The following is a 57,671-nucleotide window of genomic DNA, read 5'->3' on the forward strand; positions in this document are numbered from 1 at the left end:
CTTAAAGATTCCTAAAGACACCTGAGAGAATATCAGGTTGATAGGCTGGGTGTATACGCATGGTAACATGTTTAGCATACCAGTACTAATTTGTCGTGAGGCTTGACCATATTATTTGTTATCCCTTAAAAAACATGTCTTAAAAGAGAACTTTTAAAGAGGATACTATTTCATTGACTTAGTATCTTGTTTTGAAGAATATTATTGTCTGGTGACCATAGAGAAGGGGATCCACCCGTTCCCATTCCGAACACGGAAGTTAAGCCCTTCATCGCCGATGGTACTGCCGCAAGGTGGGAGAGTAGGTCGTCGCCAGACTTTCTTTTTTTATAAACCTGTCTCGTTAATTTTCAATAATAAACTGGTTGCATAAGTTAACTCTGTCCTTTATCCTAATAGACGTGATATGTAGGAGTTTTTGATGATAGAAAATGAAAACCAAAAGCAAATGGTTACTTTTCAATTAGGTGCCGAACATTATGGTATCGATATAATGGATGTAGATGAAATATATCGTGTTGAACATATTAGACCAATACCAAATGCTCCAACATATGTTGAAGGAATTTTCAATTTACGTGGTGATATCGTACCCATTATTAATTTACATCGTAGGTTTCATATTAAAAAAGCTGAGTTAAGTGAAGATGATGAATTATTGAGTGGGTCTATTATTATCAATATTAATAATACTAAAATTGGTATAATAATTGATAAAATCTTAAGTGTAGTGACCATAGATACAAAATCGGTACAACCACCGCCTCAAATGATATCCGGAATTGGTGCTGAGTATATACAGGGAGTCGTACATCAAGAAGAAGGATATTTGATCATTCTTGACATTTTGCGGTTGTTTGATTCAAAGGAACTACAGCAACTAAGTATGGTTAAGTCTCGGTAACTAATACTATATGACACAGATTGTTCGCAAACCTCTTATACGGAGAAAAGAAATAGATGCTGTTCTTTCTTGTCTTGTGGAAGATCGCTTAGGCTCTAATAAAGATTACGAAGAGTTGCTATCTTTATATAATAAATACCTTGATTCCAATCATGGTATACTACTGAGAGAGTATAAAAGGTCTATAGAATTTGTTTTTGAAATTATTAAACTAGATCCTGATGATGAAATAATAATATCAGCTTTTTCGAATATTTATTATTTTGATATCATTACAAAACTGGGTTGTAAACCAGTTGTAATAGATGTAAACGATAATAATCCCTTAATGAGCCAAGAAAATATAAAGAAATTCGTTAATGATAAAACCAAGGTTATTGTTATAGATAATATTCTTGGATGGAGATATAGCGACCTAGAAATTGATGGTAATTTTATAATAATTGAAGATTTTACTCATATTTTTCCTGATGTACTGGATAAGGATCCTCTAGTGCTGGGTGATATAGTAATCAAACGTTTTGACGAAAATGATGTTATTGCTTCTCCTGGAGGATCTGGCGTTTTCTTTAGGAATAAAAATATTATAACTAGGGCTAAAGACGTTTCTAGTACAATCGGAAAGGATATGTATATGTCAGATGTATCTTGTTCGATGGTAATATCTCAGTTTAAAGATAGATTAGATATTTATGAGAATCTTAGAAATATCTATAATTACCTGTTTAATTCACAAAATAGAGGTCACCATAAAGTTTTTTATCCCAATGCAAGTGAAGTAGCTCCAAATACGACGATTACCTGCTTATGTCAAACATCAGTAAGTGAAATATTAAAGTATACGCGAAAAAATAATATTGCCACTGAATTAGCTTTTACAAATACATCCATTGAACGTCTCGAGAATAGCAAAGAAGCGTGCCCCAATGCCTACGATTTAATTCTACGGACCCTAATTTTTCCCTTATACTCCTCAATGAAAAAAGAACAGATTGAAATTGAATCTAAAATATTAAGCTCACTTCCTTGATTGAAGCATTTTCATAAGAATGGTAGTCTAATTATATGGTAATTCAACGTGTGTTAGTTGTGTTCAACAAAATGAAAAGTGGAACGGTCAATATAGCCACACAGATTAAAGCAAAGATGAATGAGCTTGAAATTGATTGTCAGCTGTTTGGATATCTGGATAATCCTTCTGAAGTAGTGTGTCATCATCCCATTGATTTTGTTTTTGTTTTGGGAGGTGATGGTACAGTTCTTTTTAGTGCCCGGATGCTGTATAAATTAGAAGTACCCATATTACCGATAAATATGGGCAGTATTGGTTTTATTACAGAAGTAAGTGCTAGTGAATGGTTAGACGCTTTCTTGACATATAAAAACGGTCAACTTGATGTTAGCAAACGAATCATGATAAGAGCAACGGTTTATAGAAATGGTAAAAAAATTACTGATTTGGTTGGCTTGAATGATGGTGTAATAGGATCTTCAGGGGCTTCCAAAATTGTGAGATACCAGATCGATGTTAATGGCGTTTCTTTAGGTGAATATCGTGCTGATGGGGTGATATTAGCAACGCCTACAGGTGCTACTGGATATTCTTTGGCAGCTGGAGGTCCTCTTATTTATCCAGAAGCTGAAGCATTACTAGTAACACCAATTTGTCCTCATTCATTAACAAAGCGGCCAATTGTGATACCTGGTAATGAGAATATTAGAGTTACATTGGATAAGGAGCAACGTACAAAGATTAGTTTAACAATAGATGGTCAAGTTGAATATTTTCTTGAACCCGGGGATGAAGTTGTATTCAGTAAGACTTCTGAAAAGACAATAATTGTTAAGTCAGATAAACGTTCTTTTTATGAAGTAATAAGAACCAAATTAGGTGGGTAGTAATGTTGGTGGATATCAGTATTAAAAACTATGCGTTAATAGAAAATCAGCACCTCTCTTTTAATGAAGGTTTTAATATTTTGTCAGGTGAGACGGGAGCTGGTAAGTCTATCCTAATAGGTGCTATAGGATTACTTCTTGGCGAAAAAGGTGAGCAGGAAAAAATAAGAACTGGTGCTGAATCTGCATCAGTGATTGGTACCTTTACTATTAATAGTAATAAAGCTGCTATTCAGTGGTTGAGAGATCATGACATCGAATGTGAAGACAATAACGTAATCATAAAAAGAGTAATTAAAAACTCTGGTCGTGGAAGTTCTTATATTCAGTCTGAACCTGTAACAGTAAAAGACTTACAGGAGTTCACTGGTCTTATAATTGATGTCCATAGTCAGCATAGTCATCAATCCCTATTTAATAAAGATAATCATAGAAAGTTATTAGACCGTTTTGGTGGATGTGACGATCTAGCTAAAAGAGTAACAGCTTCTTATCATAATGTTAATGACTTAAGAACTAAATATAATGATTATCTTGAAAATCAGGATGAATATAAGAAAAAATACGAAGAACAGATACGACTTATAAAAGATGTTGAAATAACTGATATCGGTCAGGACGAAGAACGTGAGTTAACTCAGGAGAGGTCTATCCTGCTGCGTGGAGAGGATATTTACAGAACAGTTAAAAATATAACAGATATATCAACTACTAAAAGTGATTCTTTGTTTGGTTTGAGTACTGTTCGACAGCTTATGTCAAAATTAGTAGATATCGATCAAACATTCGAAAGTCTATATAATAGATACGAAAGTTCTTATTACGAAATAGAAGACATTTTAGAGAATTTGAAGACGATTAACATAGGATTAGATTTTAGTCCTGAGCGTATGGAATTTGTTGAGTCAAGAATAAATTCCATTCATGGCATATTGAAAAAATATGGGCCTACTTATGATTTGATGATGGAAAATTATAATACGGCAAAACAATATACAACTGAATACAAAGATAGCAGACACCAACAGCTTGAACTAGAGCAAGAGATTAGTGAAGCTGAAGAAGAATTAGGCAAGATAGCTCGTTTATTAAGTCAAAAAAGAAAAATGGCGGCAACAGAACTTGAGCTACAGATAGTTTCAAATTTAAAACAATTGGGAATGGAGAAAGTTGAGTTCAAGATTGAGTTTTCAAATAAAATGGGAACAACAGGTAAGACTCTTTGTGGTCCTCTTGGTTATGATGTTATTGAATTCATGATTTCAACAAATATTGGAGAACCTCTTAAATCGCTTAAGTCAGTGGCATCAGGGGGGGAATTGAGTAGAGTAATGTTGGCTTTAAAGTCTGTATTAGCTGATTCAGATGATATTAGTACATTAATATTTGATGAAATCGATACTGGTATTGGTGGCTCCGTTGCTTTAGCCTTAGGTAAACATCTCAAGGAGCTGTCTAAGAGCAAGCAAGTATTTAGTATTACACACTTGGCGACAATTGCTAGTTTTGCACAAAAACACATCAAAATAGAAAAAGAAGTAAAGTTAGGGCATACTTATACTAAGGTTCGTGAATTAGTAGCCGAAGATAGAGTAGAAGAGGTTTCTCGAATGCTGTCTGGTACATCGAATGATGAATCTGCTATTAATCATGCCAGAAAACTAATTTTAGAGAATAGTCAATAGACCCCTCATCAAGGAGCACTTGGGTGGCGAAGGTTAGCGCTGAAGCAAAGAAAAAGTATTTTGATAAAATAAAAACATACAAGAAGGAAATAGAAGATATTCTTCAAAGAGAGACTTTGCTTTTGAATATGTCATCAGAAGAGGAAGGTTTGGAGTTTAGAAAACTAACCTTGGCTGATGAAAGTCTAAATCTAGTATCCTATTATCTGATTTTGGACAGTTTGAGTGTTTCCTTACTAGGTGTCAAGAATGATGCATTTATGAATAATGCACGCAAAGCTTGTTACAAAGCAATTATATATCTTGAACAGGTTGTGACCAACTATATAGATGCTCCTTTTGGTGATTATGAAGAAAATTTGATAAAGATTGAATCTGTGAGTGATAGAGAAAGATTGAAATTAGTTTCAAAAATAGGTTTTGCGATAGAATCTGTTATAGATGCCTATGGTGATAATTCAAAATGGAGATGGTCTTTTGTTGAATTAGAAGGACGTTTTGCTACTGTTATTAAAAATTTACTTGATTTACGAAAATTACCTGCCAAATTAGATCCTAGATATGATGACTACCAAATTGTTGTTCAACACCTTAACTTAGCTCGACAATGGATGGTGCATTCTGCGGACAGATATCGTGAAAAATATGAAATGAGTACCCATCGTATTGATGACTTTAAAACGGCAATTAAATATCTGGAAGCTTTAAGAAGGCTTTCCAGCATTTTAAGACGACCAAAAGATGTCGACGAATTTAAACGCAGAGTAGATATTTGGTCTCAAAAAATGGAAGCAGATCGTAAAGCACAAGAAAAAAGATCCCAGTAAGTTAAAAGTGTTTATGAAGGTTGTGTAAGGAATCTTGTGGATATAATTCTGCAATTGTTGTTTCTACAATATTGTTATTTCCGTCTTTATAAAAAACTGGGAAATCATGTTTTGTAAATTCACTGATAACCTGACGACAAGCTCCACAAGGAGGCACTGGTTCTTCCGCGTCTATACAGGTTAGGTATAGGGCTTTCCAATTTAAATCCCCTTGAGTAATCGCCTGTGTGATTGCAGTTCTTTCCGCACAAATAGTTAGACCAAATGATCGATTTTCCACATTTGTGCCCACATAAATACCTTTTGTTGTTACTAAAACTGCTCCAACTCTAAATCTACTGTAAGGAGAATAAGAGTTATTTGCAATTTCATCTGCTTTAATCCAAAGATCCTTGTCTGTCAATATGGTCCTCCATCTTGTCGTTGACACCTATATGTGCTTGGTATACCATACTAACAAATAACGAAGTGGGACGGAAGATGTCAAAGAGCAAAAGAAAAGTACATCCTATGAAATTTATATTTTATTGTGTTTTATTCATTGTGTATGTTCTGGTTTTTCCTCAAAATTTAAATCACTTTCTATTTTTTTCTGGAATAAAAAGTGATTTAAATGCGGGCACTTCTTCAGTGGTTCCATTTAGGTCGAACTCAAAAATCGGGTATTATGATACTAATGGTTCTTTATTACAAAGTCAGACACGCTTATTTAATTCTTCCATTTCAGACGAAGGTTATTTCAATTATGATAATTTGAATGATCCACCTATATTGTATGGTTTAAAAAAAGAACATACCATTAATATCCAAAAGGGGTATTGGCCATTTATTCTAAGAGATGAGATATTGGCGATTAATTCGGAAGGGACTAGCCTCGCGAAATTTAGTGATGAAGGTTCTTTAATCTGGGAAAGTGATTTTAATTCCATAATCACATTTATAAAAAGTACGACTAGCGGGTATTTACTTGGATTAGCAAATGGTACATTAATCATCAATAGTGATGTAGATAGAAAGCCTCTTCTATCATATGCTCCTGGAGGTAGTAGCATTCCCATTTTGTTAGGGGCTGACTTCTCTTTAAATAAAAATCGTGTCATTATAATTTCTGGACTTAATCCTCAAAGATTAATAATACTGGAGAAACGAAAATCAGAATATCGACCGGTCTATCATGAAGACTTGGATTCTACATTTAATAGAGAGGTTTTTACCAAGATATCAAGACATAGTGACTGGGGTTTTGTAGAACAAAATGATTATATATTAGTTATTGATATGAATAATTTTGAGATTTCTGAATTGCCGTTCAATGGTAATATTAAAGATGTTAGATATAATCATAAAAAGAGTCTATTTGAAGTACTATCATATAATGATAATAACAGTATAGAATTAAGTTATTATACGAAGCAGTTTAAAAAACTAGGTTCCCTGAAGCAAAAAATAGAAGGCTTTTTCTATGATGATATAAATGATATCCAATATTGGGGAAGTGATGAGTCTATAGGGAGAATGATATTATTAGGCGAGTAATTTTCTTAATTGTTATTTTGATCACACAAAATATATATAGCTTTGATTGGCCTTTAGAGAATCCAGTAATCGTAAGTCAATTTGCTTCACCCCAAAATGGTCAATTCAGTAAAGGAATATATTTTAGTGGAACCGGAATGGTCCATGCCATTGAGAATGGGAAAGTTATATACACAAATAGTGAACTTCCCTTTTCCTCTTCATTGCCTAAACCTCTTGGAAATATGGTAATTATAGAGCACAGTAATGGATATAGATCTATCTATGGTAATTTTGAAAAGAGTCCCTTTTTGGACGAAAATGTCTTCTCAGGAGATGTTATTGGATATGTTCAATCTAACGATTCAGGTTTATATCTATCCTTGATAGATATTGAGTTAGGAAAAGTCATTCAACCTCTTTTACTTCTGCCTAGTAGTGCTGATAATATCAAACCGGTTTTAAATTATGTATTAATCGAGGATCAAAACAAGTCTTCTAAATTGACTAGAAACGGTATCCTTTCAGACGGGTATAAAATAATAAAGCTTAGTACTTGGGATCTCACTCCCGGTACTCGTGTCCACTTACTTCCATATAAAATAACAGCTTATCTAAATGGTAGTGTTTTAAGTGATATAACTTTTTCGGGATTAGTATCTAAAGATGGTGAAGTAGTGCTTGACCAAAATAATATGCCTTCAGTTGTAGATCTTTTTGATGAGAATGGATTAATAATACTAGGTAGGGAATATTTAAGTCCTGGTGAAAATGAATTAGAAATAATTGTAAAAGACTATTTTTCTAACACTTTAACTCAGGTATTTCCATTTAAAGTTCGATATTGATAACATGAAAACCTATAGCACGACTCCTGGCGTTGAGGAGAAAAAATTAATTAATTGTCATATTTGTGGTTCCTCGAGTTTTAAACAACATTGGGTCTGTGAAGGATTTATATTTAAAAAGTGTAAAGACTGCGGTGTCTTGTTACAAAATCCACAGCCAGTTCCTCAAGCTCTAATAGATAGATATTCCGATGAATATTTTGATTATGAAATAGAGAATGAAGAAGCTTTTTATAAATTAATGGAACTAGGGCTTAATGATATTGATTTCTATAAACTTACAGAGACGTGGAACAAAAATAATAGTAAGTTTTTAGATGTTGGGTGTGCTACGGGCAAATTGTTAGAATCTAAAAAGAAAGAAGGTTGGATAGTAAAGGGAGTAGAAGTTTGTCAACCAGCTGTTGACTATGGTAGAAAAGTAAGAGGTGTGGATATTTTTCATGGGACAATTGAGCAGGCCCCCTTTAAGGATGGTGAATTTGATTTTATTCATTTTAGTCATGTTATTGAGCATATTCCCGATCCAATAAAATTTATGAATAGTATTAGAAGAGTATGTAGTAAGGATGGTTATGTTGCCATTACTACACCCAACTATAACAGTTTACAAGCAAGACTTTTTAAAAAGGACTGGAGATCAGCTATTGCTGATCACGTATATCTATATAGTGAAAAAACTCTAGTTAAATTACTGAAATCTACAGGCTTTAAGATAATTAAAGTACGAACTTGGGGTGGTTTAGCTAAAGGTGTTGGGCCTAAGTTTTTAAAAAAAATCTTAGATCCCCTTTCAAAAAGAGTAGGTTTTGGTGATGTGATAATGGTATTGGCCATTCCTGTCTAGTGCTTGACATTATGGTAATAATTTCCATAAGATAAGCCAATGTGTTTAGCATGAGGAGGGGTGCATGACTGAAGAGAGGCTACAAACACTTTCTGTTGATGAACTTCATCTTGTAGCTGAAAAATATAGCATTCCTGATTTTGACGATCTAAGTCGTTCAGAACTGATTTCTCTTTTGTTAGAAATAATGGAAGACGACAAGAGTGACAGAAATTCTGATAACAACTCAATAATTTCTATTGAAAAGAAGAAATATGATATATTCAGGGATGAAGAGATAGACTTTGAAGATGTAAGTCAGTTTGAACTTCCTGCTTATTATAATGAGACAGAACTTACTTTTATGTTAAGAGATCCTTCGTGGGCTTTTGCCTTTTGGAACATTTCTCCTAAGGAATTAGATGAGTATCAAAAATCATCAGATTTCGAAGAATTGTTTTTTAGAGTCTATGAGTTGAACTCTGAAATCTATAATTCGAGTAATATAATCGATTACTATGACATCCCCCTTAGCTTAAAAGATACTAGTCGTTATATAAATTTACCTCATGCAGAAATGTTTTATTGTTTGGATTTGAAAATTAGATTTGAAGAAAGCGAAAAATTAATATTACGTTCAGATGTTCTTTTTAGTCCCAAAGACACTTTTAAAAGTGAAGAGGGTGAAGATCTGAACAAGATAAAAAAAATACTTAAATTATCAGGTTTGTATTCATCAAGTGTCTCTTCATTTGGGATCTCATCTTTTGGTGAAGGTCCAGATGGTAGGAGAATACCACAACGCATTATATCTTTTGCAGATGTACAAACATTTCGACCTAAGGGATAGGATTCAATTATGAATAAGGCAACATTAACTTTTGTTCTACATGCTCATTTACCTTTTGTAAGGCATCCAGAGTTTGATTCATTTCTTGAAGAAAAATGGTTATTTGAGGCTATTAATGAAACTTATCTCCCATTATTGAGAGTATTTGAACGTTTAGAACGAGATAATATTCCGTTTAAATTAACAATGTCGATTTCTCCTACTTTATCATCCATGTTAGAAGATGAATTACTACAGCAGCGATACTTAACTCATTTAGATAGTTTGATTGAATTATCACAGAAAGAGGTTGAACGTAATAAGGGTAATGAGCAATTTCTGACTTTGTCAAAAATGTATTTAGATTTATTTGAATCTAATAAAAAGGATTTTCTTAAATACAAGAATCGGATTTTAAAAGGGTTCATTTATTATCAGAAGTTAGGTTTTATTGAAATTATAACCACTAGTGCTACACATGCGTTTCTTCCTTTGTACAAAAAATATAAAAAAAATATAAGTGCACAAATTCAAGTGGCGCTGGATCATCATTCTTTACTATTTGGAAAACCTCCTAAAGGTTTCTGGTTGCCAGAGTGTGGTTATTTTCAAGGAGTCGAAAGTTATTTACGAGACTCAGGAATAGATTATACTTTTGCTGCTGCTCATGGGTTAATATTTGCTGATAATTCTCCTATTGACGGTGTTTATGCTCCAATAAAAACGCCTGATGGTGTATCATTCTTTGCTAGGGATTTACAGAGTACCACTGCTGTCTGGTCATCAGAAGAGGGGTATCCAGGAGATCCTTCTTATAGAGAATTCTATAGAGATATCGGATGGGATTTGCCTTTAGATTATATTGAACCGTATATAGAACAAGGGAAAATACGTGTAAATACTGGTTTAAAGTATTATGCTATAACCGGTAAAACGGACAATAAACAACCTTATAGACCAATTGATGCATATGAGAAGGTAAGGGAACATGCAGATAATTTTCTATATAATAGAAGTAAGCAAGTTGCAAAACTAGAACCTTTAATGGATAAAGCTCCTAATATTGTATGTCCCTTTGATGCAGAACTCTTTGGGCATTGGTGGTTTGAAGGTCCTTTATGGTTAGAGGAAGTCTTTAGAGGTATTGCCTCTGGGGCGTATAATCTTGAATTGACTACACCTAGTGAATATTTAGAAAACCATCCAAGTCCTCAAGTGGCTACTCCTTCTTTTTCTAGTTGGGGTAATAAGGGGTATGCTGAGGTATGGTTAGATGGTTCAAATGATTGGATTTATCCCCATACTCATAAAATAATACAAAGAATGCAAGAATTGGCAGGTCGTTTTCCTGATGTAACAGGTAGAAAAGAAAGAGTATTGAATCAAGCAGCTCGTGAGGTTCTACTTTCTCAAGCATCAGATTGGCCATTTATAATCAAGACTGGTACGACCGTTCCTTATGCTACAAAAAGGGTTAAAGAACATATCTTCAATTTTAATCAGATTTATGACACTATGTGCAGAAATGCTGTTAGTACTGAGTGGCTGACAAAACTAGAAAAGAAGAATAATCTTTTTCCCAAAATTGACTATAGAATATTTTTAGATCAAGAAAGTTAGTAGCTAAGAGATTCTAACTCTCTACCAATGATTTGTTCCAAGAAATAATATATTGTATTTGAACCCTTCAACTCTTTTCTTGTGATTTTACTTACTCTGTATACTATTTGTTTCGATGTAGTAAGTGGTAACGTAATTGAATTTCCATTCAATCCTACAAGATCTCCAAAACTTAAAGTGTGTTGTATTTCTTGAGTATCACCCTCTGGATACACTAGGTAGAATTCTTCATAAAACATATTTATTGATACCTTGTAATTAATTAAAAGTCAAATATTGAAGCGTTATAAACATATGTGTAGTAAAAATGCCTTTAAATAATTGAAATTGAATTTATCGGTTTTAAACAATGTTGACATTAGATAAAGAAGGGATAAGATAATAATATAGTGGGTAAATGTGGGGAATAATAGGAGAAAGTGGTTAAATTGAGATGATTACTGGTGAACATCGTGTCTCATTGGATGATAAAGGCAGACTCTTAATTCCTAGTAAAATACGAAATGAGCTTTCAGAAGGTTCAATAGTATTAACAAAAGGGATTGATAAATGTCTTTGGATGTTCCCTTTGGTTGAATGGGAGAGAATCGCTTCTCTTATTATGGAAAAGACAAGTGCTTTTAACAGAACTGGTAGAGCATTGCAAAGAAGAATTATTGCTCCTTCACAAGAAATTGAAATAGATAAAGCTGGCAGGATAAATATAGGCAATATACTGCGTGAATATGCAGATTTAACTAAGGATTGTGTAGTGCTTGGTGTAAAAAACTACCTAGAGATATGGGATGAGACAAGATATAAGGAATTTATAGATAACTCTGACTCTGACTTTTTAGAAGCTGCAGAAGAACTCGGTGATTTTCTTAATCCCCAACAAATAGGATGATAGATATGGAAATTATACATACACCAGTGATGTTAAATGAGGTTAAACAGTATCTAGATATTTCTGGATTACCTAGTCCACTTGTTATAGATGGAACAATGGGAGAGGGGGGACATTCAGAAATGTTCTTAAGTGAGTTCCCTGAAGCTTATGTTATAGGTATTGATAGAGATGCAAATATTCAAAAAAAAGCTAAAGAGCGTTTAGCTGTATATGGAAATAGAGTTAATTATGTAAACGATTGGTTTGACCACTTTTTTGCTAATTATAGTCTAGAGCGTAAAGCTGATAGAATTTTGTTGGATCTAGGAATTTCTGTATATCATTATGTCGAAAGTGACAGAGGTTTTTCTTTTGGTCTTGATGAACCGTTAGATATGCGACTAAATATGGATTCTAACTTAAAAGCCTCTGATATTGTAAATGAATGGGATGAAGAAAGCATTGCCAATTTAATATTTAAATTGGGTGAGGAGCGATATAGCCGTTCTATAGCCAGAGCTATAGTAAAGAGACGAAAAATCTCTACTATTACAAATAGTAAGGAATTGGCTGAAATAATCTTTACTTCTGTACCTGTTAAATATAGACATGGTCGAATCCATCCAGCAACCAGGACCTTTCAAGCTTTAAGGATTCAAGTTAACAATGAATTATCAAGAATAGAGACTGTTGTTCAAGACGCATTGACTAACTTAAACATTGGAGGTCGTTTGGGTATTATCACATTTCACTCTTTAGAGGATAGAATTGTAAAAAATGCATTTAAATTTCAAGCTCAAAAATGTGTGTGCCCTCCTGAATACCCTAAATGTATTTGTAGTGGGAAACCGGCAGTAAAAATTCTAACCAGAAAACCAGTAATTCCGACTGAAGAAGAAATTAAAAACAATTCGCCCTCAAGAAGCGCAAAATTTAGAGTCTGTGAAAAAGTAGGAGCAACTAAATATGAACAAAAATAAATTATTGTATCCCATCATGGCTTTAAGCTTTCCTCTATTTTTATTTGTCAATATTCATCAAACAGTGAAATATAGGAACTTAGAAAAAGAAGTCGCATTCTTAGAAGATGAACAACAAAGATTGATTGAAGAAAATAAAAAAGCTCTCGCAGCGGTAGCACTATTAGCTAGTCCGGAACGTGTAGAAAAGATAGCTGTGAATGAATTAAGCCTTAAACCATTAGATACTGATAATAGAACACAAATATATATACAATCGACTGGAACACAATAATGGCTTTTAGAATTAGTGAAATCGTAGCAACAAATATGGGAACTTTCTTTAGAAAACCAAAGGAGGACAATTATTTTGATAAAGTACAAGTAGATTCAAGAAAGATTAAGAGCGGTGATGCTTTCTGGGCTTTACCTGGTAAAAAAGTAGATGGTCATAATTTTATTGAAATAGCGATAGAATCTGGAGCTACATTGTTATGTATTCGGGGGGATATGTATCAAGAATTCCAATCTGACTGGGAGAGGTTATTTCATAAAGAAGATTTGGTCGTGTGGATAGTGGATGATACTTTATCTGCTTTACATACCTTAGCTAAACAGAGAATGTCTAAATATCAAGGTCTACGGATAGGAGTTACTGGTAGTAATGGAAAAACAAGCACTAAAGAGATGCTTGCTTCTGTAATGACTCGATGGAAGACTACATTTGTAACACCAGGAAATTTAAATGGTGATATAGGTTTACCAATGTCTGTTTTAGAAATGAACTCAGAATGTGATATTGCTATATTTGAGATGGGTACTAACCAATTAGGTGAGATCTCCCTTCTTGCAGACATCGTAAAGCCGCAGTTTGCAATAGTAACAAATATTGGATCTGCACATATTGGTATATTTAAAACGAAAGACCATATAGCCAAAGAAAAATCAGAGATTTTTAAATATTTTAATGATGAATCAATCGCTGTGACTGATCATAGTCCGGAAATATTAAATATTATAAAAAAATATCCAGGGAAATATTATACATATGACCTCTCAAAATTAGAAATTATCAGTTTAGATTTTGAAGGTTCTCAATTCGTATATAAAGATCAGAAGTATCAATTAAATCTATTGGGTCTTCATAATATTCACAATGCTATGGAAGTCATTGAGTTAGCCAGTATGTTAAATGTTCCTACTCCTTGTATAGTAGATGGCCTGGCTTCTGTTGAAGCTGATTTTGGAAGATTAGAAGTTATCAGAGAGGGCACTCATACTTTTGTCCAAGACTGTTACAATTCCAATCTCGAATCTATGTCAGCCCTAATAACGCTATTGAATACATTAACTACAAGGGATAAAAATCTCATCCTAATAGTAGGGGGAATGAAAGAGTTAGGTGAACATACGGAAGAACAACATCAACAACTTGGAGAAAAACTTCATTCTGTTAAATTTAACCAGTTGTATTTGATTGGTACAGAAACCATTAATATATATAAAAGTTTTGATGAACCCTTAAATGTTTATTGGGCGCGATCTGTAGATCCTGTGGTTGATCAAATAATTAACAATATCACAGATAATTCATTGGTTGTTGTCAAAGGATCAAGAAGTTATGAACTTGAAAAAATATATAACAAATACCACAGTCAAGGAACTTATTAATGTTTTTAGAGCTTTTATATCCATTAGTTAAGTATTTTACTGCTTTTAATGTGTTTCAATACATAAGCTTTAGATCTGCATATGCAGCGGTGACAGCTTTATTTATTAGTTTTATTTTCGGACCGAAAATAATAATGTTATTAAAAAAGCTTAAAGCTGGACAGGAAATACGAGAGGATGGGCCTCAAACACATCTTGTAAAAGCGGGAACACCTACTATGGGAGGAATCTTAATCATTCTGGCCATAGTAGTATCGATATTGTTGTGGATGGACTTACATAACATTTTTACTTGGATAATATTAACTTCTTTAATTGGTTTTGGTATCTTAGGTTTTATAGATGATAGTCTGAAAATATTCCAAAAAAATTCTAAAGGTCTATCCCCACGATTGAAACTCACTGGACAAATATTTATTGCTGGTATAATCGTAATATGGACATATTGTACTAATGGTCCACAATCCTCTGTTCTCTATCTACCTTTTGTAAAAAAGCCTGTACTGGATCTGGGGTTATTATATATTCCCTTCGGGATATTTTTCCTTGTAGGTTTTTCAAATGCGGTAAATTTAACTGATGGCTTGGATGGTCTTGCAACAGGTTTAGTAATGATGGCTGGAATTGGATTTGCAATTATTACATATTTATCTGGTCGTTTAGATTATTCTTCCTATTTACAGATTCCCTTTTTGCCTGGTTCCGGAGAGCTTAGTATTTTTAGTTTTGCATTAGTAGGTGCTTGTGTAGGATTCTTATGGTTCAATACACACCCTGCGGAAGTTATGATGGGAGACACAGGCTCTCTTGCCTTAGGGGGAGTTCTTGGCACACTTTCTTTATTGATAAAGAAAGAAATTTTATTGTTAATTATAGGTGGTGTTTTTGTATTAGAAACATTAAGTGTGATGATTCAAGTTTTTTATTTTAAACGTACTGGTAAGAGAATCTTTCGAATGGCACCATTACACCATCATTTTGAATTGTCAGGTTGGGCGGAAAGCAAAGTAGTGATAAGAATGTGGATACTAGGAGGTTTGTTTGTTATATTGGCTTTAAGTACATTAAAGCTTCAATAAAACAAAAATATTTGAATGAGTAAGTTATTTTCGATAGAGAAAACTATTGATAGGCAAGTTGATTATCCTTTGGTATCAACATTTATCCTCTTATTAGGTATCGGTACAACAACTATGTATTCAGCCTCTTCCTATTTGGGAGAATTACTTTTTCAAGATAGTTCACATTTTCTTGTTAATCATCTCATTCGACTATGTATTGGTGGTTTGTTAACAGTTGTATTAATATATATACCAATAAATTTATTGAAGAAATATCTTATTCACATAATGGCTCTTTCCCTAGTACTTCTCGTATTAACCTATATTCCTTTTATTAGTAAGGAAATATTGGGCGCTAGAAGATGGATATATTTAGGTCCTTTTTCTTTTCAACCATCAGAATTAGTTAAACTAACATTATTGATTTATTTATCCTATAATTTCAGTAAGAATGAGAATAGAACTGGTGAACCCCATAATACATTAATTCCCCCATTAGTTGTCTTGCTTTTTTATGTCGGATTTGTATATTTACAAAATGATTTTTCTACTAGTATTTTTATTCTTCTTCTAGGTTTTTTGATGTTTTTTGTTTCTGGAGTAAGTTTTAGATATATATTACCTATTGTTTTTGTCTCAATTCCTATGTCTTTTATATTTCTGTTCAGTAAACCATATCGTGTTACAAGATTAATTAGTTTTTTGTTTCCCTATATGGATCCTAGTGGATCAGGCTATCAAATATTAGCGTCAAAAAAAGCATTGTCCCTTGGTGGTTTATGGGGATTAGGACCGGGTGCAGGTGTAAGGAAATTAGGAAAACTGCCAGAGGTTTATTCTGACTTTATATTTGCTGCATTAGGAGAAGAACTTGGCTATATAGGAATCGTTTTTGTTCTTTTTCTCTTTATTTTCCTAGCATATAGAGGTTTTCTTATTGCTAAATCTGCATCAGATAGATTTCAGTTTTATCTAGCAACTGGAATAACAATAAGCATAGTATTACAAGTTTTCCTTAATGTAGCTGTTGTTAGTGGACTAGTCCCTTCAACAGGAATTCCTCTTCCTTTTTTTTCATACGGTGGTAGTAATATTCTAGTAACAATGATGATGATTGGTATATTAATTAACATATCAAGAGGAAGTGACCTTTCTGAACAACAACTATTTAGTGAGCTTAGCCATGGTTAGAAACTCGCCCAAAATATTGAAAATAATAATTTTTATACTAGTTTTGTTTTTGATTTTTGAACTTTTCTTTTATCTTGTTATAAGTCCAAGATTAAGGGTAACAAGCATAGTAGTGGAATCTGAAATATCCTTAAATGAAAAACAAATTAAAACAATTGCTGGTTTGAACCAACCAATATATTTTTACTCTTTACAAGTAGACCAAATCGAAAGTAGATTAGAAACGGTTCCTGTCGTTAGAAAAGCTGTCGTTTCTAAACAGTTTCCAGGTAAATTAAAAATTGTACTATATAAAAGACAACCATTATTTATTTCTCTTATTGGAAATAAAGGAAATACAATTCCTGTAATGTTTGATACCGAAGGTATTGCCTATGAATGGGATAGGGATATAAAAGACTTTAATTATCCTATTATTTCGGGACTGCAATTTGAAAATATTGAACCAGGAATGGATTTGCCCTCTATTTTGGATCCTCTTGTTAAAAACTTGGTAGCAATAAAAGAGGATAATCCTAATTTATTTTATTTTATATCAGAGTTAAGGATTCAAAAAAAAGGTGATAATGATTTTGATTTACTTTTGTATCCAAATAGATGGCCACTTCCCGTTCGAATAGGAAGTGATTTTAATATAGAAACATTAAAACAAGTTTTAATTGTATTGGACGTTATGAATCAACAGAAGCATTTACCACAGGAAATTGATATGAGGACAGACCATGTTGTGTACAGTCAGAAGGAGAGATAGATTTGGCATCTGATGATTTGATTGTTGGATTAGATATAGGAACCTCTAAAGTCACAGCGATAATTGCTGAAAGGAATTATGATGGTGACATCGATATTATAGGTATAGGTCAAACAAAATCTACTGGATTAAGAAGAGGTGTGGTAATTAACATAGAAGCCACTCTTAAATCTGTATCAGAAGCTATTGAAGAAGCAGAGCAAATGGCTGGTCGTGATGTTTATGAAGTGGTGACTTGTTTAGCCGGTGGTGCAATTGAAGGAATAAATTCTAGAGGTGTTGTTGCTATAACCGGAAAAGGACGTGAAATATCCGAAGAGGATATTAGTCGTGTCATTGATGCAGCTAAAGCTGTTGTTATTCCAATGGATCGTGAAGTGTTACATGTTATTCCACAAGAGTTTATTGTTGATGATCAACGAGGAATAAAGGACCCTTTAAACATGATAGGTATTCGATTGGAATCTGAAGTCCATATTATAACTGGAAGTGTTAGTTCCTCGCAAAATCTAATTCGTTGTGTAAACAGAGCCGGTTTTAAAGTAAATGAAATAATTCTCGAATCTATTGCTGTTTCCCGTTCTGTATTGAATAAAGACGAACGGGAAATGGGTGTTTTGCTTATTGATCTTGGTGGTGGGACGACAGATATTATGGTCTACATGGATGGCGCCCCCTTTCATTCAAGTCTCATTTCTATTGGCGGGGATCAAGTAACTAGTGACTTGTCATACGGATTAAAAATACCTCCAGAAGAGGCTGAACGGATTAAAATTCAATCAGGTATTTGCTATTTTCCTTTAGTTGAAGAGGGTTCAGAGGTTATCTTACCAGCACTAGGGAGCAGACCTGCCACTTATATCCCTAAGCAGACTATTTGTGAAATTATTCAACCAAGAATGGAAGAAATATTTAGCATGGTTCGGGAACAAATACTTAGGAAAAACTACCATAACAGGTTAGGTGGTGGAATTGTATTAACTGGAGGAGGAGCTCTTTTATCGGGAGCAGTAGAGCTGGCTCAGGAAATGTTCGGGCTTCCTGTAAGGATAGGTCTTCCTTTTAAATTACATGGATTAAGTGATGAATATTCTACCCCAGATATGGCTACTGCTATAGGGCTAGTACAATATACATGGGATAAGAAAAAATCAGAGTTAGGAGAAGTTCTCCCTAAACGTGAAATTGAGTATCCTTTTTGGTCAAAGTTAAAGCGATGGCTGAAAGAGTTCATATAAAAAAGTTAAATCATGCCTTGGGAGGGGATATGAATATAGAAATAATTGAAGGAAATACAAATAACCACACCGTTATTAAAGTAATTGGTGCTGGTGGTGGCGGTACTAATGCTGTTAACAGAATGATAAAGTGTGGATTAAAAGATGTAGATTTTATTGCCGCAAATACTGATTTACAGGCATTAGAAATGTCGATGGCTGAAACTCAATTGCCATTAGGTTCTAAACTTACTGGTGGTTTGGGTGCAGGTGGAAAACCAGAAATTGGTGAAAAAGCTGCAGAAGAAGATCTTGATATCATTAGGCAAGCCCTTAATGGTGCTGATATGGTTTTTGTTACAGCTGGTATGGGTGGAGGAACCGGTACGGGTGCCGCACCAGTAATTGCTAAGATAGCAAAAGATCTTGGAGCTTTAACAGTAGCCGTAGTCACTAAACCTTTTAATTTTGAAGGTCCAAGAAAGATGAGGATAGCAGAAGAGGGAATAAAAAGATTACACAACGAAGTTGATACTCTAATTACCATTCCGAATCAGTATTTGCTAAAAGTGGTAGAGAAAAACACCCCTATTCGTGATGCTTTCCTTAGAGCTGATGATGTCCTTCGAATGGGAGTACAAGGTATAAGTGATTTAATTACAGTTCCAGGTGAAATCAATATCGACTTTGCAGACGTAAGAACTATTATGGAAGGACAGGGAGATGCCTTGATGGGTGTTGGAATAGGTCATGGGGATAATCGTGCTGTTGATGCTGCAACTTCAGCCATAAATAACCCACTACTTGAAGATGCCTCGATTAATGGTGCAAAAGGGTTGTTAGTCAATGTAACTGGTGGACCAGATTTCTCAATTTCTGAATATCAAGAGGTAATGGAGATTATATCTGCAAGTGTTGATGATAATGCGATGGTTATTCAAGGTACTGCTACAAATGAAGGTCTTGAAGATGAAGTTCGGGTAACAGTAATTGCTACTGGGTTCAAAAAACATGATGGCGTTTTTGAAGAGGACAAATCTGCAACGACAAAAGAGGATAAATCAGAAGTATTATCTTTTGATGAATGGGAAAATATGAACAAAGGATTAAATTATGGAAAATCCCCTTCTGTGGATTTTCTACAAAACAGAAACGCAGATGAAGACAATTTGTCCATCCCCGCATACATAAGGAATCGGAAAAGAAATTATAAACAAGGGGAATTATGAAACATAGATGATGATTAATAAAGCTTATGAAATATATTTAACACTAGAGAAACATCTACAGAAACGTTCAGTAGAAGAATACATACGGGATGTAAATGAGTATGTAACATTTCTTAATGAGAATAATCTTGTCATAAGTGACTTCAATATTACTGATTTAGAGTTGTATATTTCTAGATGTAAATCCCGTGGATTATCATCATATGCTTTAGCTAGGAAAATAAGTAGCTTAAGAAGCTTTTGTAGATTTCTACAGCTCAAAGAATACAGAAATGACAATCCTTCTACGTTTTTGGAACAGCCAAAAAAAGGGACCATTTATCCTACTGTTTTTTCTGAAGAAGAAGTAGATAGTATTTTGGAACTCATCGATTTATCAAAACCAATAGGTATTAGAGATAGAGCTTTGTTTGAATTAATATATTCCTGTGGGCTAAGAATATCTGAAGTTGCCTCTTTAACTATGGAATCGTTATTTCTAAATGAAGGAATAATAAAAATTCGAGGTAAAGGTGACAAGGACCGTTATGTTCCTATTGGAGATGCTGCCATATATTGGTTAGATGTTTATTTAAAAGATTCTCGACCTAAGCTAATGAAATCATCGTGTTTATCTACATTCTGTTTTTTAAACAATAGAGGCCAAGTATTAAGCCGCAAAGGTATTTGGAAGAATTTTAAAGCATTATTACAAAAAGCTAATTTAGAAGGAAAAGTACATACATTAAGGCATTCTTTTGCGACTCATTTGTTAAAAGGAGGTGCTGACTTAAGATCTGTTCAAGAACTACTTGGACATGCAGATATTTCAACTACTCAAGTGTACACACACTATAATACAAATGAGTTGGAAGATCAGTATAGGAAATATCATCCTTATGAGAATTAAGAAGTCAGATTTGATATGAAAAAATTGCGTATATTAACATTTATCCTATTATTGTTTGTTGGTTGTAAAGATACAAAGGGTAATGCTCTAAAAATATTAACTGAAACGGAGGATTCTTCTGATCGCTATTCTTTTGAATCTGATGTATCAAGTGAAAGAATAAAAGAATTAAAGGATCAGATTAATAATTGGCAGAATCTTGTTGATCAGAAAGTGGAAGCAACAGCTAATATTGGTTATTATTACAAGCTTCTCGGAGGGACATATTTTGAAAATGAAATGTACGGCCCTTCATTAGAAGCTTTTCAGAAAGCAATAAATATTTATCCTGATAATTCAATACTTCATTTTAAAGCAGCAGTTTCTTCAGCAAAAATTGCAAAGTCATTACCATCAAACTCATCTTTGGAATATTTTAAACTTAGCGAAGAGTACTATAAAAAAGCTATACAAAGGAATCCTCAATACGGTGAAGCTTTATATGGTTTAAGTATTCTATATATATTTGAATTGTCAACTCCGTTGGAAGCTATTCCTTTAGTTGATAAATTGATGTCAATTCGCGAGTATAATATGGAAGCGTTGTTTCTTCGGGCACGGCTATATGTTATAACTGGAGATATCGAGAAGGCTGTTGACATATATGATCAGATTATAAAGACTTCAAAAAATTCAGATAAGAGGGAACAAGCTCAACAAAATAAAAAAATATTATTGGAAAAATGGAATGGATAATTTTTTAATTGCTCTCAGTTATTTAGAATTTCTGAGTTTTGAAGAACGCTGTTTGATTTTTGATACTTTTGATTGGGATAGTTTTAAAAAGATTGAATTGTCAGATTTGCAACAATTAATAGGTAGAAATATCAAAACCAAAGCAAAATTGGGAAGTGAACTAATAGAGGAAGTACAACGAATTGAGAGCATTATTTCAGATCAAGAGATTGGAATTCTAAATTATTGGAAAAAAGAATATCCTCCATTATTAAGAGAAATAGTAAACCCACCTTTTAATATATTTTATAAGGGGACAATGTCTGAAAATACTGTGAATTCTCTTGCTATTGTTGGGACGCGAAAACCGAGTGAATTAGCTAAAAGGCGTGTTTATGAATGGAGCGAATACTTAAGTAGAAATGGAATTAATATTGTCAGTGGACTAGCTTTAGGAATTGATTCTGCTGCGCATTATGGCTCTGTTAATACTAAAGCACCAACAACAGCTGTTCTGGCTAATGGTGTAGATTATGTATACCCTAAAGTAAATAAGATTTTGGTTCAAAAAATCTTAGAAAACAAGGGATGTCTGATCAGTGAATATGTTCCTAGTACAGAACCTCGACCTTTTAGATTTCCAGCTAGAAACAGAATAATAAGTGGGATTTCTAGAGGCACCTTATTATGTGAAGCACCCATTAAATCGGGAGCCCTAATTACTGTGGATTATGCTTTAGAACAAAATAGAGATGTTTTTGTTGACAAAAGAAGCTCGCTTAATATTAATGGCGAAGGATGTTTGAGATTAATATCTCAAGGGGCGCAATCAATACTGGAGCCTGAAGAAATCCTAATGAATTGGAATTTAGAAATACACAATGATATAGCACTAAATACCAAGGAGAATAACTAGATGTCTGTAGGAGATATTAGTAGTCTCAAACAATTAGCTCTTCAGTATATCAGACACTTGAGTGCAATAAAACATTATTCTGAACACACTGTTATAGCATACCAACAAGATATCGAAGAATGGATTAGGTACTTAGAAATAAATGGTCTTCAAGAAGATAGTTGGACTGCTTCCCTCTATATAACTACATTAGTTGGAGAAAATAAAAAATCGAGAACAATAAACCGGAAAATATCAGCCCTTCGTAGCTTTTATAAATATTGTAAAAAACACTCTCATATGGAAAGTCCTTTTGAATTAATAGAAAATTTGAAAACTCCAAGACATTTGCCGGATTATTTATTCTATGATGAAATTCAGAAATTGATTGATAATTGTGATGATTCTTTTGAAGGTCTTCGCGATAGGTTGTTAATAGAAGTGTTGTATTCAAGTGGTATGCGTATTTCTGAAGCATTGAATTTAAAACAAAAAGAGATAGGTTCTAATAAAATTAAGATTAAAGGAAAAGGTAATAAAGAAAGATATGTCTTCATTGGAAACAAATGTAGAAATACCATGGAAAGATATTTAAATAAAGAAGAGACACGCTTGTCAGATTATCTATTTATGGATAGTGATGGTAGGCGCTTGTCTTCTCAAAAGGCGAGTAGTATTATAAAATCACTCGCTGTTAAATCTGGATTAAGAAAGAATGTAACACCCCATGTATTGAGACATTCATTTGCAACACATTTGATGAATGAAGGTGCTGACTTAAGAATAGTTCAAGAACTGCTAGGTCATTCCAATCTTTCAACAACACAGATTTATACACATATGTCAACGAATCGTTTGAATGAGGTATATAGAAATGCCCATCCTCATGGGAGAGGGCTTAGTCGATTACCAAAAATTGTTCATGAAAAACTAAAGGATGGAGTTAATGGAAATTAGAGGGACTACTATCATAGCTGTGAAAAAAAAGGATAGTGTAGCTATGGCTGGAGATGGTCAAGTAACACTAGGCAACACAGTTATGAAAGGAAATGCTCGAAAAGTCAGAAAAATATTTGGGGGTAAAGTATTAATTGGTTTTGCTGGAGCAACGGCGGATGCCTTTACTTTATTCGAAAAATTTGAAAATAAACTTAATTTGTATGGTGGAGATGTGAAACGTTCTGCAGTTGAACTTGCAAAAGATTGGAGAACAGATCGTGTATTAAGGAAACTTGAGGCGATGATGCTAGTAGCAGATAAAGAGAATCTCTTACTTTTGAGTGGAACAGGTGATGTTATAGAACCAGAAGAAAATTCCATAGCTATAGGTTCAGGAGGTAGCTTCGCCTATGCGGCTTCTTTAGCCTATATGGATCAAGAAACTGAATTATCTGCAGGCCAAATTGCTTCAAAGTGTATAAAAATTGCAGGCGATATTTGTATTTACACTAATCAAAATATTACTTTGGAGGAACTAGAATAATGGCTCACAATGTGGAAGATATGTCACCAAAAGAGATCGTTGAAGCATTAGATAAGTATATTATTGGTCAGAATAGAGCTAAAAAATCAGTAGCATTAGCTGTTCGTAATAGAATAAGAAGACAGAAACTATCAGAGGAATTGCAAGAAGAAATAGCTCCTAAGAATATTATAATGATAGGGCCCACAGGAGTCGGAAAAACAGAAATTGCTAGACGTCTTAGTAAATTGACAGGGGCACCTTTTATAAAAGTAGAAGCTACAAAGTATACGGAAGTTGGATATGTTGGCCGAGATGTCGAGTCAATGGTGAGAGACCTAATGCATTCTGCTGTCGCAACTGTAAAAGATGAGCTGAGGTATGGTATTGAGGCTAAGGCTGAGGAAAAAACCGAAGAAATCTTACTTGATCTATTATTACCTGGAAGTAAAAAAGACGAATCTACTGTGGAAGGATCAGATACTAGAGATAAGTTTCGACAGATGCTTAAGGACGGGAAATTTGATGAAAAACAGGTCGAGATAAATGTTTCTTCAAAAGGCAATATGCCTTCTATTGAGATATTTTCTGGAACCAGTTTTGAAGAAATGGATATGAATTTAGGTTCTTTAGGTAATATATTCGGAAACAAAAAGAAGAAGAAAAATGTATCAGTATCTCAAGCTAGGAAGATAATCCTACAAGAGGAAATCGAAAAATTAATAGATTATGATAGAGCCTCTGAAATAGCCAAAGACAGAGTAGAGAACTTGGGTATCATATTCATTGATGAAATAGACAAAATTGCTACTAAGCAAGGTAATTCAAGTGGAGACGTGAGCAGGGAAGGAGTTCAAAGAGATATTCTTCCTATTGTTGAAGGTAGTAAAGTTAATACCAAGTTTGGAATAATTGATACCTCACATATCCTTTTTATTGCAGCAGGAGCTTTTCATATCTCAAAACCATCTGATCTTATTCCTGAATTACAAGGTCGTTTTCCTATTCGTGTGGAATTGGAAGAGTTAGGTGCTGAGGATTTTGAAAAAATATTGACTCAACCCAGAAATGCTCTCATCAAACAATATCAAGAATTGTTAAAAACAGAGGGTGTAACATTAGATTTTACAGTAGATGGAATCAAACGGATCTCGGAAATAGCTGTACAAGTCAATACTCAGACTGAAAATATAGGTGCTCGTAGATTACACACAGTACTGGAAAAAGTTTTAGAAGATGTAAGTTTTTGTGCTCCCGATCTGATAGGGCAAGTTATCCCCATTACACCTGAATATATAAATGAACGGATTGGTGATATTGTAAAAAATGAAGATTTGAGTAGATATATTTTATAGAAACACTAAAAAAGAGGTTAATCCCATCCGATAAGAGTGTATGAAGGAGGATGTTTTTCATGTTTGAAGGTAATAGTTTTGGTAAGACAATTGGAATATTGCATAAATCAATGGACGTTGGTTTATTGAGGCGACAAGTTATTGCTAACAATATTGCTAATGCAGAGACTCCTGGTTTTAAGAGATCAGAAGTTAATTTTGAATCTCAGTTAAAAAGAGCCCTAGATTCAGAAAAAACTGGTGGAGCTTTTGAACCTCTAATGAATAATCCTCTTCATATGAATTTTGATAAAAAATTAGATTGGAATACAGTACAGCCAAAAACGATCCTGGATTCATCAAGTAGTGTTAATAATAATGGTAATAATGTTGATATTGAAGAAGAAATGATGTCAGCATTGGAAAATCAGTTATTATATCAGACTCAGACTGATGCTGTAGCAGGTCTATTTAAACAAATTAATATAGTGTTAAGGTAGGTGAATTATGGGAATGTTTTCCTCAATTAATATAGCATCCTCTGGATTAACAGCTCAAAGGTTACGTTTAGATGTAATTGCAGATAACATAGCAAACGTTAATACTACTAGAACTCCAGAAGGTGGTCCTTTTAGACGAAGTCGTGTTATCATGAAATCCAGAGTTAATCAACCTTATTGGCAAGGCCCTTTTGTTCCAAAAGACTTAGATAATGGGCTTGGGAAGGGTGTAAAAGTTGAGAAGGTTGAAAAAGATTATGACTCTGAATTAAGATTAGTGTATGATCCTACACATCCAGATGCAATAAAGGTGGGGCCTAAGGCCGGTTACGTAGAATATTCAAATGTTAACTCAGTTAATGAAATGGTGGATATGATATCAGCAAGTAGATCATATGAAGCCAATGTTGCCATTGTTAATGGATCAAAAGAAATGTTTATGAAAGCATTGGATATTGGGAGATAAAGATAAATGAGTTTCCTGTCATCAAATCAAGTAATTGGTAACAACATGGAGATGTTTAGATCTAATCCTAAGCACTTTGATAAAGAAGGACAGATTGGACTTGATGAAAAATCTCGGGGGGGATTTGATTCTGTCTTAATTGATGCCCTTCAAAATGTTAATGATACACAAATACAGTCTGTTTCTTTAGCGCAACAGTTAATAACGGATCCTGATACAGTGGATGTTCATGATGTTTCGATAGCGTTGGCTGAAGCAAATATGACCTTGAGTTTGACAAAACAAGTTGTAGATAAAGCTATTTCTGCATATAAGGAGATAACCTCCTTGAGGTAGAAAGAATAGTTCATTCTTGGGAGGGAAGTATGAACGAATGGATAAAAAAAGTCTTAGATCAAGTAAAGAATCTTTGGTCTAAATGGAGTTTAATTCAAAAACTCATTCTCGGCGCTGTAATTCTTGTGGGATTTGGTGCAGTCTTGTTTTTGGTACGTTTTAATACTACTCCAAGTATGACTCCTCTTTTGGGCATACCAATAACTGATCAACAGAAAAGAGACTCTATTGGTATCAAGTTGGATGAAGAAGGTATTCCATACACTATCACCGATGATAACCGTATCTTTGTTGAAGATCCTGAAAGTGCCAGGAGGGCCAAATCTATTCTTATAAGAGAAGATTTGATGCCTGATAATGTAGACCCCTGGGATTTATTTGATCAGGATAGATGGACTTTAACTGATTTTGAGAGAAATGTTAATTTGCAGCGGTCCATTGTTAAAAGTCTTGAACAACATATCTCCGCATTAGATGATATAGACAGTGTGAATGTTAATTTAGTAATTCCAGACGATGCTCTTTTTGCTGAAGATCAAAATCCCGTTACTGCTTCTGTACAGATAACACCAAAACCAGGTTCAGATATTATCACAAATCGTAAGAAAATTGAAGGTATCGTTAAACTGATACAATTTAGTGTTGAAGGATTAAATGAAGATACTATTGTAATAACAGATCAACGAGGTGTAATGCTAAATGATTTTACTGGCATGGAAGATATGGATCGTATTGAACAAGCTAAAAGAGAGTTATTGGTTAAGAAAGACTTAGAGAATAGATATAAAAACACTATTTTGAAAGCATTACAAACTATATATACATCAGATCGCGTTCAAATTATAAACCTGGATATAGATTTAGATATGGGGAAGAAAACAGAAAATACTGTTGAATATTTTCCAATAACTATGCAACCAGATGATCCTTCCACACCATACAGTGAACTTCAAGTTATAGAATCTACTCCCTTAAGTGAGCAAAAAAACGTAAAGGAATATGAAGGGACAGGCTTTAATCCAGAAGGGCCTTCTGGACAAGAAAGTCAAACTCCTCCTGGGTATAAGGATCTAGAAGGTTTGGTTGGGCGTTATAGGGATAACTCAGAAATGACGAACTATGCTGTAAACCAGAAAGAAAGTAAGGAAGAAAAAAGTCCATGGACAATTAAAAGGGTCACTATTGGTGTTGCCTTAGATGGAAAGTGGGAACGCAAATATGATGATAAGGGTCGTCCATTACTTGATAGTGATGGTTCTTTATTACGTGAGTATACACCTGTCTCTGACAATGATCTTAAAGCTGCGAGGGCTCTATTAGAACCAGCAATCGGATACAATCAAGACCGTGGTGATTTAGTGTCGGTTCAACATATTTCCTTTGATCATACAAGTCAATTTGAAAAAGAAGATGAAGCTTATCGTAAACGTCAACAACTACAGCGAACCATTATCGGGGCTATGATAGTTATAGCTATAGTTTTAATAGCCTTTATAGCATTTAGATTAGTCTCTAGAGAAATGGAGAGAAGAAGACGTTTAAGAGAAGAAGAATTATCCAGACAACATCAGGCTATGCGGGAAGCTGCACTTAGAAGTGCTGAAGAAGAGGGCGTTGATGTTGAGATGTCAGTTGCTGAAAGGGCTCGATTGGAAATGCAAGAGAATGCGATAAATATGGCAAGGGAACATCCTGAAGATGTCGCTCAATTAATAAGATCTTGGTTAGCGGAGGAGTAATATGGCAAAGCAGGCCAAAGGTGGAAAGAAATCATCCGTTAAAGAAGATCTCAATGGTCGACAAAAGGCGGCTATTTTTCTTGTAACTCTTGGATCGGAAATTTCAGCGGATATCTTTAAGCATTTACGGGAAGATGAAATAGAGGCTTTGACTTTTGAAATAGCCAGATTAGATGCCGTCAACCCTGAGCAACGTGACATGGTGTTAATGGAATTTCAAGAACTAATGATGGCTCAGGATTTTATTACTTCCGGTGGTATCGATTATGCGAGAGAATTATTAGAAAAATCACTAGGTTCTCAGAAAGCTGTAGATATAATAAATAGATTGACGTCTAGTTTACAAACTAGACCTTTTGACTTTATAAGACGTACAGACCCTGCCCACTTATTAAACTTTATACAACAGGAACACCCTCAAACTATTGCATTAATACTTGCTTACTTGGAACCTAATAAGGCCTCAATAATTCTAGGACAATTACCTCATGAGATACAATCTGATGTTGCTAGAAGAATAGCCACAATGGATAGAACTACACCTGAAATCTTACGTGAAGTAGAAAGGGTTCTAGAGAAAAAGCTGTCGACCTTGTCATCTGAAGATTACACACAAGCAGGTGGTGTTGAGTCTATCGTTGAGATATTGAATCTTGTTGATCGATCAACGGAAAAAACAATCATAGAAAGTTTGGAAGAAGACGATCCAGAATTAGCAGAAGAAATCAAAAAGCGTATGTTTGTCTTTGAAGATATTGTTATGCTTGATGACCGTGCAATACAAAAGGTTCTTCGTGAAGTAGACACTAATGAATTAGCCAAAGCATTAAAGGCAGTTGATGCAGAAGTTCAAGATAAGATTTTTAGAAATATGTCCAAGCGTGCTGCTGCTTTGCTAAAAGAAGATATGGAGTTTATGGGTCCCACTAGACGAAAGGATGTGGAAGAAGCCCAACAGAAGATTGTTTCCATTATTAGAAAACTCGAAGAACAAGGTGAAGTCGTTATCGCAAGAAGTGGAGAAGAGGATGTTCTTGTGTAAGATAAGGATTTGGGGAGGATCAAATGGCTAAGAATGTATTTAGGCCCATTGAGATAACTAATTTGACAAATCAAAAAGTATCAATAGCTCCTCCAGAAAATCCATTTGAAGAAGTTGTTGAATTAGTTGAAGAAGATGAATATACAGGGCCCACTGTTGAAGAGCTAAGGAAAGAAGCTGAGGACTACAAAAAATCATGGGAACTTGAAAAACAGGCTATGATTAACTCAGCTCAAGCGGAAGCTGAATCTATGATAAAAAATGCTGAACAGGTTGCCTTTGATCGAGTAAAAAATGAAAATGAAGAAGCTCAGAAAATAAAAGAAGCAGCTGAGGTAGAGGCTAGTAAATTAATTGAAGACGCCAAATATAACGCTGAACGTATAGAAATAGAAGCCAAAGACAAAGTTAAAAAAATCGAAGAAGAAGCTTACAATACTGGTAAAAAAGAGGGATATGACATCGGCTATGCTGAAGGTCAGGCTGAAGTTGAACGTTTAATAAATCGTATTAGAGTTATTGTAAATAAACTCATTGAACGTCGAACAGAGGTTATAGAGAGTGCTGAGACTCAGATCATCAATTTGGTTATTTTGATTGCTAAGAAAGTAGTAAAGGTTATATCTGAAAACCAAAAGAATGTTGTTATTAACAATGTTATTCAAGGTCTGCGTAAATTGAAAACAAGAGGAAATGTTGTTGTTCGAGTTAATATGTCGGATTTAAAAATAACAACAGAGCATATACAGGATTTTATATCTCAAATAGAGAATATATCGGCCATTAGTGTAATGGAAGATACTACCGTAGAGAAGGGTGGTTGCATCATAGAAACTGATTTCGGTCAAATTGATGCAAGGATCTCAAGTCAATTAAATGAAATTGAAGAAAAAATAATTGAGCTAATGCCAATTAAATCTCGAACGGAGGGGTGAGGTGAGCACTCAAACTTCTTTTGAGATGTTTTCAAAATATGAATCAGTTATAGAAAAGATGGATTCGATTAAATTCAAAGGCCGTGTAACAAAAGTACAAGGACTAATGATTGAGTCAAAGGGACCTCAAGCTGTAGTTGGGGAATTATGTCAGATTGATGTACCTAAAGGAGCTGGTTCTGTTTGGGCGGAAGTTGTAGGGTTTAATGCGGAAACAGTCCAACTAATGACCTACAGTGAAATGGATGGTTTAGAAATTGGTTGTGAAGTGACTGCCATGGGTGAATCGTTAAATATTTATGTCTCCGATAAATTACTGGGAAGAGTCCTTAATCCTCTAGGACAACCAATTGATGGACTAGGGGATGTTGGCTCCCAAATAAAATATCCCTCCATTGCTTCTCCTCCTGATATGCTCAATCGTAAATCAATAAAAGAACAAATGGTTACAGGAATACGATCCATCGACGGCTTTCTTCCTATTGGCAAAGGGCAACGAATGGGGATATTTGCAGGTTCTGGTGTAGGTAAATCAACTTTGTTAGGGATGATTGCTCGGAATACAAAAGCAGATATAAATGTCATTGCCTTAATCGGTGAAAGAGGACGTGAAGTTCGTGAGTTTATTGAAAATGATTTGGGAGAGGAAGGGTTAGAACGTTCAATTATCATTGTGAGTTCTTCAGATACCCCACCATTAGCAAGGTTAAGAGGAGCCTATACTGCAACAGCTATTGCAGAATACTTCCGGGATCAAGGTAATGATGTTATGTTATTGTTTGATTCTGTAACTCGTTTTGCCAGGGCTCAAAGAGAAATAGGTTTAGCCATTGGAGAACCGCCTGCTACCAGAGGGTATACTCCAAGTGTCTTCTCAACCTTACCAAAGTTACTTGAACGTTGTGGTACCAATGATAAAGGAACTATAACAGGTTTTTATACTATACTTGTAGATGGGGATGACATGGATGAACCCATTGCGGATACGGTTAGGGGAATTTTGGATGGTCATATTGTTCTAAGTAGAAAGCTTGCTAGTGAATATCACTATCCCGCTATTGATGTTATGAACTCTGTAAGTCGGTTACAATCTAAGATTACAAGCAAAAATATTCAAAATATATTTGGGGTGTTACGTCAAAATTTAGCTTTGTATGAAAAAAATGAAGATTTGATATCCATTGGAGCATACACAAAAGGATCAAATCCTAGTGTTGATAAAGCTATAGAAAAGAACACCCTGATCAATGATTTTCTTCGTCAAGATGTGTATGAAAAAATTGTAATGTATCAAACATTAAGTGAAGCGGCATCTATAGCTGATATTCCTCTTACCGATGAGGATAAATCTAAATGGGTGGTAAGTGATAATGAAAAAATTTAAGTTTAGATTTGAGCAAGTATTGCAACTACGAACTTATGAGGAAGAAGAGTGTAAGTCGCGTCTGGTTCAAATCAATTCTGAAATTAACAAGATTCGGGAAGGTCTTGAACATTTGGCAGTTATAAAGAAAAAAAATACTCTAAATATCGTCTCAGATAAAAGTGATATTAATTACAGAAGAAACATCGATTTATATGATCAGAAAATACAGCTTGATATTGAACATCACCTACTACAGTTGGCCAAGCTTGAAGAGCAAAAAGTTATTTTGAATAAGGAATATATTGAATCGAGAAAGGCCTGTAAAACCCTGTTGAATTTACAGGAAAAAGAAATTGAAATATATAAAAAAGATTGGCTCAAATATGAAGAAAAACAAATTGATGACCTTGTTACGACCCGTACAGGGACATATAAAAAGGAGTCTTAAATCATGGCACAATATGGAAAAATCAATTTGTTGCCACGAATATTGGTATTCATGTTATTGATATTTCTTATGTCAATTATAGGTCTAATATGGTTTGACTATCTTGGAGTAATTGATACAAGAGAAGAATTTTCCCCTTTACTTGAACTTGTAGGCGTAAAAAGTGCATCACCAATAAATAACTCCTCTGATCCTTACTTACTAGATAGGGACCGCTTATCAAAACTCCAGGACGCAATCAAATTACAGGAAGAAGAATTAGACCTTAGAGAGGCTGATTTAGATAGTCACGAGCTGGAGCTCAAGCAAATCTCTGATGAATTAACGGAAAAACAAAAAGCTCAAGAAGATAGAGAAAATTCGTTTAATGAAAGAGTAAGATTGTACGATGATAAGAAAGAGAACATAAGAGAGAATGCTAGGAAACTAACTGGTATGCCACCGGCAGAGTCAGTTGCTATTCTTTTAAGAATGGATGATCAATCTATTATTGATCATCTTAGGACTACAGAAGAAATAGCACAAGAAGAAGGAACTTCTTCCTTAGTTTCTTATTGGTTATCTCTAATGCCTTCTGACCGGGCCGCTGAAATTATGAGGAAAATGGCTAAGAGACCCGGTAGTTAGATATATACCGGAGGTATGCATGAGTGATCTTTTAGTCAAAACGACTAAAACTGAGCCTAACCAGAAAAATAAAGAAAATTCTCTTGTACAATCAAAGAATACTAAATCACCCTCTAAGGAACATAAAGGCTTTAAGGCTAAGCTTCTTAAAGCTTCTGAAAAACTCTCTGTGACAAAACTTACTAAGAGAGACCTAAAAGGTGACAAAGAAAAAGTTTCTTTACTTACTCAAAAGAATAAAAAAGAAAAAAAACAATCTATTAAGACTGAACTCTTAAATGACACTGGTAAGAAAAAAGAAAAGGAAAATAGCAAAACCTTAGAGGAAGAATCAACTAAGCTTATTAAAATATTTTTACCAGAAGATACATTCTCAAAACAGGATAAGAAAAGTGCAAATGGGGAAGCTGAAAAAACAAGTAACATAGAAATGAATACAAAATCATTTTTATTAAATAAAAATGAAAGGGATGTCAAAAATAAAAAAGAAGCTTTACTTACCAAGTATGGGGGGTATCGTAAGGTTTCAAAAAAAGTAAAGTTAGTTGTTCAAGATAAGAGGAGCGTAGAAAGTTCCAAGAACATAAAAGTATCTACAGATAAGTCTCATTCAACTAAATTTTCTAAACCACATATACAAACCCCTAAAAACATTTCAAGTTCGTCACAACAGGAAGAAGCTCATGACATTGAAATCGAATTACACAATGACTTAGTTGATGGTAATGAAATATCTGTAGAAGGAAGTGGAAAAAAAATAGAGGTTTCAAGTAGCAAACAATTTGCAACAGTACTTAAAGATCGTTTAGATAAAAGCACAAATAACCAAATTGTAGATCAAGCCAAGTTTGTATTAAAAGATGGCAATGCCGGGGAAATAAAGCTAATTCTGAAGCCCGAATCTTTGGGACGAGTAAGAATTCAAATAGATATGCATGAAAAAAATATAGTTGGCAAAATATTTGTCGAAAATAATATTGTGAAACAAGTGTTTGAAGATAACATGAGCAGTTTGAATAGAAGTTTTAATTCTGCTGGTTATCAAACTTCTATAGATGTAGAAGTTGGCGGTCAAGGGCAAAAGCAATATCAGCCCCAGGAAGATAGAAGTTCAAGAAAATTAAACAAACTTCATATCACTGATATTGGCAATTCTGTTCCTGAGACATTAAAAAGCGGACGAGAGATAGGGGAATCTCTTATTAATTTGATGGCATAGGAAATAAAATGAATACTAACTTTACAATGAATGGACCTGAGGCTTCGATAAATAAAGCTCAGGTAGATAGCTTCAATAAAAGTCTTGGTAAACAAGTTGATCAAACTTTGGATAAGGATGATTTTCTTAAGATTCTTATCTCCCAACTTACAAATCAAGATCCAACACAACCAATGGAAGATAAAGAGTTTATAGCTCAAATGGCGCAATTTTCAACATTAGAACAAATGACGAATATAAGTCAGGGCTTTTCAAAACTATCCTCTGTTATGAACTCAGCTCAAGCCATGAACTTGATTGGTAAGACTGTTGATGTCCAGGATGGTGACGGTATTATTTCTGGTCAAGTATCTGCTGTTACCACAGGAGATTATCCACAAATAAGAATTGGAAGTAAATATTACGATTTTAGCAATATCACAACTGTGATGAATGAGGAGTCTTCATTATGATGCGATCACTTTATGCTGGTGTATCCGGTCTACAGAATCATCAAACCAGAATGGATGTCATTGGTAACAATATAGCAAATGTAAATACCACCGGTTTTAAAAAAGGACGAGTAAACTTTCAGGATATGATTTCTCAAACCTTAAGTGGTGCTGCTAGACCTACGGAAGAAGTGGGAGGGGTTAATCCTCAGCAAGTAGGGTTAGGTATGACTATTGCCACTATAGATACTATCCATTCTCAAGGAAGTTTACAGTCTACTGGTGTTAATACAGACTTAGCTATTCAAGGAAACGGTTTGTTTATTCTAAAAAATGGTGATAAGAGCTATTATTCAAGAGCTGGTGCATTTGGAATAGATGAAAATGGATTATTAGTGAATCCAGCAAATGGAATGAGAGTTCAAGGCTGGATGGTAGAAGATATTGATGGACAAAGTTTTCTAAATACATCGAGAGATGTGGAAGATCTTGTTATACCTGTAGGAAGCAAGGATCCCGCTGCAGCTACTTCAGAGGTGAATCTGGCTTGTAATTTAGATAAGAGGACTCCTGAAATACCTGAAGGGGCAACTGCTGCTGATATTCAAGAAGGAACCTGGACTCTAGATAAAAAGATCTATGATGGCTTTGGAAATGAACACAGAATGACCATTAACTTTACTAAAGTCAATGGGGTTAATAATCAGTGGCAAGCAACAGTTGTTATTGATCCTGATTCTGAGATATCTACAAATCCTACTTTAGATATTGGTGGAAATGGAAATGATGGGAACACCTTTATCGTTGACTTTGATAATCTAGGCGCTTTGACTAATGTATCAGACGGACAAGGTGATGCATTAAATCAGGGAACAATTCAGATTCCTGTTAGTTTTGATGTTCTAGATTCTACACCTGATGGTACTGGAGCCGTAGAGCGTCAAACCTTTAATTTAACCTTAGGGGAAATAGGATCATATACTAATACTGTTACCCAATTTGCTGAGACAAGTTCTACAAAAGCATATAAACAAAATGGTTATCCCATGGGATATCTTGAAAACTTTAAGATTGATCAAAGTGGTATTATTACAGGTGTTTATTCAAATGGTACTAATAGGGTGATGGGCCAAGTAGCACTAGCAAGTTTTACTAATCCTGGTGGTCTAGAAAAAGCTGGAGAATCTACTTTTGTAGAATCAAATAACTCTGGTGAAGCTAATATTGGGCCAAGTGGTATAGCTGGAAAAGGAAAATTTATTGCCGGAGCACTTGAAATGAGTAATGTAGATCTAGCAGAGCAATTTACAGACATGATAGTGACTCAAAGAGGTTTTCAAGCAAATAGTAAAACTATTACCACATCAGACCAAATGCTTCAGGAATTACTAACCTTAAAGAGATAGAGTGGGGTAAATGATAGAAGTCACTAAACTTAGTGGGAGAGTTTTCTATGTTAATCCCCATCAGATTGAGTATATAACAGCTAATCCAGATACAACATTAGTTATGTTAAGTGGAAAGCATCTAGTTATAAAAGAAGAGTATGAAACGGTATTTAATAAAATTGTAGAATATAGAAAACGTATTGGGGCTTTTAAGAACGAGGAGTGATTCATATGGATATATCCACTATATTAGGAATTGTATTAGGATTGGTCATGATCTTGATGTCTATTGTGACATCAGGAGGAAAGTTAGGAACATATGTGGATATTCCTTCTATATTCATGGTTTTTGGTGGATCATTTTGTGCTCTTTTGGTTGCGAACCCCTTAAATAGAGTACTGGGCATGATGAAGTATCTAAATCATACATTGAAGGTACCAGTCTACGAAAAAGAGAAAATAATTCAAGAACTCGTATCATTTTCAGAGAGTGCAAGAAAAGAAGGTCTATTGTCTTTAGATGATAGACTTGATGATGTTGAAGATGAATTTATGAAAAGTGGTATGCGTTTAGTTGTTGATGGTACAGACCCGGATGTCATAAAAAAAATTCTATATAATGATATGAATCAAATAGAAGCTCGCCACCAGATTGGTATTGACTTAGTTGATAAATGGGGAGCTTTTGCTCCTGCTTTTGGTATGATCGGAACCCTGGCAGGATTAGTTGCAATGATGCAAAACTTGGAAGACAAATCTGCCATTGGATCAGGTATGGCCGTTGCCCTATTAACTACATTCTATGGTTCAATTGTGGCGAATCTTATTTTAATTCCACTCAAAACCAAGTTAGAAGATAGGCATTCAATGGAAATGAATGTAAAAGAGATAATGATAGAGGGAATCCTTTCCATTCAATCCGGAGATAATCCTCGTATTCTCGAGCAAAAATTATTTACCTTCTTAGCTCCTGCTGATAGAGCCAGTGTTCAGGCTGAAATAGGAGAAGGTTAATATGGACGATGGCTTAAAATGTAAAAAGTGTCCTCCTGCAGGAGCTCCAGACTGGATGGTTACCTATGGGGACATGGTAACATTACTTTTAACGTTTTTTGTAACAATGTTCAGTATAGATGATATCGATTATTATGAATTGAGAATGATTTTGGCTGCTTTTAGCGGTCTTGGTTCTTATCAAGGTGGTAGAACATTACAAGCTGGAGCTGCTGCTGAGTTGGGAAACACTATAATGAGTCTTCCTGCCATGCAAAGAGGTAGGGCTTTAGATAAAGCTAAAAAAGCAGCTTTGAGTACTTTTCAGCCAGAAATAAAGACGAAGAAAGTTCGTGTGACTGAAGATGAGAGAGGCTTAGTCATTTCTTTAGCCGCTGATAGTTTTTTTAAGCCCGCATCCGCTGAAGTTGATATTGAGGAAGCTCGCTCAGTTCTTCAACGTCTAAGTTCATTGCTTACAACCCCTGATTTATCTGATAGAAAGTTTAGAATTGAAGGACATACCGATTCTTCTCCTACAGATGCCAACAGTCCTTATTATAGCAATTGGGAATTGTCCACTGCTAGAGCAACGAATGTTCTCCACTATCTGGTGGACTTTGGTGTTAATGAACAACAGTTCCAAGTTTCAGGACTTGCAGATACAGAGCCAATGGCTGATGAAACGACACCTGAAGGTCAGGCCTATAATAGGCGTGTGGATGTTATTATCCTCACAGATGGACATCTTTAGTAGGTATTTGCCATTTGTGAATTTATTTGATAGAATTTGTCTATAGGGAGCTACAAAATGCCTGATGATGATGATTTGGCCGAAAGCATGGTTGGTGATGGGGGTGATGCCTTTGGAGGTGAAAGTGAAAAGCCTCGCGGGGGACCCATTCCTGAGTTTGTTCTACTAGTATTAAAGATAGTAGCTGGTGCTATAGGTGCTATAATATTTATTGTTACAGTTGTTGTAATAACAATGGGAATTCTTAACAGAGGAACACAGAGTCAAAGTTTTCCTGTCGTATCTCCAGAATATGAAGGAAAACCACCTATTCTGGCTTATTCTGATAGTATTGGGGAAGTTAGAGCAAGGACTGCAGATAATCCACCCCAATCCGTAGTTGTTACTGTGTTGTTGGGCTATGATAAAGATAATCCTCAATTAGTAACAGAAATGTTGGATAGGGCTCCACTTTTTAAGGATATGATACGTAGTTATTTTTCTTCTAAGACTGTTGATGAATTACAATCTACTTTTGAAAGTAGTATAAAGATGGATATTAAGGAAATGATTAATAGGACATTGATTAATGGTGAAATAAAAGATGTCATTTTCCCTGATTATAATATTTATGAGTTCTAAGGGGTAGACTAAGAACATGACCGAGGTTTTATCTCAAGATGAAATTGATCAATTATTAACTGCTATCTCATCTGGTGACTATGAGAATGAAGAAATACATCATCAAACTGATCAGAAAAAGATAAAGATTTATGATTTCAAACGTCCAGATAAGTTTTCTAAAGAACAAATAAGAACTGTAAGTAGTATGCATGAGGCTTTTGCCCGCTTAACTACCACTTCTTTATCTGCTCAATTACGTTCGCTTGTTAATGTTCATGTTGCTTCTGTTGATCAGTTAACATATGAAGAGTTCATTCGTTCTATTCCCAATCCGACTACGTTAGCCGTGATCAATATGGATCCTCTAAAAGGTTCAGCCATTCTGGAGATAGATCCTGCTGTTACCTTTTCCATTTTAGATCGTTTATTTGGCGGCCCCGGTGAAGGTTCAAAAATAAGTCGTGACCTTACAGAGATAGAACAATCAGTAATGGAAGGGATTATTGTCAGAATCTTAGGGAATATGAGAGAAGCCTGGAGTCAAGTAATAGATTTAAGACCTCGTTTAGGTCAAATAGAGGTAAACCCTCAATTTGCTCAGATTGTACCTCCTACTGAAATGGTTGTCCTAGTAACTTTAGAGACAAAATTAGGAGAAGTAGAGGGGATGATGAATTTTTGTATTCCCTACCTAACTATTGAACCTATTATCAGTAAGCTGTCAGCACAGTACTGGTATTCAAGTGTAAGGCGTGGGGCAACAACAGAAAATCTAAACATATTACGGGATAGTTTATCTACCATTAGTGTCGCTTTAGTTGCAGAGATTGGAAGGATGAACTTAAACATGCGTGATGTAATAAGCTTACAACCTGGTGATGTAATTCGATTACCAAATACAAATATTAACGATCCTCTAATGTTAAATATTGGAGATCGTACTAAGTTCCACTGTCGTCCAGGAATCGTTGGAAATAAAGTTGCTGTTCAAATAACAAAGAAACTAGAGGATGTTGAAGTCCTTGATTTTGAAGAATTGGCAACAGAAGGAGAAGAATAATGAGTGATTTAACTCTATCACAAGATGAAATAGACGCTCTATTAACAGGTGGTTCTGAAAATGCACCCGATCCTAGTGGCGCAAGCAATAAAATATCATTTGATCTAAGTTCTTTTAGTGGGCTTTTAACACCCTTAGTAGGATCTCAAGCTAATAATTTATCAAGTATGATGTCTGGCCAAAACGTTTCAATTGACCCACCGGAAATAAAGCAAGTTAAGAAAGAAGATCTGCAGAAAGAGATTGCAGATGAAGTAATAGAAATTAAAGTTGACTATACAGATGGTATTAATGGTGACCATTCCTATATTTTTTCTGGTGAAGATGCCTTAAAGATTGCCGGTCCCATGGTTGGCCAGGATAATTTAGAGTTAAATGATGCAGCCATTGCTGCTGTAGGTGAAGCTGCAAGTTTATTAACTGGAAGTGCCGTGACAACTTTTTCAACGCAAACAGGGAAAAATATAAGTCCAGCACCGCCAGAAGGTAAAAAAATACCAAAGGCGATGCTTCGTCTGCCAGAGGGTGATTTTGTTTTAGCTAAATACAAAGTAAATATTGATAGTGAATCCTTAACTATGTTTGAGATATTTGATGCTGAAATAATAAATTCATTAGTAGCAAAGCCTCAAGATCAAGCCTCCTTTAATGGAGGACAAAATCAGATGGGATTTAATAATATGAATAATATGGGGCAAAATCAAATGCCCCAAATGCAGATGAATCCTAATCAGATGATGGGAGGAAACATGGGAATGTATGGGAATGGGAATAACAATACAAATGTACAGGGAGTACAATTTCCAACGTTGACTCCAAATGGCTTCCAAGGGGATCAGGGTAATATCGGATTACTAATGGACGTCTTCATGGAAGTTACTGTAGAATTAGGAAGAGCAAGACGTCTTATTAAAGATATATTAGGAATGGGAGAAGGGACAATTATAGCTTTGGATAAACTGGCAGGTGAGCCTGTTGATATATTGGTCAATCACAAATTGATTGCCAAGGGTGAAGTTGTCGTAATTGATGAAAATTTTGGTGTTCGTGTAACTGAAATCGTAAATCAGGTGGAAAAGATGTCCGATTCCATGTAAACTAGTATAAGAACAGTATAAGGGAGGGTTATACTGAAAAAGTTGCTACAAATTGTGCTTTTTGTGGCTGTGGGAAGTTTTTTGTGGGGGCAAGATACTTCGTCAGTTACAGACGAGACACAATTAAAAATTATTGATACAGACTCAACATCTCAAACAGACGAGCAGGAAGATATAGCATTAGACAATGATATGATCACTGCTTCTGATTATATAAGAATGATTTTTGTTTTAGCTTTAGTCATTGGGTTGATCTATATTATCTACTATTTCATGAAAAAGTTTTCCGGTAGAGTATCTTATAATTCAGAATTGATAAAAGCAATTTCTACGAAAACAATCGGTAATAATAAGCATTTACAAGTTATTCAAGTTGGTAATTCCATCTTGCTAATTGGGGTTACTGATAATTCTATATCACTGATAAAAGAAATAGAAGATCAAGAGACAAAAGATCAGTTTAAATTAGAAGCTTCACGTATAGATAGCAAGAATGTAAGTTTTCAGACATTGATAAACAATATACTCACAAAGAAAGGCGAAGAATCTAGTCCAGAAAGCAGTGCAAAAACTTCTGCAGAATTTATTAAATTACAAAGAGATAGATTAAAACGTTTAGGCGATGATGAAGGTATAGACAATGAACAAAACTAGAATTTTATTCTTAGTGCTGGTATTCATTGTTGTTGGTCAATCTCTTTTTGCTCAAGAGCAGGTAATTCAGAATACAGATGGTTTGAATATTCCTTTCATTGATTTATCTTTACGTGATCCCCAAAATAATCAGGAAGTAGCATTGTCTTTACAGATATTGCTATTATTGTCAGTCATAACATTAGCTCCTTCCATACTTCTGTTGATGACATGTTTTTTACGTATAGCCATTGTATTCGATTTTATAAGAAGAGCTCTGTCTCTTCAAACGGTACCTCCAACACAAGTTTTAATGGGTATCGCCTTATTCTTGACTCTCTTTATAATGTGGCCAGAATTTAACCAGATATATGAGCAAGGTTTTAAGCCTTTTTCTGAAGGTTCTATAGGTTTTGAAGAATTATATAACGAGACTGAAAAACCTTTGAGAATATTTATGTACCGTCAGATGCAAGAAAATCCAGAAAGTATTCAGTTATTTATGCGTCTGTCCGATTTACCAAAACCTCAAAATCTATCTGAAGTACCAACCTGGGTATTAATACCTGCCTATGTTTTAAATGAGTTAACTATTGCTTTTAAGATAGGTATTCTATTGTTTATTCCCTTTATTGTAGTAGATATGGTCGTTGCCTCTACTTTAATGTCTATGGGAATGATTATGTTGCCTCCTGTTATGATATCTATGCCTTTTAAATTAATACTGTTTGTTCTTGTCGATGGTTGGGGCCTTTTAACAAATCAGTTAGTACAAAGTTTTCATTAAGGAGTAATTATGAGTTTAGGATTTGCTGTCAATATAATGAGATCCGGGATCTTACAAGTATTAATACTATCAGCTCCCGTTCTTATTATTGGAGTACTTGTTGGTTTGATAATCTCTATTTTTCAGGCAACTACAAGCATACAAGATCAAACATTAACTTTTGTTCCCAAAATAGCTGCTATTCTTGGAGCTCTTATCTTTTTTGGGCCTTGGATATTTGGTAGTTTAAGAAACTATACTATAGCTTTATTTCAAAGAATTCCTGATATGATAAGGTAAGTCCAGATTGCTCAGGGATATTTTGGGAAGTGCCCCGTTATTTTTTATAATTTTTGCTCGAGTTTTTGCTTTCCTACAAACAGCACCTTTGACATCATCCTCTTCTCTTCCTGCCATGGCCAGGGTTGGATTAGGAGGATTTACTGTGGTTGCTATCCTTCCTATGGTAAGAGAACTGAACTATGTGATTCCTGATCAAGGTTTGGGTTTTGCCTTGTTGCTTTTAGGAGAGATCCTAACGGGTATCCTTTTAGGATTTATAATCGTTCTGGTTTATTCCAGTTTTCAGATGGCTGGACAATTTTTTAGTGTTCAGATGGGTTTTGGTGCTTCTCAAGTATTTGATCCTTTAGCCCAAATTGAAATACCTTTATTAGGTCAACTTATGAACATGATGGCTATGTTTGTCTTCATTTCCATTGATGGCTTTCAACGTCTATTTTTGTATGGTATCTATAGTACTTTTAGAGTTTTTAAGGCGTCAGATCTTTTAATTCAGACCACAACCTTATCTGATATATTAATTAAAGGTTTATCTGGACTTTTTTCAAAAGGTTTAATTTTGAGTATACCGATTCTGGGAACCCTTCTTCTTGTAACCATAACGACAGGGTTGATGGCGAAGGCTGCACCTCAAATGAATTTATTAATGATTGGATTCCCCATATCAATAACTATAGGTTTTGTTATGATGATATTAACAATGCCTTATCTGATTGATGGTTTCAGTGCTGTTGTTGATGAAGGGTTTTACATTATAGAACAATTAATATCTGGAATTGGGAGTGTATCTACATGACCTCATATCTAGATCTGTATCAGATTAGCAATCAATCAACATATCGTATTCATCTACAATGGTTTGCTGCGGAAGATGAAGGACGAACAGAAGATCCTACAGAACAGAAAATCCAGAAAGCTAGAGAAGAGGGAAAGGTTGCCAAGTCAACAGAATTAACTTCTGCTCTTGTTATGATATTTCCTCTTGTCTTGATAGCTCTATTATCTCCTCATATTATTCGCCAAATTCTTTCGATGATGAGATATTATTATTCTGACATTATGAATTTAGATGTCATTAATAGTGGTATAACAGCAGTGGCTTTTTTCTCATTTTATTTTAAAATAATGTGGCCTATCTTAACTATTGCATTCTTGGCAGCCTTTCTGTCCAATATACTTCAGATAGGTTTTCTCTTTACTACTAAAACAATTACTCCTGATTTTAAAAAAATAGTTCCTAATTTTCCGAGATTTATCCAAAAATCCTTTGCTTCCTCAGAGGCATGGTTTAATCTGGGTAAATCAATATTTAAAGTAATACTTGTCGTTAGTATATCTTATTTAAATATAAGACCGAATATATCCAGACTAGCAACACTTATTGCTCTGCCTCTTACAGATTCTACCCTTTTTATCGTAAAACTGGGGTTCAGTATTATAATTGAGGTCTCAATTCTTTTACTCGTGCTGGCAATACCTGATTATCTTTTTCAGCGATGGCAACATAAAGAATCCCTAAAAATGAGTAAACAGGAAGTAAAAGAAGAACGTAAACAAAGCGAAGGAGATCCTCTGATCAGAAGTCGCCTAAGAGAACGTTATAGAGAAATCGTAAGCCAAAATATGATGGAGGCTATCCCTCAAGCGGATGTAATCATAACAAACCCAACACATTTTGCAATAGCCTTAAAATATGACAGTTTGAGTATGACTGCACCTATGGTTACCGGGAAGGGACAAGACAATGTTGCTCTTCGGATTAGAGCGATAGCTCAGGAAAATGGTGTCCCTATTGTTGAAAATAAACCCTTAGCTCGCGCTATGTATGGAAGTGTTGAAATAGGAGATGTTGTCCCGGAAGAATACTGGGAAATCGTATCACGTATCCTTGCAGAAATATACAGACTTAATGGAAGAAGCGCATGACCATAGAAGGACGTGATAGATGAGTGATTTTACTAGTATGATGACGAGAAATATCGGTCGTAATCATTCGGATATTTTTGTAGCTTCCGGAGTAATTGTTGTTATTGCCATGATGTTAATACCTCTTCCCGGTGTGATCCTTGACATACTCATGGCTTTTAATCTTGTTTTATCATTATTAATAATTTTAATGGTTTTGTTTTCAAAAAGGGCCCTTGATTTTTCAGTTTTCCCAACAATGTTGTTGATAACCACTGTGTTCGGTTTAGCTTTAAATGTCTCCTCAACGAGACTTATTTTGAGTAAAGGATCTGATTTTGATGGTCAATTGATTAGAGCCTTTGCCAGTTTTGTTGTTGGGGCTGAAGGTACTCAAGGTTTGGTAATTGGTATCCTCATATTTATAATTATTATAGCGGTTCAGTTTATTGTTATAACTAAAGGTGCTACTCGAGTTGCTGAAGTAGCTGCCCGTTTTACTCTTGATGCACTCCCTGGTAAACAAATGTCGATAGACGGTGCATTAGGTTCAGGGGCTATTACGGAAGAAGAGGCTACTCTTAAAAAAGATGAACTTCAAATGGAAGTCGGTTTCTACGGAGCCATGGATGGTGCCACAAAGTTCGTATCAGGTAATGTAAAGGTCGGTTTATTTATTACGGTTATTAATATCATTGCCGGTATTGTTATGGGAATGACTATCAGAGGTGAGAGTTTAGATCTTGCGTTGAATACTTATATCACCTTAACAATAGGTGATGGTTTGATTAGTCAGTTTCCTGCATTATTAGTGTCTACAGCTACAGGATTAATAGTTACAAGGGCTATATCAGATGGAACTTTTGGTAGTGATGTGTCTCAGCAGTTTACAGCTCAATCTAAGATTTACTGGATCGCTTCTGTCTTTCTTATTATTCTTGCCTTACTTCCTAATTTTCCAAAGGCAGTACTAATACTAATGAGTGTAGCAATGGGAGTATTGGCTTACCGCTTGTCATTGAAAGAAATGAAGAGTGAAGAAAAAGAGCGAAGTGCCCAGGAAAATGAAGAAAAGGCTAAAAAGAAGGATGACACGGAAATGTCTCCAGTTGTCCCAACAGATCCTATCAGCCTTGAGCTTGGATATGGACTAATACCATTAGTGGATAGTGATCATGGTGCAGAACTTCTAGATAGGATAACTAGGATAAGAAGGGAAGCTGCTTTGGATTTAGGTTTGGTGGTCCCCAGAATACGAATTATAGATAATATGCGTTTAGAACCTGCTGAATATTGTATAAAAATTAAAGGTGTTGAAGTTGGTGGTGGGGCAATAAGGCCTGGGCAGTTTTTGGCAATCAATCCAACGGGTGAGGACACTGATCTGGAAGGAGAAATAACACAGGATCCCACATTTGGTTTACCCGCATTGTGGATAACAGAAGCTAATCGTGATAGGGCTGAGAGGTTAGGTTTTACTGTGGTTGATGCCCCTTCTATTATTGCTACACATCTCACTGAAATTATAAAGAAGCATGCTTCAGAATTATTAGGAAGACAGGAAGTCCAAAGTATACTAGATACATTAAAAAGAGACTATTCTGCAGTTGTAGAAGAGATTACAAAATCCTTTTCTACTGGTGAAATCCAAAAGGTATTACAAGGATTATTAAGTGAGCAGGTATCTATTCGTAATATTGTTGTCATACTGGAAACTTTGGGTGACTTTGCTGCCGTCACAAAAGATAATAGCTTTTTGATAGAAAAAGTCAGACAAGCCCTTTCTAGACAAATATGCTTAAGCTATGTTAATGATAACAAGGTAATGCATGTTATTACTCTAGATCCTCAACTAGAACATCAAATCATAGAATCAAAAATGGACACTACTAGTGGTCCTGTTCCTGCTTTGGACCCTAACATTCATCGACAGTTTATTAATGCTGTAGTGAATACATTGCCTAATATGCAGAATCAAGGTTATTATCCCATTATATTGTGCAGTGAGGCCGCTAGACCTTTGGTTCACAATGCTACAGTGAGGGAGTTTCCCGAATTGGTTGTATTGTCTGTACCCGAAATAGCCCAAGACATTAGAGTTGAATCTCTCGGAGAGATCAAATTGGAAGGTAATGGATAATGCAGTTTTTTACAGAGCAAGGACCATCATACCAAGAAGTATTAAGTAAAGTTCGACTCAAGTATGGGGAACGTGCTCGTATTATGAGTCATCGGACTGTAATGCTTGGCGGTTTTTGGTTATTTGGCAGAAAAGAAGGTATCGAAGTCTCTGGATATCTTGCGGAAGATAGTATTATAAAAAAACAGAAAGATAAGCTCGATGCAGAAAAGAAAAAAATCATAGAAGTAGCTAATTCAAAGAAAAATGAAGAACAATTAAAAAAGGATGAAGACGCATTAAGTACTGTTTTAAAAGAAGTCCAGTCCTTGAAAGCAAGTATTGGTCAAAATAGTAGCGAAAATGATAAATCACATCCTGTTTTATTAGAAATAAAGAAGATTCTTCAACGAAATGATTTTACTGAAAATTATACAAACTACATTTTAGAACGATTAAAGAAAGAGTGTAGTTTTGAAGAATTAGATAGTATTCGAACTGTTAAAACCAAAGTTTTAAATTGGATAAAAGAATCTATTAAATTATGGAACTTTAAGCCCAGTAGAAAAGGATCAACCTTTGTTTTAGTCGGTCCTACAGGCGTTGGTAAAACAACGACTATTGCTAAACTTGCGGCTCATCATAGTTTGGGTGGAGACAATAACACCCAAAGTAAAGTACGTATTATTACCATAGATAACTACCGGATAGCTGCAAAGCAACAGATAGAAACATATGGTGAAATAATGGGGATTCCTACTAGTTGTGTAGAAAGTTTTACAGATCTTCGTAAGACTATGGCTTTGAGTGCAGAATATGATCTGATTTTAATAGACACTATTGGTAAAAGTCCTAAGATAGCAACTAATTTGGCAGAAATGAAGGATCTGTTAGACGCTTGTGGTCCTTCTTCAGAAACTCATTTAGCCATTAGTGCAACAACAAAAAACAAGGATATCATTGAAATCCTAAGACAATTTGATCCTTTTAATTATCACTCGGTAGTTCTTACAAAAATAGATGAGACATCAAATTTAGGTAATATTATAAGTATACTATGGGAAAAAGATAAATCACTTTCTTTCATTACCAACGGGCAAAGAGTACCACAAGACATAAATCAGGCTAGTGTTGATATACTTATAGATACTATTGACGGATTTCAAGATATTATTGCTCATAATGAATATATTAGTACCTTAAGTGAAAATTGGAGTGAATAATGGCAGATCAGGCAGAAAAACTTCGTGAAATGATGAAGGATCGTGGTCCAAATACAAATGGCGATAATTATAAATCTAATAAGACAAGAATTATCGCAGTGGCTAGTGGTAAAGGAGGCGTCGGAAAAACAAATCTGGCGATAAATTTGGCATTAGCTTATTCTCAATTAGGTAAAAAAGTTGTTGTATTAGATGCCGATTTAGGACTTGCTAACGTTAATGTTGTATTAGGTATTATTCCCAAATTTAATCTTTATCACATGATAAAACAGAAAAAAAGAATGTCTGAAATTATTGTTGATACAGGATATGGCATAAAGATTGTAGCAGGAGCCAGTGGTTTTAGTAAGATCGCAAATTTAAATGAAGAGGAACGAATGGGGTTCATTTCTGAAATGTCTGAACTCAATTGGGCTGATATTGTTATTATTGACACCTCTGCTGGTGTCTCAAGTAATGTACTAGATTTCATTAAAGCTGCAGATGATGTTTTAATAATAACGACTCCCGAACCTACAGCAATTACAGATGCCTATGGTATAATAAAAATAATTAGTACAGAGCTTGATGGTAATGACCTGGGATTAAAGCTAATTGTTAATCGCGTAGGAAGCGTGACTGAAGGAAAAAAAGTAGCCGAAAGGGTCATTAATATAGCAGGACAATTTTTAAATTTAAAGGTAGATTATCTAGGATATGTATATGAAGATCCTATTGTATCTTCTTCTGTTTTAGAACAAAAGCCATTTATCATTAGAGATCCTAAGGCAAAGGCTAGTTTCTGTATGCATAATCTAGTAAGTCGATTAGAAAAGGTTGAATATCGAGAAGGTAAGGGGATATCCAAATTTTTAAATAGACTTTTAGGGAAAAGAGCTTAACTTGACGGTTGTGTCAATTTGACTTAATCTTATCTGTGGGGGGACAGTAGATAAAGTATGCCAAATTGGAAAATTCCTTCCATTATTGGTGGGATTTCTTTAGTTTTTGCCATCTTATTAGGAATGATCTCAAAAGTAAGTTTAATAACTGTTCTTTGGAGGTCTCTTTTTTCTGGAATTCTTATGGGTGGTTTTTCATTTGGTACATCTTTCATTCTTTCCAGATTTTTACCAGAACTAGGAAATTCTTCTGATGTTCCTGATATAGATAATGATGACTTCAATAATGAATCAAGAGTTAATATTGTTTTGCCAGAAGATAATGGGTTTGCCCCAGTCGCTGAGGATGACAATGAAGAGGCTGTTGAAGTTATAGAAGCTATTGATGAAGACGGGCCGGCACCAGCAAAAGATATGGATAGAATTTCCAGTCAAAATCTAGGTGATGTTGATAATTTACCGGATATGGATTCTTTTTCTGCTGACTTTGCAGAAGGGACTTTCGTTGAAGAGGGGAGTGAGGCCTCTGAATCTAGTATATCAGATTCAAGCTCACAGTATGAGAGTGCAGAGGTAGATGTAGCAGGAATGCAAAGTTCACCTCAAGAGATCGCGAAAGCGGTTCAGACTATTATGAAGAAGGATTAGAGGGATAGTAGCCATGGAGAATCTGCTGGAACAATATACTGAAGAAGAACTTTGGAAACAATATAAAGACTCACGTGATCCTAGTATTCGTGATACTTTCATAAAACAGTATGCTCCTTTGGTGAGATATGTCGCTGGAAAAGTTTCTGTAGGAATGCCTCATAATGTCGAATTCGATGATTTAGTAGGCTATGGAGTATTTGGATTATTTGACGCTATAGATAAATTTGATCCTGAGAAACATGTTAAATTCAAAACATACGCTGTAACCAGGATAAGAGGTGCTATTTTTGATGAGTTACGGTCGATTGACTGGGTTCCTCGTTCAGTTCGACAAAAGACTAGAGAATTGGAAGATACTGTACAGCATTTGGAAGCCAGTCTAGGTCGTTCTGCCTCTGATGCAGAAATAGCTAATAAGATGGGAATATCTGTAAATGATTTTCAGAAGGTTTTGTTAAAGATCTCAGGGACAAGTATATTATCTTTAAATGATGTTTGGTATACAGGCGAAGAGAATGATAAAGTATCTATCGTTGATAGTATTGAATCTCCTACAAGCCTTAATCCTGATACTATTGTAGAAAAAGACGAAATAAAAAGAGTTATTGTTGAAGCCATTCAATCTCTTCCAGAAAAAGAAAAAAAAGTTTTAGTCCTATATTATTATGAGGATCTCACTCTAAAAGAAATAGGTAAGGTTTTGGAAGTCACTGAGTCCAGGGTAAGCCAGTTACATACAAAAGCCATAATGAGGTTAAGATCCAAATTGACTAATATCAAAAAAGGTATATTCTAATGTCCATGATCAACCTTCAACAGATTAAAGATTTCATGAGAAATCAGGTTGAAAGAGATCGAGAAAATAAGAGTGTTCATGTTACAGGTGAAACGCTGGATGACTCTTTACGACAAGCCTCTATTGAATTGGGGGTTCCTCTACGTAAATTAGAATATGAAGTATTACAGAAGGGTAGGAAGGGATTTCCTGGATTTCCTAAGAAGTTATGGAGTCTGCTAGTATATCCAGTTTTAGATATTACTACTGATGAAGATCAGGTTATAGCTGATTTTGAACATCTTGATTATGAATATGATAAGAAAGAAGAAGTTGTTGATCAAGATGGAAGAGTCTATTTGAGATTAGCCTATAATGGTGCTTTTTTGATGAGTGAACCACCCATTGGTAAAGGTAAACCTGCAAAAGAAAAAGATGCACAAAAGCTTATTGGTGAAAAAGCAATAAGAGAAATTGATAAGGAATTGCTTAAGAAGGTTGTTACATTATCAACTGGTGAATGGGTTAAAATAGGTGAATTTATTCATAATCCTGCTGCAGATGCCATTATGACTGTAGATATCAGTATAGATGAACAACAGGCCTTTATTAAGGTAACTTCACCTGGCCCTGGAGGGGCCGACCTTTCAGAACGGGACATAAGAGCCATGTTAAGAAATAATGGCATCGTTTATGGAGCAAAAGAACAAGCTATAAAAAATTTTGAGAAGCAGCCCATATATAATGAGAATTATCTTATAGCCGAAGGGGATAAGCCTGTACATGGTAAAGATGCCAAAATAACCTATACTTTCCAAACTGATCCAACAAAGATCACTCCCAAGGAAAAAAATGGAAAGGTTGATTTCAAAAATCTAAATCTAGTTCAAAATGTGGTAAAAGGTCAGATTTTAGCAAGAAAGACCTTAGCTGAGAAAGGAAAACCGGGCAAGACAGTCACAGGTAAAGCGATACCGGCAAGAGATGGAACTGACTATCCAATTCCTTTAGGAAATAATGTCAATTTATCTATAGATGGTACTATCGTTACTGCCGATACGAACGGTCAAGTATTGTTATTAAATGGAAAAATAACTGTTGAGACTGTTAGAATTATCACTGGCGACGTTGGTGTGGCTACGGGTAATATAAAGAGTCTTGGTACTGTTATTGTAAAAGGTAATGTTGAAGATGGGTATGCTATAGAGGCTGCAGGAAACATAGAAGTTAATGGAACTGTTGGCAAAGCTGATTTGAAAACGGAAGGTGATATCATTGTCCACCAAGGAATTACTGGTGGTGAAGATAGCAAAGTCGTTGCTGGTCAGTCTGTTTGGTCTAAGTTTATTCAAAACGCTACTGTAGATGCTGGTCACTTTATCGTAGTAAGTGATGGTATTATGCACTCAAAAGTAGATGCCAATAAAAAGATACTTTGTCAGGGGAAAAGGGCCAAGATTGTAGGCGGTCATTTAAGAGCTGCTGAAGAAGTCAATGCTTCTGTTCTTGGTGCTCCGGGCTCTGCAGAAACTATTATAGAGGTAGGTTATGATCCAAAAGCTAAGGAAGAATTGGAAGAGCTTTTAGAACAGGAACAAATCCTTGATGCCAAGATAAATGAAATTGAGTTAAATCTACAAGGTTTAATTAATCAAAAGCGTTCAAAGCAGACATTAGACGAAACAAAAGAAAACTTTTTGAGGGACCTTTTACAGGATAAAGAAATAAAAGGAAGAGAACATGAAACTCTTACCAGTAAAATTCAGCAAAAACAAGAATATCTATCTAACTTGGAATTTGTAGGGAAGATATCTTCCTCTTCCCAGGTTTTTCCTGGTGTAAAAGTTTTAATAAAAGACGCCGAGTATGAAGTAACAACTGAGTTTGGTTCTGTCACATTTATCAATGAAGGTGGAATTATTAGAACTGCAGCATACGAGGAAATTGAGGACGACATTAGTAGGGGGTGATAATGCCTATACATCCTATAGATCTACAAACTCTTTTTATAAAAATGAATCAGGTAGGTAAAGAACAGGCTGATGCCCGAAACAGTGTTGTTGCTAGTCAAGAAATACAGAATAAGGAAGAGATAAAGAAACATCAACAAAAAGATAATTCAGTCAACCAAACTTCAGAAACATCTGATGGTCCAGATAAATTGAAAGACGATAATGCCCAGGGGAACTCAGAAAGTTCTGATAAACAGGACAGTAAAAAAAGTAAAAAAGAAGTAAATCCTGAACAGAACGTGTACAAAGATCCTGATCTTGGATCGCATATTGATATTACAGGATAACTAATGAAATATTTTATTATTACAACTATAATTATAGGTATACAAGTATTGGGTTTCCTATACATACGCTATTATATACGTAAGAATCTCAATCCTCATAATCTCTTATTGGAAATTCGTAGTGAGATTGATGATATTATAAAAGAAATAAATACCATTACAGATAGAAATATTGGTATTCTAGAGGATAGAATACATAAAATAAAGAGTCTAATTGCTCAAGCTGATAATCTAAACAAGAACTTATCCCCCAAAAAAATTCCTAAACAAGAATTAGTAGATTTCTCTAAATTAGTAGAAAAACCTATTCTGAAGCAAAAAGCGGATCCTATCGAAAGTGTAAAAGATTTAGGACAAACAAAAATAGAAAGTCACAAAGAACAAGTCATAAAATTATATAGACAGGGCTTTAGTCCTGATGTTATATCTTCAAAAGTTGGGATTACCTTAGGAGAAGTAGAACTAATAATATCTATCATGGGTCAAGGTTTATTGTAAATTAACCATTGTTCCCAACCGATAATATATGAGTAAATAGTTATAGGAATTATAAAAGTAGGAGACTGTTTATGCAAATAGCTGAGTCGTATAAAATATTGGGAGTACCCTATGGTAGTGATCTAGAATCCATAAAGATGGCGTACCGCAAACTAGCTAAGCAATATCATCCAGATCATGGACAACAGAATACTTTACTTTTTTGTAAGATTCATGACGCGTATACGTCATTAAAATCTTCATCTTCCGTTATTAAATCCAGGGTTAATGGGTATAATGAAATAGATATATTATCTATGGGCGATTTACTAATCAAAGGTTCTACCTCAACTATACGAAAATATGCAGCTAGACAGCTTGGGCTGTCAGGAAAGATGACTTCTTATACCTACCTAAGAAAAGGATTGGTTGATAAAGATATGAGTGTTGTTCGAACTGTCATACAATCCATAGCTAAGCTTAAGATGAATCGGGCCATTCCAGAACTAGGACTAATCTTTAAAAAAAGTGATTCATCAATAAGAAAAGAGATATTAGAAGCTTGTTTAAAGATAGGAGCAAATCCTATGATGAATTATATAGTTCAAGAAGCTAAACGCGATCTTAATAATGAGATAAGATTTAGTGCAACTTTATTAGAAAAACAAATCAGGATGTCCATGCGTGTCAATACGAGATAATGAGACTGTCAATAAAAAACAATTTATAACTAGTATCTATGGATTAATAAATAAATATTGGAATACAGGGGAATTTGATAGAAAAGAAGCTTTTAGACTTGCCCATAATATAAAATCCACCTACTCTTTTGCGGGACAAAATAAATTAGCTGAACAGGCTCATAACCTCGAAACATTCTTAAACAACATAGGTGCTGTACCTATTAACGATGATTATGTCATTAAGGTTAAAAAACAAATTGATGATTTACAATCATTGGCTTATTTTGAAAGCAGTCATTCGAAAAGTTCAGATGAATTTGAAGATAAATTACTAAAGGAATCTATTTATAGAGGAGAAACTCTATTCAGAATAAGGTTTACTATTGATCCCTTTGAAATAATGCCCTATGCAAGAGCTTTTCTTGTTGTAAACATTCTTGAACAAAACATGCAAATCATAAGAATAGAGCCTAGCATTGCCATACATAATCAAAGTAGAACCTATGATATTTATGCTACCACAAAATATGTATCTAATCATATAAAATCATTAATAGATGTAGACAATATAGCATCCATTGATATAACAAGTTTACCATATACTAGTTTAACCAGTCCCTATGAGGCAGATGTTTTTGATGTATTGATCAATAATGATAGTTATGACTCAAATGCTAATAAAATAAAGTACCTTCAGCGTCAATATCACTTTTTTATCATATCAAAACTAAGAAAAGAAAAAAGACTTGATCATGCCTATAGAATCTTTACCAAATCCATTGATAATTTAACCAATATAACCGTTAATGAGTTCTTTTCTAAATACCAAAATAGAATTAAGGACTTAGCAGACCATCTCGGTAAAAGAGTAATTCTTAACGTCGAGAATGGAAAACTTGAATTGAATCAAAGTGTTCTGAGTGAGTTGGATATCGTTTTTATTCATTTGATACGTAACTCTTTAGCACATGGTATTGAATATGCAGAACAACGAAGAGAATCGGGAAAACCTCAAATAGCTACTATTAGTATTAATATAGAAATAAAAAATAATCGATTGGTCATTAACTATAAGGATGATGGTAAGGGAATTGATAGAGCAAAGATTAAGGCTCTAGCCAGTCAAAATATAAAAGATAATGATGATAAAAGTTTAATTGACCTCATAAGTATACCAGGTTTAAGCACACAGAATGAAGTTAATTCCATGGCAGGTAGAGGATTAGGTATTGAAATTATTCGTAACACTATCGAACAAAAATTGCAAGGAACAATCAATGTCCAATCACTTTTACAGAAGGGAACAGAATTTTCTATAGAGATTCCTTATGCCTTTGATAGTGAAGAATATTTAATTGTTAATGTGAACAAAACATTAATGGCCATACCTACCATATCTATTGAAGTCTATGGTCCGTTATCTGATATGCTAGAGATTTATTCTCAAGAAGAATTACCTCTCTACAAGTCAACAATGATGATTGATAGGAATACAGAAGAGAATACATTGGCTCTCATCTGTTGGTATGGAAATAAAAAAGCTATTCTTTTGTGTGATGAGATACTATATAAAGAAAGCATTGATTGGGGTGAATTTTCACTAACGTCGACAGGTCAAAGTTACCTATACTATTTTGAAAAACAAGGGTATGTCAAAGATTACCTTTATCTGGATTTAGCCTTTATATAAAGTCTCTCATATTCCTGTGCACTTTTTATCCATGAAAAATCAATTTTCATAGCTCTCAGTCTGATATCAAACATAAGAGGTTTGTTATCAAATAATGTTTCTTTAACATTTTGAAAAACACTGTAATAATCAGAATCAGAGTTAAATAATACTCCCGTTGCATTTTCCTTATCTTCATATACATCAACAATCGTATCACATAGTCCTCCTGTTCGAGAAGCAAGAGGAATTGTTCCATAGCGCATTGAATACATTTGGTTAAGACCGCATGGCTCATAGAGACTGGGCATGAAAAAAACATCAGCAGAAGCTTCAATCCTATGGGCCAAAGCATTATCAAAATCATTTATAACAGATAAATTATGATGTTTATGAGATAAGTTGGTTAGCACATTCTCCCATTCTGTAATTCCAGAACCTAATATCACAAATTGCAGATCTACAAAACTATTCAGAATTCTTGTAAAAAGTTTTCCATTATCTTCAACCAGAGGTTCTATCCCTTTCTGATGGACTAAACGACCAATACTACCTACCAGGATCTTACTAGAATCAATCGATAAGTTTAATTCCTTTTGTAAGGCTAGCTTATTCTTTTCTTTCCTGTTTAGTGATTCCTCTGTGAAAGTATATTCAATCAGAGGATCTGTTGAGGGATTCCAATTATCAATATCAATTCCATTCAAGATTCCGAACAAACGATGATTTCTGGACCTTATTGTTTTTCCCAAACCAAAACTATATTCTTCTTCCAGGATTTCTTCTGCATAAGTAGGAGATACAGTAGTTATATAATCAGAAGTGGATATACCGGCATGTAGAAAATTAATCATGTCATCTTTTATCAAACCATAATAGAAAGCCTCACCTTCATCGATACCCAGAATCGGTAGTTCTTTTATATGGAAGATACCTTGGTAACCAATATTATGAATGGTTATAATTGTTTTAGCAGTTAATTCTGGATATTTGGTCTTTTTATATATAGGTAGAGTTCCTAACATCCAGTCATGGATATGTATAATATCAAAGTCATTTGTGGTATTACAGTACTCAAGGACTATTTTAGAAAAGGATGAGAATGCCTTAATATTATCCTCATAATCTATACCTTCTTCATTGTAGAGCTCATTTCTATAACTAAAATTACTTGAATCCCAAAATAAATATTGGATATTATTATAGTGAGTAGAAAATATCTGTTCTTGCCACTGCTTTAGAGGCTCTATCCGGCTTTTGTCAATAAAACCATATAGAGGCATAAAGATAATTACTTCATGTCCTTTTTTTATTAGGGCCGCACTCAAGGCGGGTACCATGTCTGCTAGTCCTCCTGACTTTGCAAAAGGGACAGCCTCTGTTACTGCCATTAATATTTTCACTGTGTCTATCCTATGAAAAAAGTTTTCTAATTATAATAGCTAATAGCGAAGTTGTCATTATGAGTAAATTTTAAATTATTATACAGATAATTAGCACAAAGATTTTTCTTGTTAACAAATAAAACAACAGATTTATTATCTTCTTTACTTAGAGACAGTAAGGATTTAACAATAATAGCACCTAATCCACGATTTCTGTGATTATAATGTGTATAGATACCTCCGAGCTGATTCCAGTTCCACCCTCTACTATTGATATTACCTTTAGCTAAAGGGGTATCCTTATCCTCATATAATAGGTGAGTGTATTGTGCTAAGGATTTCTTAAAAACTTTTAAGCTAATTTCTTGAGAATAATAATATCCCGGGATGTGTAGTTCCTCTTTTTCATATAACCACTGTAGATAATGTATTTGCTCTGCTTCCCATTCTTCAATTATCCTTACCTGTTCACAGTAATAACTGTCCAATTCTTCTTTCGTTTTTAGATAATAATATTGATTAACAAAATGTTGAGGTTTTATGATTTCGTTAATTTTTAAGACATCTTTTTCTATTCCAGCTACAGCTTTAATCTGTGATTTTTTTTGTAGGATTTTTTTGGGCAATTCAAAATTATAATCAGAAATAGAACGAAAATACGGCAAGAGTCTACCATCTTGTGTTAGTAATAAACAGCTTCCTTCATCGTCTATCCAAAAATCCTTATAGTGCTTATCATTTTGGATAAAATAATCCACAGCCATGATATATCGGGATTCATTAGACAATAGTTGTTGTTGTAGCTGATTTTTAAGGGAAGCATCTACCTTATACCACATCAATTCACCTCGATGGGGATATATCCTGTAGGTTTCAAATCACCATGTAATGTATCAATTCCTGCTTTGATAGATTCATTCCCACTACCGTATACAGCTATTCCTTTTTCTATCCATGGCATAAATCGAAAATATATAGGTGTCATTAAACTTAGGACAGTAATTTTATCTTTATATTCCTCCAATTGGGTTAATATCTCATAACTACCAGGTGTGGCCATGACAAACAGAACCGATTTAGCCCTTCGAACATTATTTTTGATTTGTTGGAATTCTCTTTGGGAATAAGAGTAAAACGGATTGTACGAATAATATAACGTTCGTGCTCCTGGCCATAAATGGGTTCCATAATTCAGAGCATAGGAATATTGACTAATGATAAGATCCGGCTTTATGACTAGCTTTTCTTTATCCCCTTTTATGAGTGTAACGGCTCTTTGGGCGAGGTCTTTGAAAAACTTTGATCCATCAGGATCGGGTATATGGCTATCAATAGATTGAGGCGACGGGTTTAAAGGAACGCGGTCGTCCTCATATAGATACTGCCTTTTTATCCTCAGTATTCTTTTTACTGATTCATTGACACGTACTTTAAAAGCATCATTTTTGTTATATTCCTCGAGGAGTCTTCTCCATACTATATTATGTAAGTAAGGTGTTTGGGATATAAGTAATATGTCATTACCTGCATTAATTGCTTCGACTCCAATATCAGGAAAGGTAATACCTGTTGTTTGAGCTCCTCCCATATAGAGGTCATCCGTAATAAGTATATTATCATAGGACATGTGTTCTCTTAACAAAGTTTGACTTAGTTCATAGGATAGACTAGCTGGTTCCACCTTTTCTGTTATTTGGGGATATG

63 protein-coding genes and 2 rRNA genes (1 of these 65 running past the window's edge) are annotated in these 57,671 nt (G+C 34.6%); 60 read left to right on the top strand and 5 right to left on the bottom strand.

Annotated elements, in window-relative coordinates; genetic code table 11:
- The 7 genes from K345_RS0114885 to K345_RS0114915 all read left to right on the top strand — a co-directional run.
- Window positions 1-110 (top strand): 23S ribosomal RNA (locus K345_RS0114885); the annotation flags it as partial.
- A gap of 97 nt (window positions 111-207) precedes the next feature.
- Window positions 208-318 (top strand): 5S ribosomal RNA (gene rrf, locus K345_RS0114890).
- Between the two features lie 103 nt (window positions 319-421).
- Window positions 422-904: a chemotaxis protein CheW gene (locus K345_RS0114895; protein ID WP_028974843.1), complete on the top strand. Its 483-nt coding sequence runs from the start codon at window positions 422-424 to the stop codon at window positions 902-904.
- A gap of 10 nt (window positions 905-914) precedes the next feature.
- Complete coding sequence (locus K345_RS0114900) at window positions 915-1,934, top strand: DegT/DnrJ/EryC1/StrS family aminotransferase (protein WP_028974844.1); 1,020 nt, start codon at window positions 915-917, stop codon at window positions 1,932-1,934.
- Window positions 1,935-1,969: 35 nt separating this feature from the next.
- Window positions 1,970-2,803 carry an NAD(+)/NADH kinase gene (locus K345_RS0114905; RefSeq protein WP_028974845.1) on the top strand — a complete coding sequence of 278 codons (834 nt, stop codon included), beginning with the start codon at window positions 1,970-1,972 and terminating at the stop codon, window positions 2,801-2,803.
- Window positions 2,804-2,805: 2 nt separating this feature from the next.
- Window positions 2,806-4,488 carry a DNA repair protein RecN gene (gene recN, locus K345_RS0114910; protein ID WP_028974846.1) on the top strand — a complete coding sequence of 561 codons (1,683 nt, stop codon included), beginning with the start codon at window positions 2,806-2,808 and terminating at the stop codon, window positions 4,486-4,488.
- 23 nt (window positions 4,489-4,511) lie between these two features.
- Window positions 4,512-5,315: a hypothetical protein gene (locus K345_RS0114915; RefSeq protein WP_028974847.1), complete on the top strand. Its 804-nt coding sequence runs from the start codon at window positions 4,512-4,514 to the stop codon at window positions 5,313-5,315.
- 1 nt (window position 5,316) lies between these two features.
- Here K345_RS0114915 and cdd read toward each other — a convergent pair whose 3' ends face one another.
- Window positions 5,317-5,718: a cytidine deaminase gene (cdd, locus tag K345_RS0114920; protein ID WP_037572760.1), complete on the bottom strand. Its 402-nt coding sequence runs from the start codon at window positions 5,716-5,718 to the stop codon at window positions 5,317-5,319.
- Between the two features lie 227 nt (window positions 5,719-5,945).
- Here cdd and K345_RS0114925 point away from each other — a divergent pair, with 227 nt between their 5' ends.
- The 5 genes from K345_RS0114925 to K345_RS0114945 all read left to right on the top strand — a co-directional run bounded on the left by K345_RS0114925 (window position 5,946) and on the right by K345_RS0114945 (window position 10,953).
- Entirely contained in the window at window positions 5,946-6,851 is a 906-nt protein-coding gene (locus tag K345_RS0114925) for a hypothetical protein (RefSeq protein ID WP_211227901.1), read from the top strand.
- A gap of 17 nt (window positions 6,852-6,868) precedes the next feature.
- Complete coding sequence (locus K345_RS0114930) at window positions 6,869-7,678, top strand: M23 family metallopeptidase (RefSeq protein WP_028974850.1); 810 nt, start codon at window positions 6,869-6,871, stop codon at window positions 7,676-7,678.
- Between the two features lie 4 nt (window positions 7,679-7,682).
- Window positions 7,683-8,525, top strand: coding sequence for a class I SAM-dependent methyltransferase (locus K345_RS0114935; RefSeq protein ID WP_037572762.1), 843 nt, complete (start codon window positions 7,683-7,685; stop codon window positions 8,523-8,525).
- 64 nt (window positions 8,526-8,589) lie between these two features.
- Window positions 8,590-9,354: a DUF4912 domain-containing protein gene (locus K345_RS0114940; protein WP_028974852.1), complete on the top strand. Its 765-nt coding sequence runs from the start codon at window positions 8,590-8,592 to the stop codon at window positions 9,352-9,354.
- A gap of 9 nt (window positions 9,355-9,363) precedes the next feature.
- Entirely contained in the window at window positions 9,364-10,953 is a 1,590-nt protein-coding gene (locus K345_RS0114945) for a glycoside hydrolase family 57 protein (protein WP_028974853.1), read from the top strand.
- Here the strand turns inward: K345_RS0114945 and K345_RS23510 are convergent.
- A complete protein-coding gene (locus K345_RS23510) occupies window positions 10,950-11,192 on the bottom strand; it encodes a hypothetical protein (RefSeq protein WP_028974854.1) in 243 nt (80 codons plus the stop codon). The genes K345_RS0114945 and K345_RS23510 overlap by 4 nt on opposite strands.
- Window positions 11,193-11,386: 194 nt before the next feature.
- Here K345_RS23510 and mraZ point away from each other — a divergent pair, with 194 nt between their 5' ends.
- The 48 genes from mraZ (at window position 11,387) to K345_RS0115190 (ending at window position 54,603) form a co-directional block, all read left to right on the top strand.
- On the top strand, window positions 11,387-11,839 hold the full coding sequence (mraZ, locus tag K345_RS0114955; protein WP_037572765.1) for a division/cell wall cluster transcriptional repressor MraZ: 453 nt from the start codon (window positions 11,387-11,389) through the stop codon (window positions 11,837-11,839).
- A 5-nt stretch (window positions 11,840-11,844) separates the two neighbouring features.
- Entirely contained in the window at window positions 11,845-12,801 is a 957-nt protein-coding gene (rsmH, locus tag K345_RS0114960; protein ID WP_028974856.1) for a 16S rRNA (cytosine(1402)-N(4))-methyltransferase RsmH, read from the top strand.
- Window positions 12,788-13,075, top strand: coding sequence for a septum formation initiator family protein (locus K345_RS0114965; protein ID WP_028974857.1), 288 nt, complete (start codon window positions 12,788-12,790; stop codon window positions 13,073-13,075). The genes rsmH and K345_RS0114965 overlap by 14 nt, the downstream gene beginning before the upstream one ends.
- Window positions 13,075-14,451 carry a UDP-N-acetylmuramoyl-tripeptide--D-alanyl-D-alanine ligase gene (locus K345_RS0114970; RefSeq protein ID WP_028974858.1) on the top strand — a complete coding sequence of 459 codons (1,377 nt, stop codon included), beginning with the start codon at window positions 13,075-13,077 and terminating at the stop codon, window positions 14,449-14,451. Before K345_RS0114965 ends, K345_RS0114970 begins: the two co-directional genes overlap by 1 nt.
- Window positions 14,451-15,530 carry a phospho-N-acetylmuramoyl-pentapeptide-transferase gene (gene mraY, locus K345_RS0114975; RefSeq protein WP_028974859.1) on the top strand — a complete coding sequence of 360 codons (1,080 nt, stop codon included), beginning with the start codon at window positions 14,451-14,453 and terminating at the stop codon, window positions 15,528-15,530. Before K345_RS0114970 ends, mraY begins: the two co-directional genes overlap by 1 nt.
- Window positions 15,531-15,545: 15 nt before the next feature.
- Window positions 15,546-16,703, top strand: a complete 1,158-nt coding sequence (ftsW, locus tag K345_RS0114980; RefSeq protein ID WP_028974860.1) for a putative lipid II flippase FtsW — start codon at window positions 15,546-15,548, stop codon at window positions 16,701-16,703.
- Window positions 16,704-16,719: 16 nt separating this feature from the next.
- On the top strand, window positions 16,720-17,454 hold the full coding sequence (locus tag K345_RS0114985) for a cell division protein FtsQ/DivIB (protein ID WP_169714822.1): 735 nt from the start codon (window positions 16,720-16,722) through the stop codon (window positions 17,452-17,454).
- A 2-nt stretch (window positions 17,455-17,456) separates the two neighbouring features.
- Complete coding sequence (gene ftsA / locus K345_RS0114990) at window positions 17,457-18,692, top strand: cell division protein FtsA (RefSeq protein ID WP_028974862.1); 1,236 nt, start codon at window positions 17,457-17,459, stop codon at window positions 18,690-18,692.
- Between the two features lie 29 nt (window positions 18,693-18,721).
- Window positions 18,722-19,900 (top strand): cell division protein FtsZ, encoded by a 1,179-nt coding sequence (ftsZ, locus tag K345_RS0114995; protein WP_028974863.1) that lies wholly within the window; start codon window positions 18,722-18,724, stop codon window positions 19,898-19,900.
- Window positions 19,901-19,907: 7 nt separating this feature from the next.
- Window positions 19,908-20,789, top strand: coding sequence for a site-specific tyrosine recombinase (locus K345_RS0115000; RefSeq protein ID WP_053228359.1), 882 nt, complete (start codon window positions 19,908-19,910; stop codon window positions 20,787-20,789).
- A gap of 15 nt (window positions 20,790-20,804) precedes the next feature.
- A complete protein-coding gene (locus tag K345_RS0115005; RefSeq protein WP_028974865.1) occupies window positions 20,805-21,524 on the top strand; it encodes a tetratricopeptide repeat protein in 720 nt (239 codons plus the stop codon).
- The gene (dprA, locus tag K345_RS21305) at window positions 21,517-22,419 is read left to right on the top strand and encodes a DNA-processing protein DprA (RefSeq protein WP_053228360.1); all 903 of its coding nucleotides are present in this window, start codon (window positions 21,517-21,519) and stop codon (window positions 22,417-22,419) included. The genes K345_RS0115005 and dprA overlap by 8 nt, the downstream gene beginning before the upstream one ends.
- Window positions 22,420-23,355, top strand: coding sequence for a site-specific tyrosine recombinase/integron integrase (gene xerA / locus K345_RS21310; RefSeq protein WP_053228361.1), 936 nt, complete (start codon window positions 22,420-22,422; stop codon window positions 23,353-23,355).
- Window positions 23,345-23,881 carry an ATP-dependent protease subunit HslV gene (hslV, locus tag K345_RS0115020; protein ID WP_083963799.1) on the top strand — a complete coding sequence of 179 codons (537 nt, stop codon included), beginning with the start codon at window positions 23,345-23,347 and terminating at the stop codon, window positions 23,879-23,881. The genes xerA and hslV overlap by 11 nt, the downstream gene beginning before the upstream one ends.
- Window positions 23,881-25,215, top strand: coding sequence for an ATP-dependent protease ATPase subunit HslU (hslU, locus tag K345_RS0115025; protein ID WP_028974867.1), 1,335 nt, complete (start codon window positions 23,881-23,883; stop codon window positions 25,213-25,215). Before hslV ends, hslU begins: the two co-directional genes overlap by 1 nt.
- A gap of 59 nt (window positions 25,216-25,274) precedes the next feature.
- The gene (flgB, locus tag K345_RS0115030; RefSeq protein ID WP_028974868.1) at window positions 25,275-25,694 is read left to right on the top strand and encodes a flagellar basal body rod protein FlgB; all 420 of its coding nucleotides are present in this window, start codon (window positions 25,275-25,277) and stop codon (window positions 25,692-25,694) included.
- Window positions 25,695-25,701: 7 nt separating this feature from the next.
- Window positions 25,702-26,160: a flagellar basal body rod protein FlgC gene (gene flgC, locus K345_RS0115035; protein ID WP_028974869.1), complete on the top strand. Its 459-nt coding sequence runs from the start codon at window positions 25,702-25,704 to the stop codon at window positions 26,158-26,160.
- Between the two features lie 6 nt (window positions 26,161-26,166).
- Window positions 26,167-26,496, top strand: coding sequence for a flagellar hook-basal body complex protein FliE (gene fliE, locus K345_RS0115040; RefSeq protein ID WP_028974870.1), 330 nt, complete (start codon window positions 26,167-26,169; stop codon window positions 26,494-26,496).
- 29 nt (window positions 26,497-26,525) lie between these two features.
- The gene (fliF, locus tag K345_RS0115045; RefSeq protein ID WP_028974871.1) at window positions 26,526-28,235 is read left to right on the top strand and encodes a flagellar basal-body MS-ring/collar protein FliF; all 1,710 of its coding nucleotides are present in this window, start codon (window positions 26,526-26,528) and stop codon (window positions 28,233-28,235) included.
- A 1-nt stretch (window position 28,236) separates the two neighbouring features.
- Window positions 28,237-29,277 (top strand): flagellar motor switch protein FliG, encoded by a 1,041-nt coding sequence (fliG, locus tag K345_RS0115050; RefSeq protein ID WP_028974872.1) that lies wholly within the window; start codon window positions 28,237-28,239, stop codon window positions 29,275-29,277.
- Between the two features lie 23 nt (window positions 29,278-29,300).
- Entirely contained in the window at window positions 29,301-30,212 is a 912-nt protein-coding gene (fliH, locus tag K345_RS0115055) for a flagellar assembly protein FliH (protein ID WP_028974873.1), read from the top strand.
- A gap of 25 nt (window positions 30,213-30,237) precedes the next feature.
- On the top strand, window positions 30,238-31,596 hold the full coding sequence (locus K345_RS21315; protein ID WP_037572846.1) for a FliI/YscN family ATPase: 1,359 nt from the start codon (window positions 30,238-30,240) through the stop codon (window positions 31,594-31,596).
- Window positions 31,583-32,026: a flagellar export protein FliJ gene (locus K345_RS0115065; RefSeq protein ID WP_028974874.1), complete on the top strand. Its 444-nt coding sequence runs from the start codon at window positions 31,583-31,585 to the stop codon at window positions 32,024-32,026. The genes K345_RS21315 and K345_RS0115065 overlap by 14 nt, the downstream gene beginning before the upstream one ends.
- A gap of 3 nt (window positions 32,027-32,029) precedes the next feature.
- Window positions 32,030-32,653, top strand: a complete 624-nt coding sequence (locus tag K345_RS0115070; RefSeq protein WP_028974875.1) for a periplasmic-type flagellar collar protein FlbB — start codon at window positions 32,030-32,032, stop codon at window positions 32,651-32,653.
- Window positions 32,654-32,672: 19 nt separating this feature from the next.
- Window positions 32,673-33,872: a flagellar hook-length control protein FliK gene (locus K345_RS0115075; RefSeq protein ID WP_028974876.1), complete on the top strand. Its 1,200-nt coding sequence runs from the start codon at window positions 32,673-32,675 to the stop codon at window positions 33,870-33,872.
- Between the two features lie 8 nt (window positions 33,873-33,880).
- Window positions 33,881-34,324, top strand: a complete 444-nt coding sequence (flgD, locus tag K345_RS0115080) for a flagellar hook assembly protein FlgD (RefSeq protein WP_028974877.1) — start codon at window positions 33,881-33,883, stop codon at window positions 34,322-34,324.
- On the top strand, window positions 34,321-35,709 hold the full coding sequence (gene flgE / locus K345_RS0115085; RefSeq protein WP_028974878.1) for a flagellar hook protein FlgE: 1,389 nt from the start codon (window positions 34,321-34,323) through the stop codon (window positions 35,707-35,709). The genes flgD and flgE overlap by 4 nt, the downstream gene beginning before the upstream one ends.
- A 10-nt stretch (window positions 35,710-35,719) precedes the next feature.
- Window positions 35,720-35,917: a flagellar FlbD family protein gene (locus tag K345_RS0115090; RefSeq protein ID WP_028974879.1), complete on the top strand. Its 198-nt coding sequence runs from the start codon at window positions 35,720-35,722 to the stop codon at window positions 35,915-35,917.
- A 5-nt stretch (window positions 35,918-35,922) separates the two neighbouring features.
- The gene (locus K345_RS0115095; protein WP_028974880.1) at window positions 35,923-36,705 is read left to right on the top strand and encodes a motility protein A; all 783 of its coding nucleotides are present in this window, start codon (window positions 35,923-35,925) and stop codon (window positions 36,703-36,705) included.
- Window position 36,706: 1 nt separating this feature from the next.
- Window positions 36,707-37,438 carry a flagellar motor protein MotB gene (motB, locus tag K345_RS0115100; RefSeq protein ID WP_028974881.1) on the top strand — a complete coding sequence of 244 codons (732 nt, stop codon included), beginning with the start codon at window positions 36,707-36,709 and terminating at the stop codon, window positions 37,436-37,438.
- Window positions 37,439-37,495: 57 nt separating this feature from the next.
- A complete protein-coding gene (locus tag K345_RS0115105; protein ID WP_028974882.1) occupies window positions 37,496-38,059 on the top strand; it encodes a flagellar basal body-associated FliL family protein in 564 nt (187 codons plus the stop codon).
- A 16-nt stretch (window positions 38,060-38,075) separates the two neighbouring features.
- Window positions 38,076-39,101 carry a flagellar motor switch protein FliM gene (gene fliM / locus K345_RS0115110; protein WP_028974883.1) on the top strand — a complete coding sequence of 342 codons (1,026 nt, stop codon included), beginning with the start codon at window positions 38,076-38,078 and terminating at the stop codon, window positions 39,099-39,101.
- The gene (gene fliY, locus K345_RS0115115; protein ID WP_028974884.1) at window positions 39,101-40,198 is read left to right on the top strand and encodes a flagellar motor switch phosphatase FliY; all 1,098 of its coding nucleotides are present in this window, start codon (window positions 39,101-39,103) and stop codon (window positions 40,196-40,198) included. The genes fliM and fliY overlap by 1 nt, the downstream gene beginning before the upstream one ends.
- 69 nt (window positions 40,199-40,267) lie before the next feature.
- Window positions 40,268-40,852: a flagellar biosynthetic protein FliO gene (fliO, locus tag K345_RS0115120; protein ID WP_211227902.1), complete on the top strand. Its 585-nt coding sequence runs from the start codon at window positions 40,268-40,270 to the stop codon at window positions 40,850-40,852.
- The gene (gene fliP, locus K345_RS0115125; protein ID WP_028974886.1) at window positions 40,839-41,618 is read left to right on the top strand and encodes a flagellar type III secretion system pore protein FliP; all 780 of its coding nucleotides are present in this window, start codon (window positions 40,839-40,841) and stop codon (window positions 41,616-41,618) included. The genes fliO and fliP overlap by 14 nt, the downstream gene beginning before the upstream one ends.
- Window positions 41,619-41,627: 9 nt before the next feature.
- On the top strand, window positions 41,628-41,897 hold the full coding sequence (gene fliQ / locus K345_RS0115130) for a flagellar biosynthesis protein FliQ (protein ID WP_028974887.1): 270 nt from the start codon (window positions 41,628-41,630) through the stop codon (window positions 41,895-41,897).
- 22 nt (window positions 41,898-41,919) lie between these two features.
- Window positions 41,920-42,696, top strand: coding sequence for a flagellar biosynthetic protein FliR (gene fliR / locus K345_RS0115135; RefSeq protein WP_281169332.1), 777 nt, complete (start codon window positions 41,920-41,922; stop codon window positions 42,694-42,696).
- Window positions 42,693-43,826: a flagellar biosynthesis protein FlhB gene (gene flhB, locus K345_RS0115140; protein WP_037572772.1), complete on the top strand. Its 1,134-nt coding sequence runs from the start codon at window positions 42,693-42,695 to the stop codon at window positions 43,824-43,826. The genes fliR and flhB overlap by 4 nt, the downstream gene beginning before the upstream one ends.
- 19 nt (window positions 43,827-43,845) lie before the next feature.
- Entirely contained in the window at window positions 43,846-45,945 is a 2,100-nt protein-coding gene (gene flhA / locus K345_RS0115145; protein WP_028974890.1) for a flagellar biosynthesis protein FlhA, read from the top strand.
- On the top strand, window positions 45,945-47,147 hold the full coding sequence (gene flhF / locus K345_RS0115150; RefSeq protein WP_053228362.1) for a flagellar biosynthesis GTPase FlhF: 1,203 nt from the start codon (window positions 45,945-45,947) through the stop codon (window positions 47,145-47,147). Before flhA ends, flhF begins: the two co-directional genes overlap by 1 nt.
- The gene (locus tag K345_RS0115155; protein ID WP_028974892.1) at window positions 47,147-48,028 is read left to right on the top strand and encodes a MinD/ParA family protein; all 882 of its coding nucleotides are present in this window, start codon (window positions 47,147-47,149) and stop codon (window positions 48,026-48,028) included. The genes flhF and K345_RS0115155 overlap by 1 nt, the downstream gene beginning before the upstream one ends.
- 57 nt (window positions 48,029-48,085) lie before the next feature.
- Window positions 48,086-48,676, top strand: a complete 591-nt coding sequence (locus tag K345_RS0115160; protein ID WP_028974893.1) for a hypothetical protein — start codon at window positions 48,086-48,088, stop codon at window positions 48,674-48,676.
- 13 nt (window positions 48,677-48,689) lie between these two features.
- Window positions 48,690-49,475: an RNA polymerase sigma factor WhiG gene (whiG, locus tag K345_RS0115165; RefSeq protein WP_028974894.1), complete on the top strand. Its 786-nt coding sequence runs from the start codon at window positions 48,690-48,692 to the stop codon at window positions 49,473-49,475.
- Between the two features lie 5 nt (window positions 49,476-49,480).
- Window positions 49,481-51,424 carry a FapA family protein gene (locus tag K345_RS0115170; RefSeq protein ID WP_028974895.1) on the top strand — a complete coding sequence of 648 codons (1,944 nt, stop codon included), beginning with the start codon at window positions 49,481-49,483 and terminating at the stop codon, window positions 51,422-51,424.
- A gap of 2 nt (window positions 51,425-51,426) precedes the next feature.
- Window positions 51,427-51,753 carry a hypothetical protein gene (locus tag K345_RS0115175; RefSeq protein WP_028974896.1) on the top strand — a complete coding sequence of 109 codons (327 nt, stop codon included), beginning with the start codon at window positions 51,427-51,429 and terminating at the stop codon, window positions 51,751-51,753.
- A gap of 3 nt (window positions 51,754-51,756) precedes the next feature.
- Window positions 51,757-52,251 (top strand): DUF6115 domain-containing protein, encoded by a 495-nt coding sequence (locus tag K345_RS0115180; RefSeq protein ID WP_028974897.1) that lies wholly within the window; start codon window positions 51,757-51,759, stop codon window positions 52,249-52,251.
- A gap of 71 nt (window positions 52,252-52,322) precedes the next feature.
- On the top strand, window positions 52,323-52,931 hold the full coding sequence (locus tag K345_RS0115185) for a DnaJ domain-containing protein (RefSeq protein WP_028974898.1): 609 nt from the start codon (window positions 52,323-52,325) through the stop codon (window positions 52,929-52,931).
- The gene (locus K345_RS0115190) at window positions 52,915-54,603 is read left to right on the top strand and encodes an ATP-binding protein (protein ID WP_028974899.1); all 1,689 of its coding nucleotides are present in this window, start codon (window positions 52,915-52,917) and stop codon (window positions 54,601-54,603) included. Before K345_RS0115185 ends, K345_RS0115190 begins: the two co-directional genes overlap by 17 nt.
- On the opposite strand, the gene K345_RS0115195 is transcribed toward K345_RS0115190, so the two are convergent.
- The 3 genes in view from K345_RS0115195 to K345_RS21320 are tightly spaced (at most 26 nt apart) and all read right to left on the bottom strand, a layout consistent with a single transcriptional unit that may run on beyond the window.
- Complete coding sequence (locus K345_RS0115195; RefSeq protein ID WP_028974900.1) at window positions 54,579-55,985, bottom strand: glycogen synthase; 1,407 nt, start codon at window positions 55,983-55,985, stop codon at window positions 54,579-54,581. The genes K345_RS0115190 and K345_RS0115195 overlap by 25 nt on opposite strands.
- 26 nt (window positions 55,986-56,011) lie before the next feature.
- Window positions 56,012-56,806, bottom strand: coding sequence for a GNAT family N-acetyltransferase (locus K345_RS0115200; RefSeq protein ID WP_028974901.1), 795 nt, complete (start codon window positions 56,804-56,806; stop codon window positions 56,012-56,014).
- Window positions 56,806-57,671 carry the 3' portion of a glycoside hydrolase family 3 protein gene (locus tag K345_RS21320; RefSeq protein ID WP_083963800.1) on the bottom strand. Its footprint extends 823 nt past the window's final position, so the window shows 866 of its 1,689 coding nt (coding positions 824-1,689); its start codon lies beyond the right edge, outside the window; its stop codon occupies window positions 56,806-56,808. The genes K345_RS0115200 and K345_RS21320 overlap by 1 nt, the downstream gene beginning before the upstream one ends.

It is taken from the genome of Spirochaeta cellobiosiphila DSM 17781, from assembly GCF_000426705.1.
Classification (GTDB): domain Bacteria; phylum Spirochaetota; class Spirochaetia; order DSM-17781; family DSM-17781; genus Spirochaeta_E; species Spirochaeta_E cellobiosiphila.

What these genes read in the sequence shown, in the direction of transcription:
- K345_RS0114895 (WP_028974843.1), top strand. Translation starts at nt 422, where the DNA reads ATGATAGAAAATGAAAACCAAAAGCAAATGGTTACTTTTCAATTAGGT.
- K345_RS0114900 (WP_028974844.1), top strand. Translation starts at nt 915, where the DNA reads ATGACACAGATTGTTCGCAAACCTCTTATACGGAGAAAAGAAATAGAT.
- K345_RS0114905 (WP_028974845.1), top strand. Translation starts at nt 1,970, where the DNA reads ATGGTAATTCAACGTGTGTTAGTTGTGTTCAACAAAATGAAAAGTGGA.
- recN (WP_028974846.1), top strand. Translation starts at nt 2,806, where the DNA reads ATGTTGGTGGATATCAGTATTAAAAACTATGCGTTAATAGAAAATCAG.
- K345_RS0114935 (WP_037572762.1), top strand. Translation starts at nt 7,683, where the DNA reads ATGAAAACCTATAGCACGACTCCTGGCGTTGAGGAGAAAAAATTAATT.
- K345_RS0114940 (WP_028974852.1), top strand. Translation starts at nt 8,590, where the DNA reads ATGACTGAAGAGAGGCTACAAACACTTTCTGTTGATGAACTTCATCTT.
- K345_RS0114945 (WP_028974853.1), top strand. Translation starts at nt 9,364, where the DNA reads ATGAATAAGGCAACATTAACTTTTGTTCTACATGCTCATTTACCTTTT.
- K345_RS23510 (WP_028974854.1), bottom strand. Translation starts at nt 11,192, where the DNA reads ATGTTTTATGAAGAATTCTACCTAGTGTATCCAGAGGGTGATACTCAA.
- mraZ (WP_037572765.1), top strand. Translation starts at nt 11,387, where the DNA reads ATGATTACTGGTGAACATCGTGTCTCATTGGATGATAAAGGCAGACTC.
- rsmH (WP_028974856.1), top strand. Translation starts at nt 11,845, where the DNA reads ATGGAAATTATACATACACCAGTGATGTTAAATGAGGTTAAACAGTAT.
- K345_RS0114965 (WP_028974857.1), top strand. Translation starts at nt 12,788, where the DNA reads ATGAACAAAAATAAATTATTGTATCCCATCATGGCTTTAAGCTTTCCT.
- K345_RS0114970 (WP_028974858.1), top strand. Translation starts at nt 13,075, where the DNA reads ATGGCTTTTAGAATTAGTGAAATCGTAGCAACAAATATGGGAACTTTC.
- mraY (WP_028974859.1), top strand. Translation starts at nt 14,451, where the DNA reads ATGTTTTTAGAGCTTTTATATCCATTAGTTAAGTATTTTACTGCTTTT.
- ftsW (WP_028974860.1), top strand. Translation starts at nt 15,546, where the DNA reads ATGAGTAAGTTATTTTCGATAGAGAAAACTATTGATAGGCAAGTTGAT.
- ftsZ (WP_028974863.1), top strand. Translation starts at nt 18,722, where the DNA reads ATGAATATAGAAATAATTGAAGGAAATACAAATAACCACACCGTTATT.
- K345_RS0115000 (WP_053228359.1), top strand. Translation starts at nt 19,908, where the DNA reads ATGATGATTAATAAAGCTTATGAAATATATTTAACACTAGAGAAACAT.
- K345_RS0115005 (WP_028974865.1), top strand. Translation starts at nt 20,805, where the DNA reads ATGAAAAAATTGCGTATATTAACATTTATCCTATTATTGTTTGTTGGT.
- dprA (WP_053228360.1), top strand. Translation starts at nt 21,517, where the DNA reads ATGGATAATTTTTTAATTGCTCTCAGTTATTTAGAATTTCTGAGTTTT.
- xerA (WP_053228361.1), top strand. Translation starts at nt 22,420, where the DNA reads ATGTCTGTAGGAGATATTAGTAGTCTCAAACAATTAGCTCTTCAGTAT.
- hslV (WP_083963799.1), top strand. Translation starts at nt 23,345, where the DNA reads ATGGAAATTAGAGGGACTACTATCATAGCTGTGAAAAAAAAGGATAGT.
- hslU (WP_028974867.1), top strand. Translation starts at nt 23,881, where the DNA reads ATGGCTCACAATGTGGAAGATATGTCACCAAAAGAGATCGTTGAAGCA.
- flgB (WP_028974868.1), top strand. Translation starts at nt 25,275, where the DNA reads ATGTTTGAAGGTAATAGTTTTGGTAAGACAATTGGAATATTGCATAAA.
- flgC (WP_028974869.1), top strand. Translation starts at nt 25,702, where the DNA reads ATGGGAATGTTTTCCTCAATTAATATAGCATCCTCTGGATTAACAGCT.
- fliE (WP_028974870.1), top strand. Translation starts at nt 26,167, where the DNA reads ATGAGTTTCCTGTCATCAAATCAAGTAATTGGTAACAACATGGAGATG.
- fliF (WP_028974871.1), top strand. Translation starts at nt 26,526, where the DNA reads ATGAACGAATGGATAAAAAAAGTCTTAGATCAAGTAAAGAATCTTTGG.
- fliG (WP_028974872.1), top strand. Translation starts at nt 28,237, where the DNA reads ATGGCAAAGCAGGCCAAAGGTGGAAAGAAATCATCCGTTAAAGAAGAT.
- fliH (WP_028974873.1), top strand. Translation starts at nt 29,301, where the DNA reads ATGGCTAAGAATGTATTTAGGCCCATTGAGATAACTAATTTGACAAAT.
- K345_RS21315 (WP_037572846.1), top strand. Translation starts at nt 30,238, where the DNA reads ATGTTTTCAAAATATGAATCAGTTATAGAAAAGATGGATTCGATTAAA.
- K345_RS0115065 (WP_028974874.1), top strand. Translation starts at nt 31,583, where the DNA reads ATGAAAAAATTTAAGTTTAGATTTGAGCAAGTATTGCAACTACGAACT.
- K345_RS0115070 (WP_028974875.1), top strand. Translation starts at nt 32,030, where the DNA reads ATGGCACAATATGGAAAAATCAATTTGTTGCCACGAATATTGGTATTC.
- K345_RS0115075 (WP_028974876.1), top strand. Translation starts at nt 32,673, where the DNA reads ATGAGTGATCTTTTAGTCAAAACGACTAAAACTGAGCCTAACCAGAAA.
- flgD (WP_028974877.1), top strand. Translation starts at nt 33,881, where the DNA reads ATGAATACTAACTTTACAATGAATGGACCTGAGGCTTCGATAAATAAA.
- flgE (WP_028974878.1), top strand. Translation starts at nt 34,321, where the DNA reads ATGATGCGATCACTTTATGCTGGTGTATCCGGTCTACAGAATCATCAA.
- K345_RS0115090 (WP_028974879.1), top strand. Translation starts at nt 35,720, where the DNA reads ATGATAGAAGTCACTAAACTTAGTGGGAGAGTTTTCTATGTTAATCCC.
- K345_RS0115095 (WP_028974880.1), top strand. Translation starts at nt 35,923, where the DNA reads ATGGATATATCCACTATATTAGGAATTGTATTAGGATTGGTCATGATC.
- motB (WP_028974881.1), top strand. Translation starts at nt 36,707, where the DNA reads ATGGACGATGGCTTAAAATGTAAAAAGTGTCCTCCTGCAGGAGCTCCA.
- K345_RS0115105 (WP_028974882.1), top strand. Translation starts at nt 37,496, where the DNA reads ATGCCTGATGATGATGATTTGGCCGAAAGCATGGTTGGTGATGGGGGT.
- fliM (WP_028974883.1), top strand. Translation starts at nt 38,076, where the DNA reads ATGACCGAGGTTTTATCTCAAGATGAAATTGATCAATTATTAACTGCT.
- fliY (WP_028974884.1), top strand. Translation starts at nt 39,101, where the DNA reads ATGAGTGATTTAACTCTATCACAAGATGAAATAGACGCTCTATTAACA.
- fliP (WP_028974886.1), top strand. Translation starts at nt 40,839, where the DNA reads ATGAACAAAACTAGAATTTTATTCTTAGTGCTGGTATTCATTGTTGTT.
- fliQ (WP_028974887.1), top strand. Translation starts at nt 41,628, where the DNA reads ATGAGTTTAGGATTTGCTGTCAATATAATGAGATCCGGGATCTTACAA.
- flhB (WP_037572772.1), top strand. Translation starts at nt 42,693, where the DNA reads ATGACCTCATATCTAGATCTGTATCAGATTAGCAATCAATCAACATAT.
- flhA (WP_028974890.1), top strand. Translation starts at nt 43,846, where the DNA reads ATGAGTGATTTTACTAGTATGATGACGAGAAATATCGGTCGTAATCAT.
- flhF (WP_053228362.1), top strand. Translation starts at nt 45,945, where the DNA reads ATGCAGTTTTTTACAGAGCAAGGACCATCATACCAAGAAGTATTAAGT.
- K345_RS0115155 (WP_028974892.1), top strand. Translation starts at nt 47,147, where the DNA reads ATGGCAGATCAGGCAGAAAAACTTCGTGAAATGATGAAGGATCGTGGT.
- K345_RS0115160 (WP_028974893.1), top strand. Translation starts at nt 48,086, where the DNA reads ATGCCAAATTGGAAAATTCCTTCCATTATTGGTGGGATTTCTTTAGTT.
- whiG (WP_028974894.1), top strand. Translation starts at nt 48,690, where the DNA reads ATGGAGAATCTGCTGGAACAATATACTGAAGAAGAACTTTGGAAACAA.
- K345_RS0115170 (WP_028974895.1), top strand. Translation starts at nt 49,481, where the DNA reads ATGATCAACCTTCAACAGATTAAAGATTTCATGAGAAATCAGGTTGAA.
- K345_RS0115175 (WP_028974896.1), top strand. Translation starts at nt 51,427, where the DNA reads ATGCCTATACATCCTATAGATCTACAAACTCTTTTTATAAAAATGAAT.
- K345_RS0115180 (WP_028974897.1), top strand. Translation starts at nt 51,757, where the DNA reads ATGAAATATTTTATTATTACAACTATAATTATAGGTATACAAGTATTG.
- K345_RS0115185 (WP_028974898.1), top strand. Translation starts at nt 52,323, where the DNA reads ATGCAAATAGCTGAGTCGTATAAAATATTGGGAGTACCCTATGGTAGT.
- K345_RS0115200 (WP_028974901.1), bottom strand. Translation starts at nt 56,806, where the DNA reads ATGTGGTATAAGGTAGATGCTTCCCTTAAAAATCAGCTACAACAACAA.